Source organism: Micromonospora sp. CA-240977, assembly GCF_050942285.1.
Taxonomy (GTDB): Bacteria; Actinomycetota; Actinomycetes; order Mycobacteriales; family Micromonosporaceae; genus Micromonospora.
The window spans coordinates 1,359,149-1,416,819 of record NZ_CP192055.1 but is presented as its reverse complement, the minus strand read 5'-3'; the positions used below and the strand labels follow the sequence as shown (position 1 = coordinate 1,416,819).

The 57,671-nt window shown below is 68.0% G+C and carries 39 protein-coding genes, 3 tRNA genes and 1 pseudogene (2 of these 43 running past the window's edge); 12 read left to right on the top strand and 31 right to left on the bottom strand.

Annotated features, from left to right (window positions below):
- Nucleotides 1-1,001, bottom strand: partial view of a DUF6884 domain-containing protein gene (locus ACQPWW_RS06655; protein ID WP_433130173.1) — the 5' portion only. 283 nt of this gene lie to the left of the window's left edge; only the first 1,001 of its 1,284 coding nucleotides appear in the window; the start codon lies at nucleotides 999-1,001; the stop codon falls past the left edge of the window.
- Nucleotides 1,002-1,020: 19 nt separating this feature from the next.
- Nucleotides 1,021-1,665, bottom strand: coding sequence for a hypothetical protein (locus ACQPWW_RS06650; RefSeq protein ID WP_433130171.1), 645 nt, complete (start codon nucleotides 1,663-1,665; stop codon nucleotides 1,021-1,023).
- Nucleotides 1,666-1,819: 154 nt separating this feature from the next.
- On the opposite strand from ACQPWW_RS06650, the gene ACQPWW_RS06645 reads away from it, so the two are divergent.
- A complete protein-coding gene (locus ACQPWW_RS06645; RefSeq protein ID WP_433130169.1) occupies nucleotides 1,820-2,575 on the top strand; it encodes a DUF429 domain-containing protein in 756 nt (251 codons plus the stop codon).
- Between the two features lie 857 nt (nucleotides 2,576-3,432).
- On the opposite strand, the gene ACQPWW_RS06640 is transcribed toward ACQPWW_RS06645, so the two are convergent.
- The 18 genes from ACQPWW_RS06640 to ACQPWW_RS06555 form a co-directional block, all read right to left on the bottom strand.
- Entirely contained in the window at nucleotides 3,433-5,613 is a 2,181-nt protein-coding gene (locus tag ACQPWW_RS06640) for a UvrD-helicase domain-containing protein (RefSeq protein WP_433130167.1), read from the bottom strand.
- Nucleotides 5,606-12,175, bottom strand: coding sequence for a DEAD/DEAH box helicase (locus tag ACQPWW_RS06635; protein ID WP_433130165.1), 6,570 nt, complete (start codon nucleotides 12,173-12,175; stop codon nucleotides 5,606-5,608). The genes ACQPWW_RS06640 and ACQPWW_RS06635 overlap by 8 nt, the downstream gene beginning before the upstream one ends.
- Nucleotides 12,172-17,094 (bottom strand): Eco57I restriction-modification methylase domain-containing protein, encoded by a 4,923-nt coding sequence (locus ACQPWW_RS06630; protein ID WP_433130163.1) that lies wholly within the window; start codon nucleotides 17,092-17,094, stop codon nucleotides 12,172-12,174. The genes ACQPWW_RS06635 and ACQPWW_RS06630 overlap by 4 nt, the downstream gene beginning before the upstream one ends.
- Nucleotides 17,095-17,102: 8 nt before the next feature.
- Complete coding sequence (locus tag ACQPWW_RS06625) at nucleotides 17,103-20,111, bottom strand: helicase-related protein (RefSeq protein ID WP_433130161.1); 3,009 nt, start codon at nucleotides 20,109-20,111, stop codon at nucleotides 17,103-17,105.
- Nucleotides 20,112-20,143: 32 nt separating this feature from the next.
- On the bottom strand, nucleotides 20,144-21,220 hold the full coding sequence (locus tag ACQPWW_RS06620; protein WP_433130159.1) for a serine/threonine protein kinase: 1,077 nt from the start codon (nucleotides 21,218-21,220) through the stop codon (nucleotides 20,144-20,146).
- A gap of 510 nt (nucleotides 21,221-21,730) precedes the next feature.
- Entirely contained in the window at nucleotides 21,731-23,206 is a 1,476-nt protein-coding gene (locus ACQPWW_RS06615; protein WP_433130157.1) for a tyrosine-type recombinase/integrase, read from the bottom strand.
- Nucleotides 23,203-23,604, bottom strand: a complete 402-nt coding sequence (locus ACQPWW_RS06610; protein ID WP_433130154.1) for a hypothetical protein — start codon at nucleotides 23,602-23,604, stop codon at nucleotides 23,203-23,205. Before ACQPWW_RS06610 ends, ACQPWW_RS06615 begins: the two co-directional genes overlap by 4 nt.
- Before the next feature lie 17 nt (nucleotides 23,605-23,621).
- Nucleotides 23,622-24,494, bottom strand: coding sequence for a DUF2637 domain-containing protein (locus ACQPWW_RS06605; protein WP_433130152.1), 873 nt, complete (start codon nucleotides 24,492-24,494; stop codon nucleotides 23,622-23,624).
- A gap of 381 nt (nucleotides 24,495-24,875) precedes the next feature.
- Entirely contained in the window at nucleotides 24,876-25,763 is an 888-nt protein-coding gene (locus ACQPWW_RS06600) for a replication-relaxation family protein (RefSeq protein ID WP_433130150.1), read from the bottom strand.
- Nucleotides 25,764-27,161: 1,398 nt separating this feature from the next.
- Nucleotides 27,162-27,614 (bottom strand): SitI3 family protein, encoded by a 453-nt coding sequence (locus ACQPWW_RS06595; protein WP_433130148.1) that lies wholly within the window; start codon nucleotides 27,612-27,614, stop codon nucleotides 27,162-27,164.
- Nucleotides 27,615-27,624: 10 nt separating this feature from the next.
- On the bottom strand, nucleotides 27,625-28,023 hold the full coding sequence (locus ACQPWW_RS06590) for a hypothetical protein (protein WP_433130146.1): 399 nt from the start codon (nucleotides 28,021-28,023) through the stop codon (nucleotides 27,625-27,627).
- A gap of 158 nt (nucleotides 28,024-28,181) precedes the next feature.
- Nucleotides 28,182-28,700 (bottom strand): DUF6244 family protein, encoded by a 519-nt coding sequence (locus tag ACQPWW_RS06585; protein WP_433134174.1) that lies wholly within the window; start codon nucleotides 28,698-28,700, stop codon nucleotides 28,182-28,184.
- Nucleotides 28,701-28,855: 155 nt separating this feature from the next.
- On the bottom strand, nucleotides 28,856-29,167 hold the full coding sequence (locus ACQPWW_RS06580; protein ID WP_433130144.1) for a hypothetical protein: 312 nt from the start codon (nucleotides 29,165-29,167) through the stop codon (nucleotides 28,856-28,858).
- Nucleotides 29,164-29,424, bottom strand: coding sequence for a multiple cyclophane-containing RiPP AmcA (amcA, locus tag ACQPWW_RS06575; protein WP_433130142.1), 261 nt, complete (start codon nucleotides 29,422-29,424; stop codon nucleotides 29,164-29,166). The genes ACQPWW_RS06580 and amcA overlap by 4 nt, the downstream gene beginning before the upstream one ends.
- A 350-nt stretch (nucleotides 29,425-29,774) precedes the next feature.
- Nucleotides 29,775-30,659, bottom strand: a complete 885-nt coding sequence (locus tag ACQPWW_RS06570; protein ID WP_433130140.1) for a phosphotransferase — start codon at nucleotides 30,657-30,659, stop codon at nucleotides 29,775-29,777.
- 7 nt (nucleotides 30,660-30,666) lie between these two features.
- Nucleotides 30,667-32,028, bottom strand: coding sequence for a hypothetical protein (locus ACQPWW_RS06565; RefSeq protein WP_433134172.1), 1,362 nt, complete (start codon nucleotides 32,026-32,028; stop codon nucleotides 30,667-30,669).
- Between the two features lie 372 nt (nucleotides 32,029-32,400).
- Nucleotides 32,401-34,047: a DUF262 domain-containing protein gene (locus ACQPWW_RS06560; protein WP_433130138.1), complete on the bottom strand. Its 1,647-nt coding sequence runs from the start codon at nucleotides 34,045-34,047 to the stop codon at nucleotides 32,401-32,403.
- A 490-nt stretch (nucleotides 34,048-34,537) separates the two neighbouring features.
- Nucleotides 34,538-34,613, bottom strand: a tRNA-Lys gene (locus ACQPWW_RS06555).
- Nucleotides 34,614-34,876: 263 nt separating this feature from the next.
- On the opposite strand from ACQPWW_RS06555, the gene ACQPWW_RS06550 reads away from it, so the two are divergent.
- Genes ACQPWW_RS06550 through ACQPWW_RS06540 form a run of 3 tightly spaced genes read left to right on the top strand, consistent with a single transcriptional unit; the run spans nucleotide 34,877 to nucleotide 38,471 of the window.
- On the top strand, nucleotides 34,877-35,479 hold the full coding sequence (locus tag ACQPWW_RS06550) for a DUF4956 domain-containing protein (protein ID WP_433130136.1): 603 nt from the start codon (nucleotides 34,877-34,879) through the stop codon (nucleotides 35,477-35,479).
- Nucleotides 35,476-36,297 carry a polyphosphate polymerase domain-containing protein gene (locus tag ACQPWW_RS06545; RefSeq protein WP_433130134.1) on the top strand — a complete coding sequence of 274 codons (822 nt, stop codon included), beginning with the start codon at nucleotides 35,476-35,478 and terminating at the stop codon, nucleotides 36,295-36,297. Before ACQPWW_RS06550 ends, ACQPWW_RS06545 begins: the two co-directional genes overlap by 4 nt.
- The gene (locus ACQPWW_RS06540; protein ID WP_433134170.1) at nucleotides 36,294-38,471 is read left to right on the top strand and encodes a CotH kinase family protein; all 2,178 of its coding nucleotides are present in this window, start codon (nucleotides 36,294-36,296) and stop codon (nucleotides 38,469-38,471) included. The genes ACQPWW_RS06545 and ACQPWW_RS06540 overlap by 4 nt, the downstream gene beginning before the upstream one ends.
- A gap of 84 nt (nucleotides 38,472-38,555) precedes the next feature.
- On the opposite strand, the gene ACQPWW_RS06535 is transcribed toward ACQPWW_RS06540, so the two are convergent.
- Entirely contained in the window at nucleotides 38,556-41,540 is a 2,985-nt protein-coding gene (locus ACQPWW_RS06535) for a glycoside hydrolase family 3 C-terminal domain-containing protein (protein ID WP_433130132.1), read from the bottom strand.
- Nucleotides 41,541-41,936: 396 nt separating this feature from the next.
- Here ACQPWW_RS06535 and ACQPWW_RS06530 point away from each other — a divergent pair, with 396 nt between their 5' ends.
- Nucleotides 41,937-42,983 carry a J domain-containing protein gene (locus tag ACQPWW_RS06530; RefSeq protein ID WP_433130130.1) on the top strand — a complete coding sequence of 349 codons (1,047 nt, stop codon included), beginning with the start codon at nucleotides 41,937-41,939 and terminating at the stop codon, nucleotides 42,981-42,983.
- A gap of 147 nt (nucleotides 42,984-43,130) precedes the next feature.
- On the opposite strand, the gene ACQPWW_RS06525 is transcribed toward ACQPWW_RS06530, so the two are convergent.
- Nucleotides 43,131-43,206, bottom strand: a tRNA-Lys gene (locus tag ACQPWW_RS06525).
- 188 nt (nucleotides 43,207-43,394) lie between these two features.
- Between ACQPWW_RS06525 and ACQPWW_RS06520 the strand changes: the two genes are divergently transcribed.
- Together ACQPWW_RS06520 and ACQPWW_RS06515 are read left to right on the top strand one after the other, a co-directional pair.
- Nucleotides 43,395-44,660 (top strand): Ig-like domain-containing protein, encoded by a 1,266-nt coding sequence (locus ACQPWW_RS06520; RefSeq protein ID WP_433130128.1) that lies wholly within the window; start codon nucleotides 43,395-43,397, stop codon nucleotides 44,658-44,660.
- A gap of 252 nt (nucleotides 44,661-44,912) precedes the next feature.
- Nucleotides 44,913-46,202, top strand: coding sequence for an Ig-like domain-containing protein (locus ACQPWW_RS06515; protein WP_433130126.1), 1,290 nt, complete (start codon nucleotides 44,913-44,915; stop codon nucleotides 46,200-46,202).
- A gap of 179 nt (nucleotides 46,203-46,381) precedes the next feature.
- Here the strand turns inward: ACQPWW_RS06515 and ACQPWW_RS06510 are convergent.
- Together ACQPWW_RS06510 and orn are read right to left on the bottom strand one after the other, a co-directional pair.
- Nucleotides 46,382-46,454 (bottom strand) — tRNA-His (locus ACQPWW_RS06510).
- Between the two features lie 106 nt (nucleotides 46,455-46,560).
- Nucleotides 46,561-47,157: an oligoribonuclease gene (orn, locus tag ACQPWW_RS06505; RefSeq protein ID WP_433130124.1), complete on the bottom strand. Its 597-nt coding sequence runs from the start codon at nucleotides 47,155-47,157 to the stop codon at nucleotides 46,561-46,563.
- 66 nt (nucleotides 47,158-47,223) lie between these two features.
- On the opposite strand from orn, the gene ACQPWW_RS06500 reads away from it, so the two are divergent.
- Nucleotides 47,224-48,516, top strand: coding sequence for a glycosyltransferase family 87 protein (locus tag ACQPWW_RS06500; protein ID WP_433130122.1), 1,293 nt, complete (start codon nucleotides 47,224-47,226; stop codon nucleotides 48,514-48,516).
- A 27-nt stretch (nucleotides 48,517-48,543) separates the two neighbouring features.
- Here the strand turns inward: ACQPWW_RS06500 and ACQPWW_RS06495 are convergent.
- From ACQPWW_RS06495 to ACQPWW_RS06485, 3 genes and pseudogenes are all read right to left on the bottom strand, one after another.
- A pseudogene (locus tag ACQPWW_RS06495) lies at nucleotides 48,544-49,097 on the bottom strand (hypothetical protein); the annotation flags it as partial.
- Between the two features lie 689 nt (nucleotides 49,098-49,786).
- The gene (locus tag ACQPWW_RS06490) at nucleotides 49,787-50,524 is read right to left on the bottom strand and encodes a YcnI family copper-binding membrane protein (protein ID WP_433130120.1); all 738 of its coding nucleotides are present in this window, start codon (nucleotides 50,522-50,524) and stop codon (nucleotides 49,787-49,789) included.
- A 17-nt stretch (nucleotides 50,525-50,541) separates the two neighbouring features.
- Nucleotides 50,542-52,206 carry a copper resistance CopC/CopD family protein gene (locus tag ACQPWW_RS06485; RefSeq protein WP_433130118.1) on the bottom strand — a complete coding sequence of 555 codons (1,665 nt, stop codon included), beginning with the start codon at nucleotides 52,204-52,206 and terminating at the stop codon, nucleotides 50,542-50,544.
- Nucleotides 52,207-52,408: 202 nt separating this feature from the next.
- Between ACQPWW_RS06485 and ACQPWW_RS06480 the strand changes: the two genes are divergently transcribed.
- Genes ACQPWW_RS06480 through ACQPWW_RS06465 form a run of 4 tightly spaced genes read left to right on the top strand, consistent with a single transcriptional unit; the run spans nucleotide 52,409 to nucleotide 55,370 of the window.
- A complete protein-coding gene (locus ACQPWW_RS06480; protein WP_433130116.1) occupies nucleotides 52,409-52,999 on the top strand; it encodes a sigma-70 family RNA polymerase sigma factor in 591 nt (196 codons plus the stop codon).
- Nucleotides 53,000-53,030: 31 nt separating this feature from the next.
- Nucleotides 53,031-53,555, top strand: a complete 525-nt coding sequence (locus ACQPWW_RS06475; RefSeq protein WP_433130114.1) for a MauE/DoxX family redox-associated membrane protein — start codon at nucleotides 53,031-53,033, stop codon at nucleotides 53,553-53,555.
- Nucleotides 53,548-54,264 (top strand): DsbA family protein, encoded by a 717-nt coding sequence (locus ACQPWW_RS06470; RefSeq protein ID WP_433130112.1) that lies wholly within the window; start codon nucleotides 53,548-53,550, stop codon nucleotides 54,262-54,264. Before ACQPWW_RS06475 ends, ACQPWW_RS06470 begins: the two co-directional genes overlap by 8 nt.
- Complete coding sequence (locus ACQPWW_RS06465; RefSeq protein ID WP_433130110.1) at nucleotides 54,261-55,370, top strand: hypothetical protein; 1,110 nt, start codon at nucleotides 54,261-54,263, stop codon at nucleotides 55,368-55,370. The genes ACQPWW_RS06470 and ACQPWW_RS06465 overlap by 4 nt, the downstream gene beginning before the upstream one ends.
- On the opposite strand, the gene ACQPWW_RS06460 is transcribed toward ACQPWW_RS06465, so the two are convergent.
- The 4 genes in view from ACQPWW_RS06460 to ACQPWW_RS06445 are tightly spaced (at most 13 nt apart) and all read right to left on the bottom strand, a layout consistent with a single transcriptional unit that may run on beyond the window.
- Complete coding sequence (locus tag ACQPWW_RS06460) at nucleotides 55,354-56,112, bottom strand: energy-coupling factor ABC transporter ATP-binding protein (RefSeq protein WP_433130107.1); 759 nt, start codon at nucleotides 56,110-56,112, stop codon at nucleotides 55,354-55,356. The genes ACQPWW_RS06465 and ACQPWW_RS06460 overlap by 17 nt on opposite strands.
- The gene (gene cbiQ / locus ACQPWW_RS06455; protein WP_433130105.1) at nucleotides 56,109-56,879 is read right to left on the bottom strand and encodes a cobalt ECF transporter T component CbiQ; all 771 of its coding nucleotides are present in this window, start codon (nucleotides 56,877-56,879) and stop codon (nucleotides 56,109-56,111) included. Before cbiQ ends, ACQPWW_RS06460 begins: the two co-directional genes overlap by 4 nt.
- Nucleotides 56,880-56,892: 13 nt before the next feature.
- Nucleotides 56,893-57,387 (bottom strand): PDGLE domain-containing protein, encoded by a 495-nt coding sequence (locus ACQPWW_RS06450; RefSeq protein WP_433130103.1) that lies wholly within the window; start codon nucleotides 57,385-57,387, stop codon nucleotides 56,893-56,895.
- Nucleotides 57,384-57,671, bottom strand: the 3' portion of a protein-coding gene (locus ACQPWW_RS06445) for an energy-coupling factor ABC transporter permease (protein ID WP_433130101.1). Its footprint extends 429 nt past the window's final position; 288 of the gene's 717 nt are visible here — the last part of the coding sequence; its start codon lies off the right edge, out of view — the gene reads right to left on this strand; the stop codon is at nucleotides 57,384-57,386. Before ACQPWW_RS06445 ends, ACQPWW_RS06450 begins: the two co-directional genes overlap by 4 nt.

The window sequence follows — 57,671 nt, the reverse complement described above, 5'->3', positions numbered from 1 at the left end:
GCGATGCGGGACCAGAGTGTGTTCGTTGACCGCTTGCCGCTGGGCCAGCGAGTAGCGCCGGCGAGGCCTGCGTAGATCAGTCCATGCGCGATCGGAATTTGGAGTCCGCGAGCCAGATCGGCGGTGCCGGCTTCGTCAACCCACCAGCTGTAGAGACCCGGCACCTTCAGGAAGGCGCCGTGCGTGGCGAGGAACTCCTTCGGCGTTATCGCAGCCTCGTCGGCGCTGAGGCGTTCGACGACGTCGTCGACGGTGATGCCCGGCCCTTCGGCGGTGGGCCTGACGGTGTCGGCCGTCGGTTGTGCGCCATACCAGTGCAGTCGCGCTCCAATGGCCATGCCGCGCAGCGGGTCAACGACACGGGCGTCCTTGGCCGTCAGGTGCGAGGCGATGGCATCGACGTATGCCGCTCCCGCGTGGACTTCGACAGCGCGCCCGCTCAGTGGGCCGGCGAGGAGGTCGAGGCGCTCCACCACCCAGAGGCCCCACGCAGCCCGGTAGCTTTCCGAGGCGCTGGGGAGGTACCGCTCATAGGGTGCCAGAAGTTGGTCTGGCGCAACGAGCCCGTGTTCGGCCGACAGGATGAACCAAGGCACATTCAACCGCTCGGCGTAGGCGCATCCCTTCCGGAACAGGGTCGAGGTGTAGAGCCGGTGTGCGGGCGCTGGCACGTCGAGCTTGGTTTGCGCGCAGGCAAGAAGGAAGAGCGCGGTCTTAACGGCATGGTCTGAGTGGGCCACGGAGACAGGGGGTTGTTTGGCTGCTTCCTTGTACTGTGCCGTCCGAAGGAACGTGACCTCTTCTCCCAGGACCAGTTGTTCCACGGTGTAGCCAGCCGAGCGCCAGATCCGGACGTGCGGGCGGTCGCCGGACCACCAGGCGCGATGCCGTGCCGCAGAGGGCGGCAGGCCGTCGACCATGCGGTCCAGTTCTGGCCATGTCAGTCGAACGGACGGCTCGCCCCGTCCGAAGACTTCGCTCAGTGTGGTCCACTGCGCCATTGCGGCCCCCTATCTAGAGCTAGTGTGGCGCGCGGATGTCGATAGCGAGCCAGCGGAACTGCCCGTTGCGGCCGTCTAGCTCCGCGCTGTCGACCCAGGCGAGCGGATAAGTGCCGTTGAGATGCCGCTCGTTTTTGGTGTAGTAGCTGCCGTCCGTGCCCCAACGCAGCGTGCCCGTCAGGATCCGGCCGTCGTGGATTCGGAAGTGCTGGTCGCGCGTGACTCGCGGGGATCGGCTTGGCGGGGTCCAGAGCCCCTGGTGGTTGGTCAACATGATCGCGAGCCCGTTGGTCAGGGTGGGATCGGCAGCGCAAAATCCTTCCAGCCGCACAACATCGCGGATGAAGTTGCGTCGGGCCACATCGTCGGCCCCGTGCTCTCTCAGCTTGAACTGCTCGCCGGTGGCCGGATCTGTACCGTCCCACCGGGCGGTGAAGTACTTGAACTCGACGGCTGTCCGCCCATGCGGTCCGCCGCATAACAGGTCGAGGTGTTCACCTCCGCCACGTCTGGCCTCCAGCCGAACCTCAATCGAGGGCTGCATGCTGTGCAAGGTTGAGGCGAACGCGTGCTGGAAGTCGGCCTCCGAATGGAAGACCGCCCGTCTCCTGATCAGCTCGGCCATGACGGTGGCCACCTCGAACTCGCCTGCAATCGAAGTCATCCGACGCCTTCCTCCTAATGTGAGGGCCATCATGCCGCGTCTGAGGCGGTCACCGCAGCAGCCTGGCGGAGGCCCGCAGCTACAGCTAAACGGCGCGCACCAACCATCGATCGGGTCATGTCCTACCGGGTCTTGTGTATCTAGAGTGGTTGCAGTGTTGACCCTCGGCGTTGACCTCGCAGCAGCGGACATGCGCACGGCGATGGCCACGATCGAATGGCTGCCGGACCGCGCAATGGTGCGGGACTTGGTACTCGGAGCCAGCGACGCCTGCATCGTCAAGGCTAGCCAGCACGCAGACAAGACCGGGCTGGATTGCCCGCTCGGATGGCCCCAACCTTTCGTCGCGCTCATGACGGCCCACCAATCCGGCCACGTCACCGTTGCCGAAGGCATGGGCGCACAGTGGCGGCGTCGCATGGCCTACCGCTTGACTGATGAGGTGGTGCGCGAGAAGACGGGCATCGTGCCGCTCAGCGTGGCAGCGGACCGCATCGCGCACACCGCCCTTCGCTGCGCCGGGCTGCTAGCGATGCTTGCCGCCGACGGGCAGGACGTCGATCGGCGCGGTGGCGGCAAGATCGTCGAGGTGTACCCGGCGGCGGCCCTGAACTGCTGGGGGCTAACGCACCGCGGCTACAAGGGACGGGGTCAGCAGGCTCAACACGGCGACCTCGTGACCGCGCTTTGCGTGGCCGCCCCTTGGCTGGAGTTGGGAGCGTTCGAGGCGCCGTGCCGGCGCAGTCATGACGCGTTCGATTCAGTGATCGCGGCGTTGAGTGGGCGCGCCGCTGCGATCGGGAAGGCCACCAGGCCCAACGCAGAGCAGCGGGCGGCGGCGCGTACCGAGGGCTGGATCGCCCTGCCCACCTGCCCACCCAGCGGCCTCTTCGAAGTGGCAGAAGCATGAGCGGAAGGCCATGCATCGGGCCTGAGCTGGTGGGATAGCTCCCGCGACGACCAGGCAACGCATACGCGAGCTACTCAAGCTCTTAGCGACACGAAAGCCGGGCCGAGTTGGGCATTGGGCAGGTTCGTGGCGCGTTCAGCGAGCTGCTCTCCCAGGGCACCTCCATCCTTTAGAACAAGGCCCGATATCTGCTGATCGTGCCTCGGTGCTATCAGGAGGTGCAGTGTCGCGGGCTGCGCGGTGACCGCCTCGCCGCACAGGTCGACTGCAATGATCGAAAGTAGTCGACGCCCTGCTGCGTGGCGACGACACCGAGGGCGTGATCGAGCGCCGGTCCCGGATCGGCGTGTGGACGCTGCCGTGCAGCATCTATGCGGCGTTACGGGATTCACACCGGTGACGACGACGCCGCGCCCGACCGGCGCCTGGTATTCGGCATGCAGAGGCTAACGAACTGACTAAACGGTCGGGTGGTTTCTGACATCCAGCGCTGCCATAGGGCGCTGGCTAGCTTCCCGAGTGAGGTCGAGGGGGTGGGCTGAGGCTGCGCCCGGATGAGGCCCGCCGGCTGCGAGAGCGGATCCTCGCGGGCGCCTTGCACCCTGTTGGCGCGCCTTCTCGATGCTGGAAACCGTCCGGGTTGGGACAGTGAGGCACCGTGGAAGGAGCCGGCGGCGCTGCGGTAATGGATGCTGCCTCGCAGGAGACAGACCGGCATGCGGGATGGCGTCCTCCCAGCTGAGTACATGTCGCGGTGTCGCTTGGGTCAGTGGTGGGATGCGCACCCGCCAAACGGCCCCGCTGCAGTATAAGCCGGGGCTCTGACCTCAGCCCTCAGCCGTCATTGAATAAGAGGCTCACGACGCGTTGCCGACAAGTCCGGCGAGGAAGCGGCTGGGCTGGCCGGACCAGGTGATGGAGAGCGCTTCACGGGCCCGTGTTGCCGAGACGAACAGCAGCGAGCGTTCGCGCTGAATGTCCCGCTGGTGATCCAGATGGTCTGCCTCTTCCGCGGTGACTGCGGCGGGCAGGGGGAGGTAGCGGGACCCGGTGCCAATGATCGCGACCGCACGGAACTCCAGACCCTTTGCGCGGTGCATGGTCATCGCCTGGACACCCGCATCCGGCTTGGCGATCTTGCCGGATTTAACCAGAGTTGCGTCCAGGCCGGCCGTCTGCAGCGCGGTCACCGCGGCGGTGGCTGCGGTATTGGTACGGGCAATGACGGCGATCTCGTCGAGTGGGATACCGCCGTCATGCCAGCCACGGATGCGGCGAGCCAGGGCAGCTAATTCCGCCGCCGCTGAGGCGTACCCGATGACGTCGGGCTTGCGGCCGCGCAGGATGGAGCGGTAGCCACGCAGACTATCGGAACCGCCGTCGAGGTCGTCGTAGCCATCAGGGTCGTGGGGGAGGACGACGTTGATCGCCGCGTTGAGAATCTGTCGGGTGGTGCGGTAGTTCAAGGTCAGGCGGTGGGACCGGCCGCGGATTTCGATGCCGAGCTTGCCGAGGGTTACTCGGTTGTCGTAGATGCGCTGGAAGGTGTCGCCGACGATGAACATGTCATCGTGGGCGGTTGGGGCGAGGGCGCGGAGCAGGTTCCAGTGGGCGGCGTGCAGGTCTTGGGCCTCGTCAACGACGACATGCCGGTATGGGCGGTCGGCGTCGGTCCAGGTGGCTGTGATGTCTCCGGCGCGGACAGCGGCCTGTTTGAAGCCGAGGGCCTTGTCGCGGTCCAGGCGACGCTCGAATTCCTGCATGAGTGCCCAGATGCTGGCCCGCTCGGAGCGGGTTATACGTCGCCCTCGTCCGGAACGGCGGGCGGTGAAGTACTCCTCGCGGGTCCGAATGTTTTGGGCGAGGACAACCTGCTCCCATTCGCTGATCATGAAAGGTCGGTCGAGAGAATCGTCCGTGGACAGTTCGGTGATGACGTCGTCCCAGCGGGTGGCGATGGCGGCATCGCCGAGTACTTCCACGTTGGCCCACCGGGCCTCGGCGTCCCTTCGCAAAACGTCGCGGACGACCTTATCGATGTTGAGTACGTCGACTTTGGCGGTCAGATCCGGACCTCCAAGATCGTCGAGGAGTCGGTGAAGCAGGTCGGACAAGGCGTTGGTATATGTCGTCAAGAGGATCTTCCGGCCGGAACTGGCAGGGAGGTTGGCGGCGAGAGCCTTGACCCGATGTAGCGCGACGACCGTCTTGCCGGTACCGGGTCCACCGGAAACACGGGCCGGCCCGTTGTAGGGCTTGTTCCGGTAGGCCAGCCGGCGCTGCTGGGGGTGCAGGAAGATCCGCCACTCCGACATAGGCTTGAGGAGCATCCGCTCCAACTCCTGTGAGTCGTCGGTGACAATAGCGAACGATTCTCTGGTGGCTGGCCGGTCGACGGCAGCAGACACGTCTTCGGGGTCGACGTCGCCCTCAACTTCCGACTGGGTGACGATCTCCTCCCATACCTGGTCGGCGGTCTTGCCGTCGGCGAGCGCGAGGATGACCTGACTGGCGAGTTTGGGGATCTGCTCAGCGATACCCAACAGCGCGTCTTCGCTGCGAATCTCGCGCAGCGTAGGAACGAGCGCCGGGACGATGCCGAGCCGAAGGAAGTCGGCGTCGGAGACCTCTTCGAAGAAGCCAGCCTTGCTGTGTGCGGTGGGGAGGCTGTCACCTGTCCGCAGCAGAATCTCCTGGATCGCGCCGTGGTGGTAGAACTCGACTCCGCCGGTGACTTTGTTGATGTTCCAGACGGTTTGCGCGGCGTAGGTATACGCGTCGTCATGAGGCTTGATGCTGGCCAGGTAGAAGGTGGTGTGGTCGGGCCGCCAGAGCACGGCCCGGAAGTTGTCGTTGACCCGTGCGGTCCAGACCCGTTTGTCCTGGGCGCCGTGCGGCTGTTTGAGGTTCAGCCCGTGGGCGTCGGGGTCCTTGCGGAGTTTGAGCATGAAGTCAACGACCCGCCGTTGGATGGTCGCGTCGAGACTCTGGTACGCCTTGTCGAAGGTGTCCGCGAACAGAACATTGACCTTAGCCACGCGCTGCCTCCAACTCCCTGATCAGGTCTGAGACCTTAGGTACAGCTTTGTCTTGGTCGGCGCGCTGCAGGTGCCAGCCGGCTCGGAGGTAGGCGTCATCTCGGTCGATGCCGTCATCGATAACCACAGCAAAGCGGGCGCTGGGCCAAGCCAGCTCCACCGTCCAGGCCTCGTCGCCCAGTTCGTAGCCGACTTGCGGCAGTGGCGCGCGCGCCTGGGCGAGCGCCTTCAGCAGCCACTCCACGTGCGGCGAGGACAGGTCGATCGCCTCAGCCCAGGCTGCCGGCAGGATCGGCTCGACCACGGCGGAGTGTGCGGAGGCGAGTACTGGCACCCGGTGCGGGTCAAGCAGCGCGGTCTGCGACCAGGCGGTCTGTTCGAAGAAACGAGTCGGCCCGGTGAGGAATTGCAGCAGGTTCGACCAGGCCAGCCACTGTGCCCAGCGAGCCCGGTGCTCCTGTTCGTTCAGCGCGTCCGGCCGGTCGTCGATGCAAGTGAAGACCGACCAGGCCATCGGGTCGGCCTTTCCCGCCGCGGTGGCGCGGTTGTCGCGGATACCCACGATGCGGCAGCCGGCCGGGCTGGCCGCGACCAGCGCCGCCGCTTCGGCCGACTTCCCTGCCGCGGTGGGCATTCGCGTTGTCCCGGTGACGATGGCGGGGAGCTTGTCGGCGATGGCGGTGCGATCTACCGGGCCCGCCTTCCCCGTGCTGGCCAGCCCGGTCAGCAGCGACACCGCGCGCCGCGCCCAGATCTCCGGGTCGGGGCATTCCAGGAACGCCAACAGGGCCTCAACCGGGTTGGCCAGGGCATCGTCCAGCGGTCCGGCGGCGTGGTTGTCCTTCAGCGTGGTGGTGAAGTAGTGGTCGCGGGCCTTAGCCAGGGCCTGGTCGGTCATCAGGATCGGACGGGGGGCGTGGGTATCGAGGTTTTGCTCGACACACGCGGCCCAGGACCGCACGTCGTCCCAGGTGAGCTGCCAAACCCAAGTGCCGTCGTCGCGCAGGGACGAGCGCTTAGCGGCGTCGGCGGCGATCTCGTTGTTCTCTGCGCTGGCGTGAAAGGCATAGCCGTCGAGGAAGATGGCGATCTTAGCGCCGCTATCGGCGCTGAGGAGATAGTCGGGCTCGCTGCGGACCGCACCTGCCTGTACGACGTGGTCGCGCATCCGCCAACGCACCGCGGGACCGTCGGCGGGTTTGAGCTTAAGCTCGAACTCCACGCCCCGGGAACCGGCGCGGGGCACCAGGGAGAACCGGTCCCGGGCTGCCTCGTCGCCCTGGGCCTTGTCGGCCTTGGCCCGCAACGTCTCCACAAACAGCCGCTCTAACTCGCTGTCGGCAAGGGCGTGGATCTGGATGTCAGCGAGCGTCTTAATCTTTTGGGGGTGCCAGCCCTCCAAGATGTCGCAAAGCAGCTCGACTGCGGTCTCCTTGGAGACCAGCTCGTGCTGGCTGGAGGGGACGAACGGCAGCATGCAGCGGTGGCAGGGCTGGCGCTCCTCCTTTCCGCATGGGCAGGCCTGGATATGAGCCAGGGCCAGGCGCAGCACCTGCTCCATCGCCTTCGGGTCGGCAAGGTTTTCCAGGTAGCCGGTGCCGCCGGGCATGGTGTCGTGCAGCACGAGGAAGCGTCGAGGGGTGTCCCGATCGTCGCCGGGCATCGTGGCCGTGACCGCCCGGATGTGGTCCGGTTCGCCGCCGAAGTACTTGGTGATCCCCAGCATCAGCGCGGCCTGGAAGGAAACCACTCGCCTGGGCACCAGTGTCGTGGAGAACGGCAGCAGCAGCCGCAGCGCGTGAGTACGCAGCTCGTGACCGGTGATCAGGGTGGTGGTCTCCTCCTTGTGTACACCTAGCGGACGCTGGGTGCACCACAGCGCATGCCGGGTGCCGATCCGGCGGGCCTGCCGGTCGTACGCCTGAGGGTGCACCCCCTGGACGGCGCCACAGAGCCGGCACACCTGGAAACCGGGCGTCCTCACCGTTTCTCCGGCGACGTCGAAGTCCGGGCCGGGCACACCGTCGGGGCCGAAGTTGATCTTTCGGATCACGGCCTCCCGGGCGAACTCGACCCCGAAGACCCGGTCAGCGTTGCGCCACGCCCGCAGCCCGTGAGGCTGCTGCGGGTCGATGTCCACCAGCGTCTCCGTCACGTACCGCCGCTGGTCACGCTCGTCACGGTCGTCGGTGATTCGCGCGTCCTCGCGGCGTTCTCGGGCCCGGGTTCGTTCGGGCACCAGCACCTGCCGTGAGGATGCGGCCGGATCGGCGATCCCACCGTCTTTGCATCGGGGGCAGCGCTGCAACACCACCTCGGCGCCTTCGGTTAGCACATACCCGCAGGCCCGGCAGAACCGCCACGTCGTGTACGAGGCCCGCGCCGGGGTACCGACATCGAGGCCGTCGACGACGTACTTCGATCCGTCGGCGTGGAACGTGTTGCCCGGCGCCAGTTCGGTCAGCGCCAGGCCTGCGCCGCGCCCGTACTCGAACGCGGTTTCCTGGAATTCCCCGTCGGGGTCCTTCCACCACAGCGCGGCGTCCAGCCACGTCGGGTCGTCGTGCAGCGTGTAGTTGGGCAGCAGCCCCAACCGCACCAGGGCATTGACCGAGTTCTCCTTGACCAGGCCATCCAACCGGCGGCGGACCGCTTTCAACTCGGCGAACAGGACCCGCCGGTTGTCCCGGCGCTCGGCGTCGGTGGTGTCGATCGGGATCGCGTCGAACGCGGTGTTGATGCCGGTGAGCCGTTCTTGCAGCTCTGCTCGCCGGCGCCGCCACACGGTGACCGCCTTACCGACCTCGGTCTCGATGTCCTGCCGCGCGAAGTCCTCCACGGAGCGCCGGGCGTCGTCACCGATCCCGGGAAACAGCGCGATGAACTTGGCCGACAGCACATCGTGCCTGTTGCGGGACACCTCCAGCAGCCGCCGTAGCCACCCACCTGCGTCGTCCAGGCCGGACTGGAACAACTCTCCGATCCACCGAGGCATCGGCGCGCTCGGCCCAGCGGTCCCCTCCCACAGCGAGCGGTCGGCCGCCCGGTCGAACAGATACGCCAGGTAATGCCGGCGCAGGATCTCCACCGCGTCTAAATAGCAGGCCGGTGGCACGATCCGGCCGGCCAGCATTGCCGTCGGCCGGTGCAGGTAGTACTGGTTACGGGCCCGCCGCGGCACGAACGCCATCACCAAAGCGTTACCGGTGGCCCGCCCGGCTCGACCGACCCGCTGGGCGTAGTTCGCCGGACCCGGCGGCATAGAGGTCAGCAGGACCGCTGACAGGTCACCGATGTCGATGCCCAGCTCCAGCGTGGGCGTGCAGGTGAGTACATTCGGGTCGAACGGGTGGGTGCGGTGTTTGAAGGCCCGCTCGACCCGTTGCCGTTTCGGCTTGCTCAACGCACCGGTATGTTCTGCGGTAAGCACGTCCCCTGGCCGGTCCCGGTAGTAGAGCCGCCGGTAGAAGTCGTCGCCTGCCCTGGTCCGGACGTCCTGGACGAACACTCCGGTGCACCGGAACCGCAGACACCGCACCCCCAACCAGGCTTCCAACAGCCCTGGCGCGACGGTCTGCCGCCAGGTGCACTCCGAGCATCGCACCCCGTGCTCGGCCACCTCCTCGGCGGCCTTGCCGTGCACCAGCGAATGCACCTGGATCCGGCTGGGGGCCAGCGCGTACACGACGGCACCGTTGCCGGCCTGATGAGTAGCGACCAGGCCTTCCTGAGTGAAGATCCGGAACGCCGCCGTGTTCAACGCCGCGGCCTCCTCCGCACTACCCGCGACGCCACTGCGCTGCGCCCAGTCGGTCAACCAGGTCGCCGTACGCCCTCGGGCCAGCGCGTCGAACTCGCTCTCCCCGTGCCCACCGTCGATCATGAAGCGCGGAGCAGCTAACCCTCGGGGAAAGGCTGGCATCCCGGTCGGGCGACCACCCCAGATCGGCCACCGGCGGGCACCGGCCTGCTCCACATACGTCTTCAGCCACGGGTGGTAGATCGCACCCATCAGCCGCATCCGCTCCAGCAGCCCTCGGGCATACCCAATATGGGCACGCTCGTCGGTCGGCAGCGTCACCGTTCCGGGGATGCGCTGGTGAGCGTCCCGCAACTGGTTCATTAGCACGTCGGCATCGGGAATCTGGATGTCGACGGCGACGGTGCGGGTCAACTCCAGGGTCCGCCCCATCCGGGAACGCAGCCCGAACTCCAACTGAGTCTGGAACACCAGCCGGTCCTGCAACATCTCCATCGCGCTGGTCACCGGCTCACCGTCGAGCAGCCGCAGCACCTCTGGGTCCTCCCGCAGGTCCGGCGCGACCAGCGACGCCAACCGGTCCCGGTCAGAGATTCTCGCCTGCTCACCCACCGCCGACTCAGCAGCGTCCAAGGCCAGATCGTGTACGGACAGCGCCGCGTCGGCACGCACGTTGGCCGTCAACAGCCCGCGGAACGTGAACCCGAATGAGCGATGCGCGATGAACCCGGCTCGGTGCGTGGCGTCTTGGACCGCGTCGGTGAAGGCCAGTAGCTTGCGCTCGCCGGAGGCCAGGTGCCGCTCGGAAAAGAGCTGAGTCGTAGTCACCGAGGCCAGCGTCGCCGTTCCCGCGCCGAGGAACCGCATTCCGTCGTCCAGCCCGCAGGCCGGGCAGGTGTCACCGGTACCGGCCTCGATCGGTCCGACCACCGTGGTCACCGGCACGGTTCGATCGGTCGGGTTCGCCAGCACCTGCCGCCCCTCGGCGTCGAGATGCTGCACGTAGGGATCGTGCTCGCCGGCGCGCAGCATCCACCGAACCCGGCTCTCCCGCCGCCCCGCGGCACGGTAGATCTCCAGCGGGCGGGTCTTCAGGTCCCGCCAGTCCAGCGCGGCCTCCTTGGATAGCGCCGCCCACCCCGACTGCCCGCAATGCCGGCAATACACCGCGGGCAGGTGACAACGCAGCGCGGCCAGCGGCGGCGCCGAAGTGTCGGTGTCGGAATCCTCGGCCGCCGCATCGTGCTCCTTCGATCGGTAGACCGCCAGGTTCAACCAGTTAGGTTGACTGTCCCCGGTCGGCCCATCGTCGTCGAACCAGCGGAAGTGCGGCTCTTTAGTGGCCGCGCGGATCACCCGGCGGACCTCCCGGACCCAGAGCTGAGCCTCCACCCGCAGCAGCGGGCGCAGACGACCCTCCCGATCCTCGACCCGCGCGACCGAGATCAGCGCCAGCAGCCGCAGCAACGCCGGAGCGAATGCCGGCTTCGGCGCATCCGTCCGCGACGGCGCCCACGCCGGGCCACCACCCTGCACCGCGAACGGTTTCGCGATCTGCTCGATCGTCAACGGCCCTTCGGCCGCCGAGTCCAGCAGGGCCTTCACCAGAATGTGGTGGCGCAGCAACGCGCCGAGGGCCACCGGGTTCCGCGCGTCGATCCCGACCGTCGCCCGCGCTACCGCGTCCAGGTCCGCCGGGTCGCCCAACGGATCCGGGATCACCGCCAACTGCTCCGGCGTCGGGAACGGCAGCTCGAAATCGATCTCCCCGCAGAACTTCGCCGACGTCAACCGGTCCTCACCGACCAGCGCGTCCGGACTGAACTTAACTCCGAACACCTGCGTGGCGAAGTCCAGCAACTTCTTCTGGTCCGCCTGTGCCGAATGCTCACCCAACCCGGCATCGGCAGCGCCGTCGCTGGCCAGGGTCGCCGACGTCCCTACCGGCGTGATCTGCCCCAGCGGCCTGCCCGGCTCGGCCAGCCCAGTTGCCGCCCCCAACCGGCGCAGCAACATCGCCACGTCCGTGCCCTGCGCGCCGTCGTAGGTATGGAACTCATCCAGCACCACATACCGCAGCGACCGGTCCTGCCACAGCGGGAGATCTGGCGCCCGCTGCAGCAGTAGGTCCAGCATTTTGTAGTTGGTCAGCAGGATATCCGGCGGATTCTCCCGGATCTGCTCACGATCCCGCAGCACCCGGCTGACCAACGGGTCATCGTCCAACGCGGACGACCCGAACTCACGGCCATACGAGCCTGGGCTCTGCTCATCGTCATCGCCCTTGCGGCCACCACCGATGTAGATCGCTGCAGTCACGTCGTGCAGTGCTGGCTCATCACGCAGCAGTTCGTCGATGCGCCGGGCCTGGTCGTCGGCAAGGGCATTCATCGGGTACAGCAACAGCGCCTTCACTCCGGTCTGGCCCTGCGCACGAGCCCGGCGGCAGTGATCGAGTACCGGCACCAGGAACGACTCCGTCTTGCCCGAGCCTGTCCCGGTGGTCACGATCGTCGGCTTGGGCTGCTGCCCCTTCGACGACAGGCGCAGCCATGCTCGCTCCTGATGCAGGAACGGCTCGAACCCTCCCGGGAACCAGTCCAGGACCCGGCGGTAGGTGCCGGCCGCGGGCTTGAAGCCCGGCCGCACCCGCAGGTACGGCCCGCGGAACACGCCGGTGCGCTCGTCGTTCAGGAACGACTCCAACACGTCGTGCACATCGTCGTCAGCCAGCGCGAAAGCGGTGGTCAGATACTGGACCAGGCTGCCCTTGAGGTCCTCGACCGCCAGTGAGGGAATCACGGTTCCACCACCTCCGGATACTCCCCGGCATCCAACCGGCGCTGGAACTCGTGGTAGGCGTGGGTCATCTCGGCCTCACGGTCGGGCTTCACCCAGCCGGCCGGGATCTCCGGCTTTGGCGCCTCAGTCAGCTCCGACTTCTTCCACGCCTTCACCACTGCCGCCTCGGCCTCGGTCTGCCGGACACCGCGATTATGCGTCTCCGCTCCGATCTTGTGACCATCCGGAGCGAAGAACATTTCCCATTCATACTTGCGCAGCACTGCGAACTGGGAGCGATACATCGCGCAGAGCTGCTCGGCGGTCAGCCCCAGCATGAGAGCGACGAGCGCATCGATCTCCACTAGCGCGAGCCGTCGGTCGTAGTCGGTCCGCAACGGCGTAGACATAGTCCACTCCGGCCCGACCTCACCCAGCGGTGTGCGCTCCAAGGCCGCGTCCGCCCAACGATCGGTCAACCACGCCTCGTCAAATAACTCTTCCCACAACGGCGCATAGTCCCGCGTCAAGCAGCTCAACCGCAGCGTACGAACGAGTAGTGACCTCACTAACGCATGGTCCAGTGGCGCCGGAAACTGTTTTACGAATTCAATATTGACTTTGGAAGTCCCGGAAACCTTGCAAATAAAGTCGACGGGCAAGGACGCCCAAAGTCCTGCCAGGCCAGCCGTCTTGCGATTATTAGCGAGGGCTATAGTGTGGACGGTATGAACATGCGTTGGGTTGGGCATGAGCAAGGCTGAATGATGAGTGCGCTCAGTTCCCCCAACGACCATATTGCGCCAAGCTACTCGCCAATACGCTGTAGCGGGCAACCCTTTCCAAAGTCGCTGTTTGGCTAAAAATTCCTCAGGGGAGCATGCGCGCGCAAAGTTTGTCCGAGGAAGAATGATTTCCGGCAGTTCTACTAGGTCCCAGACTGCATAGTCTTTGTTGCTTCGACAGTTTTCGTTCGGCGCCTTAGCGAAGGGCGTAGAAACCGTGAAGTGGGGTCCTTGCAGGATTGCATCCGCCCAGGACTCCGGGAGTGTTGACTGCGCCTTCATTGTTCCGTCTGATCTCGCAGTCTTCTCATTGAGCCCTTGTGACCAATCGAACGGATGGGCAGCAAGCCGTCTTCCACCTCTGCCAAGACTGCGTATGGCGTCGTTGTCAGCAGTAGTGAGCGGACGAAGGCCGCGAGCTTGAGGAGCAGGCGTCTCTGGAGCATCTCCGAACGCCGCCCAATCCCTCAAGGTGTCTGCTGTCACGTGCAAGACCCGGGCGACATGTGGCCTTAAATCCCAGCCACCGTACGGGTATTGGATTCCAGGAATCTCGCCTTGACCTTCGTGATCAAGGGAACCGTCTATGACAACAGGATGCACCAATCTAGCCATCTGAATGAACTGGATTTCGCGCGGCTGACCATAAATGTTGACACCAAAATTCTTATTGTTATCAACATCCTCGAATAGTAACAAGTTATTGCCAAACTGAAAGTGGCGCCGAAGTCGCGGATAAGTCTCTGCCCGCAATCGCCCACCCGCCGGATCAATAAAATGCTGTTCTTCATGGATGAGTCCGGCGATTCCTTTCGGAGACAGACTCCGCCACGAACGCTCCATAAAGTTGATGTAGAGATTGGTTCGTATTCCAGCCAGGATTTTATGGTCGACCGACGAACTTAGGTGTTCATTGATTCCTGACCACGAGCTAAGATCAAACAAGTACTCTTTACGAGCTCCTGGATCGGATAATATCTCTCGACGTTTTTCGGTTAGCGCCGCCTCCGAGACCTGCTCTTGCAACGCAAGCCATGGCTCATGCTCGGCCAGCGCGGGTTCATCCTTCCAATCCAATCGGACCCAAGGCGGGTTTCCGACTTGGAGATCGAAACCTCGCTTTGTAAAAATCTGAGCAAATTCGAGTTCCCAGTGGAAGAATCCTTCCCTCTCGGCGATTTCGGTAAGCACTGACCACCAGGCGAAGCGGCCGTCGATGGCGATACGGCCAATAGATTGGCACTGAGCTATGAAGCGGTCGGATTCGTCTTCCATGGCTAGCTGCGCGAAGTCGTTGTCGCCACCGAACATGCCGAAGACATCGTCGAGACCTGCGGCGGCGCCCTTCTTGCCATTGGCCTTGGCCTTCGTTGGCTGCGTGCCGAGCACCGCCTCGCAGAAGGACAGCCACTCGTCGATCGTTGGAGGGGCCATCTCGATACCCTGGCCCACCGGCCAGAACCACAGCGCGCACCAAGCATCCATAATGGTTTTGAGCCGGCTGTAAGGAGACTCGCGGTCCTCGTACAACGCCTCGGTAATCTCCTCGCGGCTGACGCCACCAGTCACCGGCTGCGGCAGCTTTCGGTCCTCGGAGATGCCCCAGATATCGATGGCGCGGCGGATATTTTTCTCAGAGATATTGATGCGTTTGCGGGTAAGTTCCCACAGACGTTCAACTCGCTGAGCCAGGGCGAGCAGCCGGTCCTTGGTCTTCTTGTCGTTGGGGAGCGTGCGCATCGTCTGGCGCCACTTCCGCAGCGCTTCGCGCTCGTCTGGGACGAGCTCCTTGGCCTGTGGGGCGTCGGAGACGGCGCCCCAGCCTTGGGCTGGAAGCAGAAAATGGTGGATCTCGTCGTCGGCGAGGCGGTCGATAACCTGACCGTCAGCGTCGCAAGCCATCGGGCGGTCGGTGGGCGGGGTGGTGCGCCACGCTCCGCGGCTCAGCAATGAGACTGGGTAGACGGCGCGGCGGGCTCCGATCAGGGAGTTGCCGCGGCGTAGGTGCAGGCCGAACCAGGGGGCTTCGAGCTTGGCGTGCATGACGTTGAGCCAGATCGAGACCTCGGCCAGTTCGACGGCGGTGGCGTTGAGGTCGACGCCATAGCAGTTGTGCAGGGCCAGATATGCCTTGACCTTCTGCCGTTCGATTTCCAGTTGGTCCGGTAGGAGCTTCTCGTTACGTTCGCGCTGGGCGCGTTCGAGGTAGGCATCGGCGAGCTGGTTGATGGCCTCGTTGAGGAACGCGCCCGAGCCCAGCGCAGGCTCGCAGATGGTGAGGTCGAGGATGTCCCGGGCAGTGGTCTCCTCGGTAAGCAGTTCGGCGAGGGCATGTTTAACCGTGCACTGGGTGAGAACTTCAGGGGTGTAGTAGGAGGCGGATCGTTGCCGTTCCCGTCCTGACAGCCGGTACACGAAGGAACCCTTGCGATGGACGATTCGCTCCGACTCGCCGGTGATCGGATTGGTGCGCATCACAAAGTACTTCGGGTCGTAGTCACCGGAGCGGCTGACCGGGACGGTCCAGGTGCCCTTGGACGGGTCGGCCTTCTCCTTCTCTTCGCCGTCGGCATTCCTCCCAGCGGCCTTGACGGTCTTCGCGACCTCGTAGACGTCCTCGGCGGCGAAGAAGCCGCTGTAGGACATGAGCCCTTCATAGACGGCACCGAGCTGGTTGATGCCCAGTTGCGCGTATGAGATGAAACCCCGCTGCCCGGCGGAGCGTCCGCGTCCCCGGCGGCCGGTCGGCTCCGGGGTGAGCATAAGCAGGTTGAGTACCTGCCAGAGACACTTGTTCCGCAGTCGGGTGTCAACGGTGCATTGGCCGACCCGCACCTGTTCACCGATCAGCTCAGTGCGGTCGGGGTGGAACAGCTCCGATTTGAGCGCCTCGAACCGGATGCCGTCGGTGTCGAGGGCGATCTCGTTGCCGTCTTCGTCGAGGACGACTTCCGCAGGCCGGTGCTGGTGCTGGTGGCCCTCGTCGACGAGAGTAAAGAGCCGGCTCAGCGAGTGGTGGAAGTAGAGGCCCTCCTCGGCCTCCTCGGGCAGGTCAACGCTGACGGTGTCGGCCAGCCGGGCCAACCCGTAACCCTGCTGGTATGCCTCGTTCTTGCTGGGCAGGATGCCCAGCTCCGGACGGGCCTCGGCGTAGAGCAGGAACAGGATCCGGTAGAGGTAACGCAGCGACTGCTCGGTCAGTCGGCGGGCGAGCTTGTCGCCCAGGTCGTCGGGGTCGGCGCCCTGTTCGCGGATGCGGTTGAGGATCTCCTGGGCGATCAGCTCGACGGACTGGCGCAGCGCCTCGCGTAGCTCCTTGGAGACCTTGACCGCGTGCTTGTATCCCTGGTCGACCAGAGTGGCAAGGGCGTTCTGCCCTTCGAAGGTGATGAGCGACTCGGTGCCGAAGAGGGCGGCGATAATCTCCAGTTCCCCGCCGGCTATGTCGTCCTTGGTGTGCAGCGCCTGGGTCAGGTTGACCGCGAGGTAGCTGCGGGGCCAGGTGCCCCGGTCGGCGAGCAGCACAACGTTGCCGGTCAGCAGCAGCACATAACGAGGCGGGTCTTCGCAGGCGAACAGGAACTCGATGGCCTTGCCCGCGTGGTCGATCTCCACACCGCCGTCGAGCTTGATCGGGGACAGCAACCGGCAGCCGCCCGTCGTGTCGACGATGCCGTCGGCTCCCTCGGCCCAGGTGGCGTCCAGCGCGACGAGCTCCAGGCCGCCGGGTCCGGTGGCGGCGAGCGCGATCTCGACCTGCCGGTGCTGGTCGAGCTGGACCACATCGAGGGTGGTCCGGCGCAGCAGCTCCGGCGTCGTGTCGCTGGTGGGCGCGCCGAACGCGAGCGCCCGCAGGATCAGGTCATTGAGGTCGCGGGTCTGCTCGACGATCCGCACGTCGGTGAGCGCGGCGACCGTGGGCGTTTCGCCGAGCTGCTCAGTGATTTGGTTACGGCGAGTGTAGAAGTGCTGCCCCAGGGCCTTGACGCCCTGGGCAGAGTTGGCCGGCACGTCGGCGGGTAGCCCGTTGCGAGCGGCGGCCTTCTGCGCTGCACTCCAGCGCTTCCGCAACCCTTCAAGGTCGTTCTTGAGTAGTGAGGCCAGGTAGTGGTCAGAGATGTACTCGCCATAGTTGGTGATCGAGTTGAATGCCACGGCTTACCTCACACACTCCGCTCGGGGACGAGCACGCCAACGACGCGGATCATCGGCTCGCCGGCGGTGGACAACTCGTCGAGCAGTTCTTTGACCTTCGTGACCGTGTGCTGCACCCGTTGCTCGGCCCGGCTCCGGACAGCGGTGAGGGTCAGCTGCTCGTAACGGGCACCGGTCCTCCGCTCCCAGTCGTGAAGTTGCTGCTCGTAAGCGATGAGAGGAGCCATCAGTTTGTCTTCTTCGTCGTCCAGGCGCCTACGCATCTCGGTACGGGCGGTGTCCACGGCCTGCGGGACCAACGCCTGGAGGGCAGCAAGTTCGCCGACGTCGCACATCCGCATCTCCCGGTTGACCTTCGCGTCGTGCAGGACTTGGACGAACTCCCGCTCGTCGACGCGCATCGCGTCCTGCTCGCGGTGCAGTGCCAGCCAGGCCAGCACGGTCGGCTTTCCCTGCTTATTGGAATACCGGCCGTTGACCAGGAAGACCGGCGCAGTGACGTGGGCAGCGATGACCGGTGCGGTGAGGCGCCGGGCCTGGGTGGTGTCGGCCGACCGGCGGGCGAGAACCTTGTCGACCAGCCACTCGATGACCGGGTGCTGGTCGGTGAGGTACGACATGTCCGGCCAGCCGGACTCGGTAAATTTCTGGTCCTTGGTCGCGGACCCCCGACGTTTGAGCCGCTCGCCGCTGTGTTTGCGGGCCAGTTCCAGGCGAGTGATCGCGACACTGGGCGAGAAGGTGAGAGTCATTCGCTCCAGGATCCGCCGCTCGTCCAGGTAGGACTGCGGCAAGACGTTGAGCCGGCGCTGCAGGTCCGCCAGGCGTTGCCCATCACGGTTGAGCTCGAATTCGAAGGTATCCGGATAGTCGGCGGCATCCAGCCAAGTCAAGCCGATCGCCTCCGCCGGATTCTGGTACGCCTCGGCGAAGGCGTCCTCGACGAATTCACGGGTGGAACCGAACAGCCTCGGCGGCCGTACCGTGTCGTCGGGCTGAGCTTCGACGGGGCTGTCCTCGTCGTCGAAGCCGCCGCCAGCCATGAAGATGTCATCGTCGTCGGTCGGCTGATCGGGCACGACCTCGTCGATATCGCGGCCGACGAGGAACGCCTCCTCAATGCTCATCTCCTCGGCCTGCTCATCGCGCAGTCCCATCAGCGCGGCGGCTTCCCCGAGGGTGCGGTGCGCGTTGTCCTCCTTTTCGGCGAGCTTCTTCGACACCGACCGGTCGGCCGAGTGAGCAGGGTTGGCCGACTGGTGCAGCAGCACCCGGATCTGAGGTGGGATCCGCTGGCCGTAGCGGTCGATGCGGCCGTTTCGCTGCTCGATGGTGATCAGCGACCAGGGGATGTCGTAATGGACCAGTTCGTGGCATTGACGGTGCAGGTTGACGCCCTCGGCGGCGATATCGCTCGTCAGCAGGATCCGTACGTCGCTGCCTTCCAGCGCGAAGTCCTTGACGATGCGCTGCTGGGCCTCGTCGGACTGGCTGCCGTGCAGGATCCGCACCGGGCCCGTAACGCCCTTCTCCGCCTGCCCTGGCGGATCCTTCTGCATGAAGCCCAGCCGGGCTGGGAGTTGCCGGTAGAGCCAGTCGATCGTGGCGCGGCGCTCGGAGAAGATCACTATCCGGGTCGCTGACTTCGGGCCGATTCTGAGCTGTCGAAGCACTTGGACCAGCGCCGTGAGCTTGGCGGAGTCGTCGTCAGTCATCCGCGCGATGAGTCCGGAGAGGCGCTGCAGGGCTTTGACCTCGTTGGCGTGCTTCGGCTCGCTCTCATGGCGTTTGAGGCGGTTGGCGATGGTTTCCCTCAGCGCTTCATGGGAGGAGAGGAACGCTTTGAGCAGCGTCACCGGAAACAGCCTGCTGCCCTTGCCAGTAAGTGGTGGGGACTGTCCCTGCGGCGGAGCTACCCAGGTGGAGTAAAGCTCGTCGAGGACTGCCTCCTCCGGTGCGGTCGCCAAGCAGTCGACGAACTGTGGCTTGGCGCGCTCGGCCCACTCCGTGCCCAGTTGCGCCGCCACGTCCGGGCTCATCTTGTGCCGGCGCACGTACAGGTCTTTGAGCTCCTCGCGGGTAGAACGCTTCTTGGGATCCACGATGGATGTCGGTTCGATCAGGCTGATCAGCTCATTGAACGACTCGTCATCGCCGTTGTGCGGGGTGGCCGAAGCCAGGATGAACGCGTGGGTAGTCGGCGCGAGCACCCGGGCGAGCTGGTTGTTCAACGCCGTCTTGCTGATCAGCTTGTGCGACTCGTCCATGACGACCGCGTCCCACTGCACCCGACGCAGCTGCTCACGGTAGCGGGCACTTTTCAACGTGTCGATTGAGGCGATCACTCGCTGGTAGTAGTCGAAGGGGTTCCGCCCGGCGGGGAGCTTGCGCTGCATCCGGGCTACCCCGGTCGAGTCCAGCCGGACCAGCCCGATGGAGAAGCGAGTCCACAACTCGTGCTGGAACTGCTCAAGGATGTGCCGGGGCGTCACCACCAGAATCCGGCCCCCACGTCCTCGCCGGATCAACTCCGACAGCAGTAACCCGACCTCCAAGGTCTTGCCGAGCCCGACCGCGTCGGCGATCAGCAGTCGGGGCCGCAGGTTCATGAACGCCCGCCTCGCAGGCTCCCGCTGATACAGCAGGTCGTTGGCCAAGTGCGTGCCAGCCGTGGCGAGTCGTTGCTCGGCCTGCGGCAGAGGGGTCTTGCGCAGCAACGCCTCGATGAACAACCGCGACCGTCGGAAGCCGGGCGAGGTGTCGTGAATGAGTCGGGTGTCCTCGGCGAGCAGCGGCTCGACCCGGTCCAGCCGACCGGGCCCTTCCGGATGGTGAAAGAAGATCGCAGTCTCGTCCCTTACCAGCGGGGAGGTCCCGGTCACCACCAGCCGTGTCCCGTCGTCGCGGGTCTGGCTGACTTCGGTGACCAGCCACTCCTCGTCTCTGGCAAGTACGGTCATCCCGGAGGCGAACTGGGGCAAACTGTTCGGGGCCACGCTGACGATCAACTCGCTCATTTCCTCTTCCCGTCCATGAACACCCGGACACGCTATCTTCCGTAGCTGTCCCGTCGCCGACGTGCCGCGTTGTGCCAACGAGAGACCCAGTCAGCGCTGAAGTCCGCCCGCTTCGAGAGTGAACCGGCGGTGGTGGACCTCGGCATACCCGCACTTACCTCAGATCCTGTGCTGCTGCCTCCACCGGTCGTGGCGAACGCCAGCACGGGGACCGGCTCGGCCGCCCAATCCTCGACGTAGTCGCGGATTTCCGCCGGCAACGGCAGTCCGGCCTCACTCGCCAGGGGAACCGCGTAATCGGTCAAATGATCTAGTGCGGTGCGGAACACCGTCAACGCCGTTGGACGGTTCTTCGGGTCGTTGGCCAGGCAGGACTCGACAAGCTCGTAAAGCGGCTCCGGCACCCCATCCAGGTCCGGCGTCATACCCATCAGCCGTTCAACGACCGTGCAGGTCTGGAACGGTGTCCTCCCTGTCGTCACCCACACCAGCACCGCGCCCAGAGCGAAGACATCGGACTTCTCGGTCGCGGCTCGTGGGTCAAGCAGATGCTCATTCGCGCAATACTGGTCGCTGCCGAAGAACTTCGGCTCGGCGGTGATCCCGTCACCGGTGACCGACCGAGAGATCCCGAAGTCGATGATCTTCAGCCCGGTCTGCTCGACCAGGATGTTCTGTGGCTTCAAGTCGCGGTGCAGGATCCCCTTGGCGTGGATTTCGGCCAGCGCCTCGGCCAGCCCTGTCGCCAACCACCAGGCCGGCAGCACATCGAACGCTCCGTACTGGTGCACCAGTCGGTGCAGCGGCGGCGCATGCACGTACCGCATGGCCAGCCAAGGCGGGCTGTCCTGCCCTCCAGAGTCGAACAAGTCCGCGGTGTGGACACCCGCCATCTTTTCGATCAGCGTGATCTCGCGGCAAAAACGCTGCCGCCAAATATCAGACTTCCCGTACTCGGACTTGAAGATTTTGACAGCGGCCGCATCGGGAATGTCCGGGCGGAAGCCGAGAAAAACGGTGCCGAAACCGCCTTCGCCGAGTAGATGGGTGAGTCGGAAGCCGCCACACTCTGTCGGGTCGAAATCCCGCAGGGGCTGCCACGGCATCATCCATGTACCCCTGTCTGCCGAACTGGTCCATTTCTGCCCCGGGCCGGGCATGTGTCCGACTACCCTACAGCGCCCGCTGTGGCCGGTTCCGTGTCGCCATCGACAGCCATGTCGGTTCTCCACAGTAGGGGAGACTCGCCGTCCGACTGTTCGGCCGATCGGCGCGTCTGGGGTAGCCGGAACTCCAGCGAGTCGCCGGAATCGTCATCGTCCGACGCCGGGCTGACATCTTGGGCGACGCTGTAGGCCGCTTGGGCGACCTGCAACTTCGCCTAGCGCCACCCACCATAGGGGGTGGGTTATGCGCCGCGGCCCTGTGGTGGACGGGGAACGTCGACGACGTCCCGGCGAGGGCGTACCGGGACGTCGTCTAGCGAACACCGGTATCAGTCGGGGTCGCTGAACGGGGGCGAGGGCCCGGACCACGCCACAACAGGCAGTGGGGCCTCGGGCAAAGGGCGTCGCCGGACAGGGCCAGTCTGTATTCGCCCCACCACGGACGCCGACACACTACGCCGACTGGATCCCGCGGTCGCGGCGCCGGGGTACAAGGGCCGCAGTGGCTTCGGCTGCGGCGTGGGATAGCTCGGGTAGGACGTCGCCGTAGAACTTGGCGGTGAAGTGGGGGCTGGAGTGGCGGAGCCGGTTGGAGATGATTTTCATCTGGACTCCGGCGGCTAGTCCCATGGTGGCGGCACCGTGGCGGAGGTCGTGGAGCCTGATGGGTGGCAGCCCGGCTTGCGTGGCGAGGTGGTGGAAGTGGTCGGTGACGTCGGCAGGGTGGAGCCGACCACCGGTGGGCGTGGTGAACACGAGCCCGGTGGTGGTCCAGGCAGCGCCGGCGGCGAGGCGTTCACGGTGTTGCCGGGTGCGGTGGGCGCGCAGCACAGCGACGGTCTCAGTGTCGAGAGCGACCGCGGCCTCGCTGTCGGTGGTTTTCGGAGTGTCGATGGCGGTGGCCCAGCCGTGTTGGACGAGTTGCCAGCGAACGGTGAGGATGGCTGCGTCGAGGTCGAGGTCGTCCCAGTGCAGGCCGCAGGCTTCGCCGCGGCGGAGGCCGGTGAAGGTGACGAGGTGGTAGAGGGCGTAGAGCCGGTCGCCGGCGTCGTGGGTGTGGTCGAGGAATCTGCCGGTGTGTTCGGGGGTCCAGATCATGACGGGGCTGGGGGTTGTGCCGGTGTCGTGCCAGGTGCGGATGCGTTGGTCGGTCCAGACGGTGGGCTTCGGTGGGCGGGCTGTGGGTAGTTCGACCATGAGGGCGGGGTTGGTGTCGACGTAACGGTGCCGGCGCATCGCGTCGTTGAGGGCCTTGCGCAGGGTGGCGTGGATGAGGTGCAGGGTTCGGGGGCCGACGATCCGCTGGTTCTTGACCTGGTCGCGTTGGGCGGGGTCGCGGCTGGAGCGCAGGGCGGCGATGGTGGTGTTGCGTTCGGCGATGGCGTCGTACATGGCGTCGATGTGGCCGGGGCGGAGCCGGTCGATGCGCAGGTGGCCGAGGTGCGGGATCAGGTACAGCCGGATGTGCCCTTCGTAGGAGCGCAGGGTGCCCGTCTTGATGTTCTTGCGTCCGGCGAGCCAGTCGGTCAGGTACGCCTGCATAGTGGGCAGTTCGGTGGGGGTGATGTCCAGGTGCAGCGCCCGCCGGATCTGATCCGGGGTGGGGATGGGCGCGCTAGTCTTGACGGCGGTCTCGATGAGGTCGCCTGTCTTGACGGTGGTGTGCGGGTCGGTGGGATCTGGGACGGCGAGCACCGCCCGGATGCGGTCCAGGACGGCGTCGGCGCCGGCCTGGGTGGCGTGGGGGCCGTGACGGAGTGGACGGCGGGTGCCGTCGGCGCGGGCGGGCACTTCGATCTGCCAGTGCCAGTGGCCGTGGGTGCGGGACCAACCGCCGCCGGGCCGGCGAAGCTGGGGACAGGAACGTCCCAGTCGCCGGCCCGTGACGCTGTCGCGGCAGCCGCAGCGTTTGAAGGTGGATCCCTTCACTCATCGTCTCCTGGATGCTTCGTATGGTGCCGCCAGCGGTGCCGGGTGGAATCCGCTGGCGGCGGGGTCAACGCATCCACGCTCACCTTCGCATCGGCTTCAAGTCGCCGGCCGCTGGTTCCGTTGGGTTCGAGTTGGAGAAGGTGGAGCAGGGCGGCTACCGGGACGATGATGCGGCTACCCGCCCGGATCAGCGGTATGGGGAACTGGTCGGTGGCAGCGAGCCGGTACGCCTGGGATCGGCTGATCCCGAGCACCGAAGCGGTGGTGGCGAGGGTGGTGGTCACGCCGAGGGCACGGATGCGCTCGATCGTCCACACCTGCCCGACGCTGGGCGCGGTGGTGCTGTCGGTCGTCGTGCGGGTTGTCTGGTCAGCGGGGTTCGTTGGGCTGTTCATGATCAGGCTTCTCCTGGTTATGAGATGGATGGCTGTGCGGTAGGAGCGGGGTAGTTGTCGGGGTCGACCGGCGCAGGGGTGGCTGCTCCGCCACCATCGGGCCGCTCCGGTGACAGAGGCGGCGACGTCGGGTTGGTCGGCATGACCGGGCTCGGGATCAGTCCGGGTCGTGCCGACGACTCGACTTTGAGGGTCTTGAGCAGTTCGGATATTCGGGTGTTGGACACGGTGTGACCGGCAGCGCGGAGGGCTTCGGCGAGCGCTGCCCGGGTCAGTGCCTGACCGTCTGCGGCGAGCCGGTCCCGGACCTTTCGCGCCGCTGGCAGCAGCTCGGCCACCGCGCGGGACGGCTGCGGGGACGGTCCCCGGTCCGCTCGCCGCCGCCGTTCCCGTCCGCCCCCGTGACGACGAGCATCCGATGAGCGGACGGTCCGGTTGCTGGACCGCTCCCCCGCCGTGACGGCGGACCGCACGGTCTCGTCCGGTCCGCGGTCCGGACGGGTCCATCCGGCCTCACCCGGTCGGCAGTGCACAGCCGCCACGGCAGGGGCGGGCGTGGCGGTACTGGTCCGGCCAAGGGCGATCTTGACCATGACGAGGAAACCGAGCGCGGGTACGGCGGCGGTGATCCACCCGATGACCGAGGGTTCGGCCTCGACGACCTGCGCCGCCAGGGACAGGGTGACCGCACACGCCAGCACGGTGGCCGGGAACACCGTGGAGGTGTGAGCGCGTTTGCGGCGGCGTAGTTCCAGGCCGGAGGCGATGGACATCAGCTCCAGGACGATCGCGTCGGCCCAAGCCAGCCAGCCGGGTTGGCCGTGCGCAGCGGCGACGTTGTGCACGTGGGTGAAGCTGGCCGCCCCCGCTGCGCCGCCAATGGCCAGCATGATGACGACCTGGACGACGCCCTCGACGCGGCTACCCCGCAGCCCCGGGTTCGGGTCAGTGGCCGGTGCCGTCGTGGCCCATCACCTCCTCGACCCGGACCGGAACAACGACCCGTCCGCCTGTCACAAGAGGCCGGACCGGATGGCGGACCGACCCGGCGTCGGACAACCATCGGGACGGGGACCGCACGCCGGCCGTGGACCGTCCCCCGCAGACGCGGGACCGGGATGCGGTCCCGCGGCTGTGGGAGCGGACGTTCGGTGCTCTCACAGATCTGTCAACACCTGCCATGCCGCTCAGAACAGATCCGTGACAGACGCCGGCCGTTGCTGTCCGATCCGCAGCGGAGGTACTGTCCGCCGCCGTCGTGTCGTCGCCAATCACGCGGCCTCACCCGCCCGGCTGGAGACGTCAACGACGTAACCGGCCAAATCAGCCAGCCGCAGCCGCTGCCCTTCCCCGCCGGCCACGGCCCACACCGCCTCCGCTGGGCCCAGGCCGGCCGTCACGGCGTGGTCGCGAGCACCGGTAGCAATCGGCACCGACAGCGGCACGTCGGCCAGCACACGGCGCAGGTTGCGCTCCCGGGCGGCCGAGTGCACCCAGAACAACACCGGCCACATCCGCCCGAGCGTGCCGAACAGCTCCTGATAGCCGTCCACCTTGCCGGTCAGAATCGACAACTGCTCGGCACCGGTGTCGTACTCGACAAAGAACGGCACCTCTGCGCCACCGTCGACCCACCGGCCGTAGCCGTCCGGGCGCACCCGCGGCTGATACGCCCGCACCAGCCCCGGATCCTGCCGGCTGGTGAACGTACCGGCGCGCTGGCACACCGCCTCCGGCAACCACTCCACCAGACCTTCGCCCGGACGGGTGCGGGCGTGCCCGGCCAGGTCGGTGAAGAAGCCGTTCACCCCGAGGCGGTGGGTGAGGCTGCGGGTTGAGGTCCAGCGTCGCCGCTCCACCCGGGCGTGGTCACGCCGTGGTGGGCGTTCGTCCCGGCTGGCCGCGACGACTTCAGCGCCGAGCTGGTCGATGACGTAGTGGTACGGGTACGAGCCGCCGTCGGCCCGCTGCGGCCGGAACCGGGCCACCAACCGCAACCGGTGTAGGGTCCGCAGCCGCCGTTGACAGAAGTCCAACGACGGGAACAGGGCGTTCGCGATCTGGAACGACGTCAACACGCCGTGGTCGTACAACCAGCCGAGCAGCACACGGTCACGGCCGGTCAGCTGGGACTGGACCCGAAGGACCAGATCATCCACGGGCATTCACCTCCTGTCCGGGTACGGGTTGCCGGGCCCAGGGGGAGAGACCCGAGACCAGGCAGGGTCTGTCGCAGGACAAGCCGACGTCGCTGACAGACGGACTGGCCTGCGGTGTGAGAGGAAAGAGGGGGTCGGTTCGGGGGTCCGGCTGAAGACTGACGTCAACGCTGACGGCAAGCCCGACCCTCGAGCGGGGGCCAAGCCGGAAACTGTCACCGCCACCGGGCCGAATCCCGAGGCGATGCGGAAGTCGTGGAAAAACACGTCAGGTACTCCTTGTCGAAAGATCTGAACGGCGCCGTGGACCACGGCTGGGGAAACGACGTGGAGGGCCATGTGCATCGCCCTCGCACCGAAGTGAGGTCGGCCGGCGATGGTCGCCTGCCGGGTCGCAGGGAGGCCCGGCAAGGTGGACCGCCCGGGAAGTCGCGCTGTTAATCACTGTTGAGGAGTCAACGAACACCCTGCGCAGCGCACGGATAGACCCAAGACGGGTCAGGGCAGCAGTCATCGCCACGACCGTGACCGGCACGATCGTGGACACGAAGATGGACAGCGACAGGGACGCGAACCGGCGGGCTCACATTCGCTTCCGGCAACCGGAGGCAACTGTTTCGGACAGGGACACTTCCGCCGGTAGCGCAGCACACCGCTGCGGCCGGACTGGCGTCGGCTCAACCTGCCGGGAGAAGATCCTTCATGGCGGTCCTCCTGTCACTCGGTCGGCGCCCCAACGACCAGACCGGCGCACCAAGCGACAACGACGAGGAAAGGCCCTTACGGGCGACCATTCCTCGACCAGTCGGCCCGGCGAACAAGCTCGCCCACAAGGGGAACGTTCCTCCAGTACCTCTCGGCCAGACCGACGCTGTCAAGCAAGTCAACCCAGACGATCCAAGGCCTCGGCACGCCCTCGACGGGGCACAGCGCCGGACCATCTTCGCCAGCCCGTCACCTGCCATAACGGTTCCCTCCGTCCCCACGACCCGACCGTCCCAGCCAGCCACGCCTACTGGAGAGCCGGTCAAGATGGGTGGCTTTGACCGGAAAGTCGATCGCGTCTAGAGCACCTTGTGATGACGGACACAGAGTCCTCATGTTCGCCGACACCGCCAGCCTCAGCCAGTCCAGGTTCTGAGAGATCAGAGATCGTCCCACCAGTGCTCGGGGCGATCCCGCGACGCCGGCGGTTGGGGTCGGTCATCATGTCCTGCGGATAGATCTCGGCCGGATCATCCTGGCTCCGCGATGCGACGAGGCAGCCGACGACCTCACCGTCCAGGATGGCAATCGCACGGTCCATGCCGCCCCCGGCCGGCCGACGAAGTCCTTGCGTCTGCGGGCGTCAGGGTCGAGGCCTTTGCGAGTCGCGGAATAGGCAGGCCGCCGAGCCTCTTACCGGCTGAGAAGATCGTCCTCGCCGTGCACGCTCCACCAGCTCAGTGCGTGCCTGCGCAGCGTTCCCGAGAAGCGGGTCAGCAGCAGCCAGTCGGCGTCGAGGATCAGCGCGGCGTCCTCCGACCGCTGATCTAGCACCCGGGCCACGGACGCCAGCATCTCCCGCGTCGCCCGGTCGGAGGATTCGCTATTAACCAGCCGGAAGCCGATGGTGACATACCTCTCCGGTTCCCACTCCCACATCGAGCCGTCACCATCTTCGGCCTCGAAGTAGCCGTGGGCTCCGGCGTGGATGCTCACCGTGTAACCGCACCGATCGCTGAGGTCCGCACTCAACACCCGAGGCCTGCCATCTACCGCCGACTCCTCAACACCTTCCGGAGCGACGACACCGGCCAGCACATCGAGAGGAATGTCGCCGGCCAGCGTCAAGCGGTACTCAGTCGCCATAGATAGCCCTTCAGTCTCGTCGCAGGATCTGGATTATCGCCCCGCTGCGCGTCACCGCCACCAGTTCCTTCAACCCTGCGATCGGCCAGTCGTCGAACTGTCTCTGCAACGCCGGGAGATCGCCACGCCAGTCGTGGAGGTTGACCACCACCCGTTGAGTCTGCTCGCTAGTGATCTTGTCGGATACCCCGCTCCACACGCCTCGCACGCTCTTCGCCGGCATCGGGGAGTAACAGTCGAAGACGTGTCCCTCGATCAGGTAGTCGGGATCCTTGCCCGGTTTCCCAGAATCACCGGTACCGAGCCGGGCGTCAGCGATCTCCTGTCGGGTCGGGTTCTGGTGGAGTCGGTACCCCTCCGCAGCGACGGTAGCGGCGCACTGGTTCTCCAGTTCCAGGGAGCGCCGCACGCGTGCGTCTTCCCTCGGAGGAATCCGGGTACGCCGGCCGGTAGGCGAACCGCCGCGCTCTCCGGTCGGCTTGCGCGTCCATGGCGTCGTCACGCCCCTGCCGGGGGATGGCGTGTTAACCGAGGCAGGGCTGGTCGGTACGGCACCGCCAGCCCCGCTCAGTTTCCCAACTGTCGTGCCTCGGCGATCGCCGCGTCCACCGCCTGGCGTGTGGTGGCGGTGCGCTGAACCAGCATCACAAGCACCTGTTTGACGCTCTCCAGACCTTGTATCAGCGGCCCCGGCTGCCCTCCCTGCAAAACCCCGACGACAAGCTGCTGCGCCTCACCGACCTGGGTGATCGTGGCGGCCGTCTGGTCACGGATACCGTCGACCGCACTCTGGACCGGAGTCAGCCCGCTGATCGTCTCCCCCGGACTGGCCTGCTTCGGGACAGCAGCGGCCACCTTCGCGGCATCACCGACAGCCCCGGCGAGGCCGCCCAGTCCACCCCGGATGGTGGCGATGGCCCCGCGAACCCGCGCCACCCCGGCAGCGACCGCTGCGAACCCGGCACCCGCCGCGCGCAGCGCGATCTCCTGCGCCTGCTGATCAGCAGCGGCAGCCAGATCCTGCGCACGCTCGACGCCGGCAGCCAGCGTACGTAGCTCCGTAGTGATCTTCTCGACATGCGACACGCGGCCGGATTCCTCCACCTGACGACGAGAGCTCAGGAGGTCGAACCTACCGGCACGGCACCGACGTCACCAGACGTCACGGAGGAATAGGCGATCAGTGGTCGCGGCCGAGAAGGCGGTAGAAGGAGAGAGCGGTGAGACGCGGGAGATCCCGGTCAGCGCGGCGATTCAGCCCCACTGTGGTGTCGGGCGGACCAGCCGAGGAACCGGGCGAACAGGCCTTTGACATCGCCGCCGGTGCTCGGATCGAGCTGGTGGAGGTCGTCGATGGCCTCATGGAGCAGGCCGGCCAGGTATAGGAAGAGACCGACTCTGTTGTCGCGGTACTCGGCGACCAGTACGAGCCGCGCCCGTCCGCAGGGCCAGGGCTGCCCGCAGCGGCGACACAGCCAGAGCGGACGCAACGGCAGATGCTCCGCCGGCACGGGCCGGTGCTGCCCGGCAGTACCGGTGCCGTCCGTACTCATCGGCGGCGGCACTTCCGCGCCTGTTGCTCGAACAAGACCCGCCAGACGTGCGTCAACAGCGGCGGGTCGGCCGAACCCGGTCCCACCGCCGTCGGGACCACCGCTGCGCGGTCTGTCGCCAGCTCGCCGGTCACGGCGTACCGCGACACGTACACCGTCATGGCCGACCCCCGGCCGATGCCGTCCTCGGTGCGCGGTGGGCTTGCCGGCGTACCGGCAAGCCCACCGCCGTCGGCCAGCGGCTGGGAGCAGACCACCGGTCACCCGTCCACGCAGCCCTGCTGGCGGTACGCGAACGGGGAGTCACCCGTGCGGTCGACGGAGTGCCCGGCGCGAGCACTTGCCGGTGCGTCGGGTCGCGTTCCGACCTGTCGCCAAGTGGCACGTCCATCTGGGTCTCCCTGGCGTGACATTGCCGCTGGCCCGTCGGCGCGCATTGGGGGTCAGGATGGTCCTGGACCGTTCCGCCGACGTGTTCCTGACGTCCACGATCGCTGGCGGCACTGGCCGGAGACAGACCCAGCGTGGTGGGCCACGGTGGGCCTCACCGTGTCTCGCCTGAGCCAATGCAGAGAGGACACACGGTGCCCGCCCTGCAAGACTCGGCTCAGAGGATGTGCCAGCGGCGGAGTTCCGATGCGTCGTCGACGAGGCCCGCGATCCGGTGGTGCACCTCGTCGGCGGCCTCGGTCCCGGGCCGGGATTTGCGAGCGTTGGTGGCGATCATCTGCAGCTCACGGAGCTGGCACAACTCTTCAAATCTCGGCCAGGATGTGGCATCCCAGCCGTAGGCGGCGGTGAAGCCGGCGAAGGCATCGGGACCGGGCGGGTCGAACCGGCGGCAGTGGACAGCGACCGTGGCGATGTCCCACTCCCGGGGCCCGAGGGCGGCGCCGTCCCAGTCGGCCAGTACGGGCGTGCCGTCGAAACGCCGGAGTGCGTTGCGGATCTGCGGATCGGATTGGATCATGCTCATGCCGCGGGGAAACCGCATCGCCTCCCAGCCGGCGGCCAGCGCCTCGAGCCGGCCCATCAGCAGATCCTGTTCCTTGCCGTTAAGGATCTCCGAACGGGTGACGGCTCGCTCGATGCCGTGGATCGGTCGCAGTGAAGGCAGCGGCACCGGCGGAGCGGGCAAGGCGTGTAGGTCCCGGAGAAGGCTTCCGAGTTCGGAGACGGTGATCGGGTCGTCGTGTGCTGGGCTCAGACGCTGCCAGACCGTAACGGCGTACCCGCCCACCCGCATCGGCTGGGACACGCCCGGATGAAGGCCCACTGTGGGGAAACCTCGGGCCACCAGCCAGTCGACCACGGCCACCATCCCGCGCACCCGTTCTAGGTCATGATCGCCCGGGGCGATCTTGACGACCACCTCACCGACCGCGTAGACGGCATTGGTGTGGTGCCTCAGCAGGATCGCGTTCGAGTCGGGATAGCCGAGGAGACGACACACCTCGGCGAGCACCGGTCGAGTGCGCGCCTCGATGAACATGGGGCTCCTAGGGACCGAGTGCGGCTGTGGTCCCAAGACTACGGGCGCGCTCGCGGCACGCCCGTAGATAATCCGTCAAGCTGGCGACCTCGCCGCGCCCGTTTTTCTCGGGGATCGCCGTGGCCACGTCGGTGGCCCTGGTCAGGATGATCTCCGTACGCTGCGTCTCGTGCAGGTCCGCGACGGCATCATGCGCGGTCAGCGCCGCTTCGGTCGCCCGCCGGTCCTGCGCGAGGCACATCGATCGGTCCAGCGCGATGAGCGCCACGTCGATCGGTACGGCCGGAGCCGCGCCGTAGAGCCGCAATGCCTCGTCCTGGAGCCGGTACGCCTCCACCGTGTCACCGAGCCAGGTGTATGCCCCGGAGAGGTAGAACAGCAGCCGTTTCCCCGGAAACCTGAACGCCACGTCGGTGTCTTCGTCGCCAGCCTGATCGAACAGCCGCCGTGCCTGATCGATAGCCGACCGCGCCTGCTCGATGGCGCCGATCCGGGCCAGAGCACGCGCCCGGCCCGCCGCTGCCAGGGCGCCCGACGCCGATGCGTTCGACGTCACCGCCAGAGCCGCATCTGCAAGGGCGACGGTTTGGGTTGGATCCCCGAAGTAGTACGGCAGCATCGCCGCTTGGGCCCGCGCGAGCACCCTGAAACGAGTATCCCCGCTGTCGTCCGCCGCGTGGATCGCCGTGCCGTACCACCGTCGAGCCTCGGACACGTCTCCGAGCCTCATCAACGCATCAGCGCACATCGTCGCCAGCAACGCCGCCACCCCGGACAGCCGGGACTGGACTGCCGCCGGCTGCCGCCGAAGCGACAGTGCCTGGACCTCTCGGCAATCGGCAGCCAGTAGCGAAAGCATGATCTGCGGCGAAGCCGAGGGGTAGAGCCTCATATGCTCGCCCGCAGCTTGTTCAATCAGCTCAAGCTGCCGAGGAGCGACACTCGCCGCTGCCAGAGCCCCGTCCAGTCCCAGTCGGAGTCTGACCAGATTGCTGACCTCGACGCGGGCGGCGGCACCGGCCGGCGATCGGTCCGCTTCACCATCCACAGCCAAGCGGTCGGGGTCGCGAGGCACAACGATGTCCTCGTCGCGCCCGAGTCCCGTAGCCGGACGCGGAATGTTCAGACCGGCTGCGATCCGTTCCAAAACCTCGTAGGCCGTGACCTGGCGGACGCCTTTGGCGATTTCAGCAGCGCGGTTGGGCGAGACGCCAACAAGTGTCGCAATCCGGCCGTATGACACGCCCCTGGCGTGGAGGAAGTGGAAGACCGCGGTGATGTCGCGCCGCCGCAGAAACTCACTGATCGGTCGACCGTTCCAAAGCCCCGAACTCCACCACTCGGGATCCACCTGCGCGGCCACGAGCACCTCCGACCGGACGACGACCACCTGCCAGCACAGCGCATCCGCGCCGTCACATCAAGTCAATGACGGCCGAGTCGACAGCCCATCCAGAGTCGACGCGCGGAGAAGCATCCGGAAGACCCACGATGAGCCCTCACGGTGTTCTGACGGGATCAAGCGCAGGCTCCGGAGCGCCCCGCCGCACGCGCGCTACCGCGAACATCCAGGCCTGCCTCGTCCTGCATTACATTCCGGCCGAAGCGCATCCAGGAGACAGCTCACTTTTGCGGTGATCACAAATCGAAACGATGGCCACCGCGTCACGCATGTCGCCGTCTACGCCGTTCGATATCAGCGGCTGTTGCGGCATAGCATCGACGAGTGAGCCCAATCGCTTCATAGACGCCAGAGCTCCTTCAGATGCGCAATCAACTCTTCCTGTCGCTGACCAAGCACCTGTGGCGTCCAGGCACCGTGTTGAATCACCTGGGTAGTCAATGGAAAAGGCGAGGTGCCCGATCCGCCGGTGAAGTACCCCTTCTTCTTCTCGTCGAATTCACGGTTTCCGGCTTCCGAGTTCTTTCTCCGATTCAGGAGTACGAGGTTAGCCAGACGGTGCACCCAGTAGGCCCGCTCAGTATCGGTGAAATCCCTGAGCCATTGACTGCCCGCCTTGGGATTCTGCGGCAGGACGTGTTCGACGGAAATGGTGGCGTGATTGTAGTTGGCACCACCCGATGACAACTTACTATCAAGCCGGAGCATCACGTAGAGGCGCAGGCGAGTGACGCTGTAGATCTCGCCTCCCAAGAGGTCAACCGTCTTCGCCATCTCGTTCTCGCTCAATTGAAGCGGACTCGTTGGTGACGTTAGGTCGTCGCCGTTCTGGATGGCAGTGAGTACACGACCGTACCGTTCTATGCGTTGTGTGACATCTAAGCGTCGGACATGCATGCTGGCGGCTAGCCGGTCGAGGTCGCGGGTGAATGCAAGGATTGCTTTCGGGTCACCGCTGCGCCGACTGAAGTAACTCATCCCAGGCGGGATCCAGTCGATATTGTCCAGTAGCTGCAGCGCTGTCAGCAGATCGTTGACCTCATCTGCGCATTCATCTGATTGGTAAGCCGAGCGGCTAACCGCTTGAAAAGCCTCGGCATAAGGCACCAGCACCTGATTGATAAACTGGCGTGGATCCGGCACCTGAGTCAGGACTGCCGAGCGAAACTCCTTCAGAATCGCTTCTCGCGCCTTAGTCTTTGCGTAGATCATGCGGATATGTGCAAAAAGATCAGCGAAATCCTCTCGGCCGAGGTCCTCCTCCTGACTCTCCCAGGTAGCGGTGTAGGCGGCCTGGGCATCTGAAGGAACGGCACCGATGATCTCGGACTTGAGGATGTCGCTATGAGTCAAGCTCAGGCCACGTTCGTTCAGGACGGTGAAAATCCGATACGCAGAGTCGAAATCCTGGGTTGCCACTACGACAAGGTAGGTGTATCCGTCAACGAACTGGACCAGCCGTCGGCGCTCTTCATCACTCAGGTCGGCGAGCCGGTCCCGAAAAAGGCGAGCGTTGGCGACGAGGTTCCGCCGACTGTCGGGAAGGCCCTTGGTCGCGATCTCGTCGAGCCTTGCCATCGAATCGAGGTCCAGAATCTCCTTCTCGAAGAACGGCTGATCCTTGTTGCGCAGAGCCAGGCGCGGCTGGTCCGATAACCCTCGGATCGGATCACCGTGCTGGAAGATCCTCCGGTAGAGCGCTGCCGCAAAGTCGTCCGGGAGGAAGAGTCGGACTACGCTGAGTAGCGTCATCAAGGTGGTCAGGCGCTGTTGTCCGTCGACAACCTCCGACTCAGGATGGCCCTCCCTCTTCACCAGAACGATGCTGCCGAGAAAATAGGGATCCGAGTCTTCGAGTTTGTGTTCGCAACGTGCTGCGGCCAGAAGGTCCTCCAGCATCTCGCCGGCCTGCTCCTCGGTCCACGCATACGGACGCTGGTAGCGAGGAATGCTGAACCTGTAGGCATCGGTGAAGATGTCCCCCACCGGTCGCTCTGCTGCTTGAATTCTGGTACCAGCCATGCTGACAGCTCACCTCCACCGCGGGCAACACATGGGCGCGAGGAGGGAGTGTGCCACGTTCACTTTCGCCGCGGGCTTGATCGCATACGGCAATCCAGCTCAGCGAATCCGTATCGACACGTAAATCCTAGGAATGTTCGTTAGTTCCTCTTGCGCATCATGCGCGCACTGACGCACGGGTGACACGCGCGGAATTGTTACGGACGAGATCAAGGATCAGGTAGTGATCCTCTTCGGCGTGGTGGCGGCGGCGCACACCAAGGGCTCTCGCCCATCCGGTCCATCGACCGAGTACCGGACAGTGTCGTGAGTCGCCCGCCCACGCGAACCGCGCCGCGCCCACCGGCAGCCCGCCCGGTCCAACGGCTCCCGAGCACCCAGCGAGCGGCCCGCCCACCGTCGACGTACACGAAAAAGGCCCCGGTGTGAACCACCAGGTCAGGGCCTTGATCGTTGGTGCGCCGCCAGGGACTCGAACCCCGAACCCGCGGATTAAGAGTCCGCTGCTCTGCCAGTTGAGCTAGCGGCGCTCGCCGGCAACGGGAAGAGACGTTAACACCGCCCCGGGCGGACGTGTCGGCGACCCCATGCCTGCGGGCCGGCCGGTCGGCGCACACACCGCCATCTCCGAAACTTTCGGCGGCCATTAGGAGCAGGATTCCCTTGCGGGAAGCCAACTCCCTGCCTACCCACCCCGTAGACACATTGACACTTACCGATGGACTCCTTACAGTCACCAAACATATACCGAAAGTTTACCGGAACTGCCTGGTGACCAGGAGGAACCCAAGAGATGTCGCAGCTCGTCCTGTTCGCAATCGACATCTGCGCGGTGGCGCTGCTCGTCTTCGGGCTCTACTTCCCGCGGCACCGCCGACGCGATCTGGTCGTCGCCTACCTGGGGGTCAACGTCGGCGTCCTCGCGGTGGCGAGCGCACTGAGCGCCAGCGACGTCGGCGCCGGGCTGGGGCTGGGGCTAGCGCTGTTCGGGGTGCTCTCCATCATCCGGCTCCGGTCGACGGAGCTCGACCAACACGAGGTCGCGTACTACTTCTCCGCTCTCGCGCTCGGCATTCTCGGTGCGCTCAGCACCACCTCGGTCTGGCTCAGCGGCGGCCTGATGGCGCTCATCGTCGCGGTGATGTTCGTCGGCGACCACCGGCGGTTGCTCCGGCACTACCGGCACCAGATCATGGTGCTCGACTCCGCCGTCACCGACCATGTCGCTCTCGTCGCCCAACTGGAGCAGCTGCTCAACGCCCGGGTGCACACCGCCACCGTGCAACGACTCGACATGGTCAACGAGACGACCGTCGTGGACGTCCGGTACTCGGTCGCCGGGCGTAGCGGGGCGGCGAGGACCAGCAAACCGGCGCGGGCTGGAGCGGCCCGATGAGCCCGTCGCCGCTGGCGGGGCTTGCCCCGATCGCGCTCGCCGAGCTGATCGAGCGGGCCGCCCTGCAGTGCCGGGTGGACCGCAAGTACGTGGTCGCGGTGGACGAGGTGCCGCACCTGCTGGACCAGCTCACCCCGTACGCGCGGGTGCTGGACATCGGCGGCCAGCGCGTCTTCGCGTACGAGTCGGTGTACTTCGACACGCCATGCCTGGCCAGCTACCACTGCGCGGCGTACCGACGGCGGAGGCGCTTCAAGGTACGGACCCGCACCTACCTCGACTCCGCCCAGTGCTGGCTGGAGGTCAAGATCAGCGGGGCGAGAGGGCTTGTCACCAAGCACCGGCTGCCCTACCTCGCCGAGGACCGGCACACCGTCCGGTCCGGGCGCGGGTTCGTGGACGAGGCGCTCGTCCGGGAGTCGATCTGGCCCGACGTCGCCGCCAGTCCACTTGAGCCGGTGCTGACCACCAACTACCGCCGCAGCACTCTGCTGCTGCCGGCGACCGCGAGTCGGGTCACCATCGACACCGAGCTCACCTGGCACGACGGTGACCGCACCCTGCGGCTGCCCGGCATCGCCGTGGTCGAGACCAAGACCAGTTCGGCCGCTTCGCTTGTCGACCGCATGCTGTGGCAGCGCGGGATCCGACCCGTCCGCATCTCGAAGTACGCCACCGGCCTCGCGGCGCTGCGCCTGGACCTGCCCGACGTGCCGTGGCGACGGACGTTGCGCCGCCACTTCCGCGCCAGCCCGCCTCTGGTGGGTCCGGCGTCGACCGTCCCCACCCGATCAGAACAGGAGGCATCGTGCGCATGACCGTCCGCAGCACCCGTGTTCCGGCGGCCTTCCGGGCCGCCGGGATCACCGCCGCCACCATCCTCGTCGCGGGCCTCCTCGTGGTGTCGTCACCATCGGCGGGCGCCGAGCCGCTCACCGGCGCCCACCCGGTGGCCGGTCCGCCCGCCGGCCCCGACGCCGCACACTCGTCCACCGGTTGGACCGGCACCAGCCCGGACAGCGACACCGCAGCCGCTGACGCCCTCGCCGCGGCGACCGCGGCGGACCTGGTCGGCGACATCGTCTTCTCCGTTCCCAGCGGCACCTTCCGGGGGGAGGTAGCGGTGACGCTGAGCAGCACGGTCAGCGGCGCACAGATCCGCTACACCACGAACGGCACGCCGCCCACCGCCCAGTCGTCGCTCTACTCGGGCTCGGCGCTGCGCTTCACCCGGACCACCCAGCTGCGGGCACAGGCGTTCGTCGGTCAGACGCCGACGGGTGCGCCCGGCACCGCCATGTACGCCGCCCAGAACGTCACCACCGCCCACGACCTGCCGGTGGTGCTTATCGACTCGTACGGTGCCGGGCGGCCCGACCGCGAGTACCTCGACGCCACCACCATGATCTTCGAGCCGGGCGCCGGCGGCACCACCTCGCTGGCGGCTACCCCGACGGTCAGCACCCGGGCGGGTTTCCGGTTGCGCGGCAACTCGTCCGCGACGTTCGAGAAGACGCCGTTCCGCGTCGAGTTCTGGGACAACGAGGACGACGACGCCGACTACCCGGTGCTGGGCATGCCCGCCGACTCGGACTGGGCGTTGCGCGGTCCGTTCACCGACAAGGCGCTGATCCGGGAGGCGCTCGTCTACGACCTCGGCCGGGAGATGGGGCTGCCCGCTCCGCGCTACGCGTTCGCCGAGTTCTACCTCAACACGGACGCCGCTCCGGTGGGTGCCGGCGACTACCTGGGCGTCTACATGATCGTGGAAACGATCAAGAACTCCAAGGACCGCCTCGACCTCAAGCAGTTGGACTCCGACGACGTGACCCTGCCGAAGATCCAGGGCGGGTACATCTGGAAGTTCGAGTGGATGGCGGCCGAGGAGCCCACCTTGCCGTGCACCGGGCCGGCCGCCACCTGCTGGAACTACCTTGAGGTGGTCGACCCGTCGCCACTGCAACCGCAACAGCGCGACTGGCTGCGCGGTCACCTCCAGGAGTTCAACGACGTGCTGCACGGGTCGAACTTCGCCGATCCGACCACCGGTTACCGCAGGTACATCGACGTCGACTCGTTCGTCGACCTCATGATCGTCAACGAGCTGAGCCGGGAGATGGACGCGTACGTGCGCAGCTCCCACTTCTACAAGGACCGGGACAGCAAGATCTTCGCCGGTCCACTGTGGGACTTCGATCTGAGCTTCGGCGTCGGTGGGTTCTTCGCCAACGACCAGGTGACGGGCTGGCAGTACCAGCAGACCAGGCAGCCGTCGGCAAACGACTGGTTCGCCCAGTTGCAGCGGGATCCCGCCTTCGTCAACCAGGCCCGCTCGCGCTGGCAGACGCTGCGACGCGGCCTGCTCTCCGACTCCGCGTTGCAGGCTCGGATCAACGCTCTCGCCACCCCACTGATCAACGCCGCACAGCGCAACTTTCAGCGCTGGCCCAACCTGACGTCGCCGACTGTCAGCTTCTTCCGCACTCCGACCGCGCCCACCTGGCAGGGGCAGGTCCAGGTGATGCAGGACTGGATGCTGCGCCGCGCCGCCTGGTTGGACTCCACCGCCGGCTGGGGTGGGTCCGTCACCACGCCGCCGCCCTCCCCGACGACGCCGCCGCCGTCGCCCACGACCCCACCACCGTCACCCACGACGCCGCCACCATCTCCGACGACCCCGCCGCCGTCGGCCGGCTGCACCGCCACGTACTCGCTGACCAGCCAGTGGACCGGCGGGTTCCAGGGCGAGGTACGGGTCACCGCGGGGACGTCGGCGATCAACGGTTGGACCGTGACCTGGACCTACGCCAACGGGCAGAGCGTCACCCAGGCGTGGAACGCGACAGTCACCAGTCAGGGGTCCGCCGTCACCGCCCGCAACGTCGCCTACAACGGCGCCCTCGGCGCGGGCGCCAGCACCACCTTCGGTTTCCTGGGCTCGTCCACCGGCGCCCTCAGCACACCCACCCTGACCTGTAGCGCGACCCGCTGACCAGGTCACCAGCGCACGAGCCGCGCAGGCTTCGCGCGTGCCCGACCCGGGCCGGGACGACGATCGTCCCGGCCCGGGTTCCGGTCACCTGATCGAGAACTCGCTCAGCCGCAGCGGTGAGTCGAACACCAGGTACACGTCGTGGGTGCCGACGGCGCGGGCCAACTCGGCGCTGACGCTGACGTACCGGTAGTCGTCGCCGGTGCTGGGCACTGTGGCCGTGCCGAGCAGCCGGCCGGTGGGCGAGCCCAGGCGCACCTGGATCGTGCCGGCGTCCGCGCCGGCCCTGGCGACAGTGGCCGTGAAGGTGTGGGCGCCCGGACGCACTGCCGAACCGGCGAACGAGACCCACTGGCCCGCCGCTGTGGCGCCGACGGCAGTACCCCGCGCCTTCGTCTCGTCGACAAGCCGGACCCCGGCGTACCCGTCGAAGTTCTCCGCCCGGGTGGGACGGGACAGGTCCCGGGCCGGCACCGTCTCACCGCGTACCCGAACCGCGGCGCGCGCCCGGATGTCCTCGGCGGACGCCCCGACCATCAGGTCGTAGGTGGACGACTCGACCACCCACCGGCTGCGGGTGACGTCCCAGTGCGCCAGTTCGGCGGCGGGCAGCCGCAACGTCACGGTCCGGGTCTGCCCCGCTGCGAGTTCCACCCGCTGGAAGGCCTTGAGCTGACGGATCGGCGTCTTGACCCGCGAGGTGCGCTGGTGGGTGTAGAGCTGGACCACCTCGGACCCGGCCCGGCTGCCGGTGTTTGTCACATCGACGCTGACCGTGATGGTGCCGTCGGCCGCGACCGGCCGGTCGCCGGTGCGCGCCTGGCCGTAGCGGAACCGGGAGTACGACAGCCCGTGGCCGAACGGGTAGAGCGGCTTCGCGGTGCTGTACAGATAGGTCTGCCCGGACGAGATGATGTCGTACTCCAGCAGGTCCGGTGGCAGTTGCCCGTCCGAGCGGTACCAGGTCTGGGTGAGCCGACCGGACGGGTTGCGGTCGCCGAACAGGACGTCGGCCACGGCGTGCCCGGTCTCGGCGCCCGCGTGGGTGGTCCACACGATCGCCGGCACGTGCTCCTGCTCCCAGGTCATGGTGACCGGGTAGCTGGTCTGGAGCACCAACACCGTCCGGGGGTTGGCCTTGACGACGGCCTTGACCAGCGCCTCCTGGCCGGCGCTGAGGGCCGTGGAGGCGCGGTCGTGCGCCTCGCGCCCGTTGATGAACGGGTTGCTGCCCACGACCAGCACTGCGGTGTCAGCCGCTTTGGCCGCCGCCACGGCCCGGTCGATCCCGCTGCTGATCACCTCGCGGCTGAAGTGGGTCGCGGCAGCCGGGGTGGACGCGCCGAGCTTGAGCGCACCGTCGTCGCCGACCGTGACGTACTTCTCGGCGGCGAACCAGCTCTCCGTGGTCTCGTAGCCGACGTAGCGCAGCACCACGGTGCCGTCGTCCTGCGGCTCCAGCTTGAACTGCTGCTGCACGTACCAGCCGTTCGGCTGCTCGTCGCGGGTGATGAACGGCCCCCAGTTGTAGCCGAGGTACCGACCGTTGGCGGCGTTGCGCAGCGTCACCACATCCTGGCCCCAGTCGACAGCGTCGAACTGGGCGACGAGCGCCGGGGTGGCGCCGGTCCCGAGGACCGGGTCGGCGTCGGTGGTGCCGGTGGCCGAGACGTACCGGCCGGTCGCCGCGTCCTTCAGGGCGATCCGGTCCGCCCCGTCGAGCCCGCTGACGCTTGCGGAGTTGCCCAGCCGCTCGCGGATCCCGTCGAGCGCCGTCACCTGGTACGGCATGTCGGCGCCGTACCAGTCGGAGTAGAGGGTGTCGGCCAGCGGACCGAGCACTGCCACCTTGCGGGTCCGGGCCGGGTCCAGCGGAAGGGCCTGCCGGGAGTTCTTCAGCAGCACCATCGCCTCGCCGGCGGCCTGCCGGGCCAGCCGCTGGTGTTCCGGGCTGTTGATGACGTCCGGGGTGATGCCGCCGTAGCGGCCACCGCCCGGGTCGAACTCACCCAGCCGGAACCGCACGTTCAGGATCTCCCGGATCCGGGCGTCGATGTCCGCCTCGGTCAGCAGGCCGGTCGCCAGCGCCTGCTTGATGGCCGTCACAGTGGGTTGGGCGTTTGTGTCGTCGGTGATGAAGCTGTTGAGGCCGGCCTTGACGATCGCGGCGTTCGCCTCGGGCTGGGTGGCGTAGTAGCCCTGCGAGGCGACGAGGTTGTTCGGCGCCCAGGCGTCGGTGACGTTCATCAGCGGCTGATCCGTCCAGCCGCGTACCACAGTGGCCAGGTCCGGGTCCACGGTGGCGGGCCGTCCGTTTACCAGGTTGTACGAGGCCATCACCCCGGTCGCCGCGTCGGCGGCGATGGCCGGCCTGAAGGCCGCGCGGTCGTACTCGTTGAGCACCCTCGGCGGCACGTTCGACGAGGTCACGTCCCGCCGGACCTCGTTGTTGTAGGCCAGGTAGTGCTTCAGGGTCGGGGCACTCTTCAGGTGGTCCGGGTCCCCGCCGGTCATTCCCGAGCCGTACGCGGTGGAGATCTTCGCGGTGAGCAGCGGGTCCTCGGAGTAGCCCTCCTCGTTGCGGCCCCAGCGGGGGTCGCGCAGCAGGTTGACCACCGGTGCCCAGAGGTTGAGACCCCACACCCGGGGGTTCTGCGCGTGATAGCCGCGCGCCTCATCGCCGACGGCCGAGCCGACCCGGTTGATCAGGTCGGTGTTCCAGGTGCTCGCCATGCCCACCGGTTGGGGAAAGGTCGTGCCGCGGGCCTTGACGACAGCGCCGTTGTTGTCGATGTCGGTCGACCAGGCCACCCCGTGCAGGGCCTCGGTGCCGGTCTTGAACAGGCCGATGCCCAGCCGGGGAACGGCCGGCTGGTACTGGTGCAGCCAGGAGATCTTCTCGTCCAGGGTGAGCCGGCCGAGCAGGTCGTCGACCCGGGCGTCCACGGGCAGGTGTGGATCTCGGAACGGGTAGCTGGGATCGGCGAGCGCCGTGCCGGGAACGGCCGGTAGGGCCAGCAGGGCGAGCGCGAGCGCGGTGATTCCGCGCCGAAGGCGCCAGTTCCGCATGCGGTTCTCCTCGTGTCGTACGACCGGCGCCCGTGGGCGCCGAGACCGGCGTGACCAGGCTCGACACCCGGCTGCCGGGCCTGCACGACGGATCGTCGAAGCGCTTCGACGATCCGGCCGCGTCACCACGGCCATGATTAGGGTGATCCGCGCAACTATAGACGTGTGACGATTGATGCCGCCACCGGCCGGCGGACGGAAGTCGCGCGGGGCGGAGGGCTGGCGGTGGCCCGCGACCCGAGGGACGCGTGCGGCTCATGGCGCCCACCCATTGCTGCGGGCACGCACGCATCGACGGTGCTGTTACCATCGCCGCGGTGTACGAGATCCGATCATCCATGAAATCTGGCGGATGTCATGCCCGATAACGGACAGGATCCGTACACCGTTCTCGGAGTGACGCGTGAGTCGTCGGTCGCGGAGATTCGGGAGCGCTACCTCCTTCTCGTGCAGATCTGGCATCCGGACCGGCATCAGTCGAGCTCTGCGAGCGTCCGTGCAGAGGTCACCCAGCAGATGCAGCGGATCAACGCGGCGTACAAGCAGTTGAGAGATGCCCACGAGCGTGAGGCCCGTGCACGGCAGGACCGGGAGCGTCAGGCTCGCGAACGCCAGGACCGCGAACGGCACGACCGGGAGCGTCAGGCTCGCGAACGCCAGGACCGCGAACGGCACGACCGCGAACGGCAGGACCGCGATCGCGAGGACCGTGAACGCGAGGACCGGAAGCGCGAGGCCCGGGAGCGCAAGGATCCCGAGCGCCAGCGCAGGGAACGTCAGGCCCGCGAACGCGAGACCCGCGAGCGCGAGCATCCCAGGGCTCAGTGGACACACCCGAGCTGCACGGGTACGAGCCCGCAGGAAGCGCCGTCGAGCATGGCGTCAGCCGTTCACCCCATCGCCATCGCGCTTCGGTCTGGCGAGAGGGGATACACGCTTCGCGCGTATCTCGACGACCAACGGACCGAAGCGGCCTTTCTCGGCGCCCAGGGGCACCTGCTCCTGTTCAGATCCGTAGCCTCCATGCGTAAGTATCTGGCCAGGACCGACGCGCATGAGTTGGCCGACGTTCCCGATTGGGAAAGCGTCCTGGACCGGATCGGCGGCACCGAGACCGAGCCTGACGACGAAAACTGCTACGAGTTCGACCTCATCCTGCACAGCCTGCGATTTGCGCCGACGCAGTGGATCCCGGCCCTGTTCATCGCCAACCGCGACCTCATTCGGGAGCTCTCGGTGGCGTTCAGCATCGACGACGTGCTGACATTGCTGACCGTGGGCTCGCCGCTCGATCATCTCGACGACCTGTTTCGGAACGTGGACAGGCCGATCGCCGGATGGGGTGCGCGTCGCCAACTTGCCTCCCTGCAGGGAGGGCAGGCCAGCATCCTGTGGCGACGAGCGATCCGCGGGGTCGAGGAGCGCGTCCGCTGGCTACGCTGAGCCGCAGCCGCTGCCCCTCCCCGCCGGCCACGGCCCACACCGCCCCAGCCGGGCCCAGGCCGGCCGTCGCGGCGTGGTCGCGGGCCACCCTCAGCAACACCAAAAGGCTCTGACCCAGGGCGAATCCCCAGGTCAGAGCCTTTTTGCTGGTGCGCCGCCAGGGACTCGAACCCCGAACCCGCGGATTAAGAGTCCGCTGCTCTGCCAGTTGAGCTAGCGGCGCTCGTTCGGCAACGGAGAAAACATTAGCACCCCCGGAAGTGGGGCTCCAATCCGGTTACCCGACTCCCCCCTTCGGTCGAGCTTTGCGGGCAAAACTCCACAAACCGGCCAGCGCGCTCAAGACGGGGGCGTGGGTTGGGGCGGTGATGCGGCACGATGTCCGCCAGGTACGCGAGAACAGAGGTGGGGATGACACGGTTCACGCGAGCCGGGGCGGTGGTGGGCGCTCTGACTCTGGTGGCGTCGCTGGCACTGACCGGGTGCGGCGACAAGCAGAAGAAGCCGGCATTCGTCGGTGGGACATCGGCGGCGGACGCGGGCGCCGCACCTGGCTCGTCCGCGCCCTCGGCACCGACCACCCCGAGCACGCCCACGCTCACGCTGAGCCCGGCCGACGGCGCGAACAACCGGCCGGTGAGCACGGAGATCAGCGCGAAGCTCCCGGGCGGCGGGAAGGTTTCCGCGGTCACCCTGACCGCCGACGGGGGCGGCACGGTGGAGGGCAAGCTGCGCACCGACGGTTCCGCCTGGGTGCCGTCCGCCCCGCTGAAGTTCGGCACCCGCTACACGGCCACGCTGACGGCGAGCGCGGCCGACGGGACGAGCAGCCAGGGCACCAGCAGCTTCACCACGATGGCCAAGCCGAAGTCGACAATCGGGTCCGGCCTGTACCTCTTCGACGACAAGAGCTACGGCGTGGCCATGCCGGTGGTCACCGAGTTCCACCCGGGCATCCCGAAGAAGGACCGGGCGGCGGTGCAGAAGCGGATGTTCGTCCGCACCGATCCGCCGCAGCCGGGGGCCTGGCACTGGGTCGACAACGGCTCGCAGGCCTACTACCGGGCCCCGAAGTACTGGAAGCCCGGCACGACCATCTCGGTGCGGATCGCCCTGGCCGGGATGCCGCTGAGCAACGGCAAGTACGGCGACATGGACCGCAAGGCCACCGCCAAGATCGGCCGGTCGTTCGAGATGAAGGTCGACAACGCCAGCAAGAAGATGGCGGTGTACGAGAACGGCGCGCTGGTGCGCACCATCCCGGTGAGCCTGGGCAAGAAGAGCACGCCGTCGTCCAGCGGCACGATGGTCGTGATGGAGAAGAAGGAGGCCACGACCTTCGACACCCGCGACGACCCGGACCCGGCCAACCGCTACGTCACCGACATCCAGTTCGCCCAGCGGCTCACCTGGGGCGGCGAGTACATCCACGCCGCACCCTGGTCGGAGCACGTACAGGGCAGGCAGAACGTCTCCCACGGCTGCGTGAACGTGTCGATGGCCAACGCCCGGTGGCTGTTCGACAAGACGCGGATCGGTGACCCGATCACGGTGAAGGGCACCGAGCGCAAGATCGTCGCCGGCAACGGCTGGACGGCGTGGAGCCTGAGCTGGTCGGCATTCATCAAGGGCAGCGCGCTGCCTGTGCCCAGCGGTGGGGCCGGCCCGCTGCTCTGAGCCTGTCCGGCCGTCTCGCGCCGGTCCTGCCGATGGCGGGGCCGGCGCGTACTCTTGCACTCCGGCGAGGCGACGATGCCGCGGCGACCCCACCGCCCCCGCACGGAGAACGAGTCACGCTCACGAAACGCCGGATAGTAGCAAAAATCCGGCAGGATTCTCGGCGTGTTTCGGTTCACCCTCGGCAACCGGCGCCGGCTCTCGCGCGTCAGTAGGAGACGATGGGGCAGCGACCACGACTGTGAGGGAATCATGCGAGCTAGCCAGGACCAGCTGAGCAGGCACGGTGGGCGACGTCGCGTGTTCGCGGCGGGGTTGCTCGCCGTGGCGCTGGCCTTCACCGCGGCCTGCACCGACGGCGACGGCGGCAAGCCGTCCTCGTGGCACGGCGGCAACGAGAGCCCGCCGCCGAAGGCCGCGGCGACGATCAGCGAACCGGCGGCCGACGCCAAGGACGTGCCGGCCTCGACCGGCATCACCTTCACCACGAAGGACGCCCTGCAGACCGCCGTCGAGCTCAAGGACGCGGCCGGCAAGGCGGTCGAGGGCGCGGTCGCCGCGGATGGCAAGACGTGGCAGCCAGCCGGCGCGTTGGCGTACGGCACCAGCTACACGGCGACAGTGACCGCCACCGGCGACGATGGTCGTCCGGCCACCGCGACCAGCACGTTCACCACAATGGCCAAGCCCAGCAACCAGGTGCGGGTGAGCAGCTTCCTCGGCGACAACCAGGTGGTCGGGGTCGGCATGCCGCTGATCGTGAAGTTCAGCCGGGGCATCCCGGAGGACTACCGCGACGACGTGCAGCGCCGGATGACGGTGACCTCGACCCCGGCCCAGGAGGGCATCTGGCACTGGGTCAGCCCCACCGAGGTCCGGTACCGGCCGAAGGAGTTCTGGAAGGCCAACAGCAAGGTCTCCTACCGGGTGCAGGCCGGCGGCCTGCCGATGGGTGAGGGCTGGTACGGCCGCGCCGACCTCGCGGTGGACGTCAAGATCGGCGCGTCCCTGATCATGACGGTGGACAACAAGACCAAGCGGATGACGGTGACCCGCAACGGCGCCGTGATCAAGACCATCCCGGTCAGCCTCGGCAAGAAGAGCACCCCGTCGTCCAGCGGCACCATGGTCGTGATCGAGAAGCTGCGCAAGACGGTCTTCGACACGATGGAGGAGCTGGGCCCGGAGGAGGGCTACCGCACCAACATCGACTTCGCGCAGCGTCTCACCTGGGGCGGGGAGTTCATCCACGCGGCACCCTGGTCGGAGGGGCAGCAGGGCAGTGTGAACGTCTCGCACGGCTGCGTGAACGTCTCGATGGCCAACGGCAACTGGCTGTTCAGCAACACGCAGATCGGCGACCCGATCACGGTCAAGGGCACCGAGCGCAGGCTGCAGAACGGCAACGGCTGGACCGACTGGAACATGAGCTGGGACGAGTACGTCAAGGGCAGCGCCCTCCCGTACGAGCCGCCCGCCGACCCGGCCACCACCCCGACGCCGGACGGCGCGGACACCCCGTCGCCCACGCCGACCGCCTGACCCGATCAGCCCGACCGTTTAGTCAGATCAACTCGAGATACAGGAAGTCGGGGCATCCAGCCGGGCTGGATGCCCCGATTTCATTGAATCAAAGTGGATCACCGGGCCTCGACGACAACTCGGGCCCACAACGACTCAGGCCCCCTCCGAAGAGGGGGCCTGTGTCGCACAACCAACTGGGTGACTGATGGGAATTGAACCCACGACAACCGGGACCACAACCCGGTGCTCTGCCAACTGAGCTACAGCCACCATGCCGCCGTCGCCCGGTCGATCGCCCCGGGCGGGGTGCGGACCAATAATAGCCGCACCGCGGCCGGCCCCGTCCAGCGGGTATCCGGGGCCGCCCGCGCGGGGGTCAGAGTTCGGCGGCGATCGCCTTGGCGGTCTCGACGTCCGGGCCGGGCAGCGGAACGAAGAGCGTCCGCCGGTAGTACTCCAACTCCCGGATGCTCTCCCGGACGTCGGCCAGCGCGCGGTGCGCGAGGCCCTTCTGCGGCTGGCCGAAGTACACCCGCGGGTACCAACGCCGGCACAGTTCCTTGATCGACGAGACGTCGATCATCCGGTAGTGCAGGTGGGCGTCGAGGCGGGGCATGTCGCGGGCGATGAAGCCCCGGTCGGTGGCGATCGAGTTGCCGCACAACGGCGCCGTCCGCGGATCCTTGACGAAGGTGCGGACGTAGTCCAGGACCAGGTCCTCCGCCTCGGTGAGGGTGACCACCGAACGGCGGACCTCCTCGGTGAGGCCGGACTTGGCGTGCATCGTCTGGACGATCTCCGGCATCCCCTCCAGTGCCGCCTCGTCGGCGTGGATCACCACGTCGACCCCGTCACCGAGCACGTTGAGGTCGGGATCGGTGACCAGTGCCGCAACCTCGATCAGTTTGTCCCTGCCAAGGTCCAACCCGGTCATCTCACAGTCGATCCAGACAAGGAGATCAGCCACCGGCACAGCCTACGCGCAGCCCACACCCCGCGGCTGCGCGCTCTCGGCGGACCGGACCGCTAGGGTTTCGGGGTGCCAGCCGATTCCGTAGCACCGCCCGCCGTCACGGACGACGATCCCGGCGGCCGTACGGTCCGTCGCCTGGTCACGGTGGTGGCCCTCATCGCCGTGCTGCCAGCGCTCTACCTGCCGGGCCTGAACCACAAATTCCTCGACCTCAAGATCTACATGTCGGCGGTCGACTGGTGGCGCGTCGGCCACCCGCTCTACGACTACGTCCAACCCGACCGGGTGCAGGGCGAGTTGTACTTCACCTACCCGCCCTTCAGCGCGCTGCTGCTGTGGCCGTTCGGCCTGCTGCGGCTCGACGCCACCGTGGCGATCTTCACGGTGTTCACCGTGCTCGCCGTGGTGCTGACCACCCACTGGCTGATGACGCCGGTCATCGCCCGGCACGACCTGCCCCGGGCGTTCACGCTGGTCGCCGCCGTGCTGCTGGTGCTGGCCGTGGAGAGCACCCGCGAAACGATCACCTTCGGGCAGATCAACATGCTGCTGGTCGTGCTGATCCTGGCCGACCTGCTGTTCGCCGTACCGCAGGCGCGGCGCTGGGCCGGGGTCGGTGTGGGGCTGGCAACGGCGCTCAAGCTCTTCCCCGGCATCTTCATCGTGTATCTGCTGGCCACCAGGCGGTGGCGGGCCGCGGCGGTGGCGAGCGCGACCGCGGCGGCGGCGACCCTGCTCGCGGCGGCGATTGCCCCGGACGACTCGTGGCGGTTCTGGACGCACGAGTTGTGGGCCACCGAGCGGGTCGGCCGCACCGACATCGTCGGCAACCAGTCGCTGTTCGGCCTGCTCAGCCGGTTCACCGAGCCGGAGCGGCCGGACCGGCTGCTCTGGCTGCTGCTTGTCGCCGTGGTCGCCGCGTACGGGCTGTGGCGGGCCGCCCGCGCGGCGCGGGCCGGTGACCCGTTGACGGGGCTGACGTTGACCGGGTTGGTCGGTGCCCTGGCGAGCCCGATCACCTGGACCCACCACATCTACTGGTTCGTGCCGGCGGTGGTGCTGCTCGCCGACGCGGCGTTGCGCGCCGACCGCCCGGACGAGGCACGTCGGCGATGGTGGCTGGCCGGGCTCGCGCTGGGCATCACCGCCGTGATCGTCTACGGCGTGGTGACGTTCCAGAAGTGGGGCGCGGGAGCGGTCCGCACGCACGACCCGGTGGATTTCGTGGTGCAGAACACGTACGTGCTGTTGAGCCTGCTGTTGCTGGTGGTCCTGCCGGTGCGTGCGGGTCGCCGTCGACTCGCCGACCACCCACAGCCCGAGGAAAAGTCGCACCAAATGGACAGATCTACCCAGTAGCCGTCATCAGCGCTAATCTGGTCTCATCTACCTCAAGCGTCGCTCGGGTAGCACCGATCCCCCGGTGAGGGTGGCCCTCCGCGTCGGCAGCGTGGAGGGCCACCCGCCGTTTCGTCGGCAGCCCCCGGCCGGGCCGTGGCCTTCGCACCGGCCGGCGGCCACGCGAGGCTCAGCGTCACCTCCGGTGCTCGGGGCACCCGGACCGGCTTCTCCAGGTCGCCGTGGGTCGCGGACCGGGCCGGTTCGGCACCGATGAACGACCGAGGCCGCCCGCCCGCACCGGCGCCCGCGCCCGCGCCCGCGCCGACCATGGTGAGTTGCCGCACGGCCGGGAACGGCGAGGCCGGCCCGGGATCCCGGGCACCCAGGCCACTCAGCGAGGTGACCCCGAGCCGGCCGGCGAGCACCGGCACCTGATCCGGCTCCACCACGAAGATCACTTCGCGTGGGCGCAACGGTCGGAGCAGGAGCAGCAGGGCGCACGCCACAAGCAGGACGCCGGTGACCAGCAGACCCCAGGTGGCCGGGCCGGTCCACCCCGCCCGCAACTCGGCGCGCAGGTCCAGTGCCAGGTCGGCGCCGCCGTCGGGGCGCATCAGCACCAGGCTCATGGGCTCACCGGCCAGGTCGTCAGCACTCCACTCCAGCGACCCGAGGCCCTGGCGTACCCAGGACGGCCGATCCGGCGGGCCGACCGGCACGACAGCGGCCGGATCGACCGGACCGCCAGCAACGGGACCGGCCGGGTCCAGCCGAACCGGCAGCGGGCCCTGGGCCAGCGCCACCCGACCGACCACGGCGTACGGCACCGGCGCCAGCCAGTTACGCACCTCGGCGGTGGGCGCGAGCCCCACGAAGGCCGGGCCGTCCGAGGTGCGGGCGTCCAGTCGCAGCCGCGTCTGCCCGGTACGCGCGAACGGCGCCTCCTGGCGTAGCAGACGGTCGAGGTCGGTGACCACGACCGCGTGACCGGGCGTGCGGACCGTCTCGAAGCGGGCGGCAAAGGCCCCGTCGGGGTCGGCGTGTCGAGTCACCAACCACAACGCGCCACCGGCGAACAGCGCCGGAATCCCCAGCGCCAACAGCAGCACACCGACGATCGCCCGCACGAAACGCATTCGCACCGTCTCCCTCCGTAGCCAGATACCCGGCCGACCTTACCGACGTAGGTGCGGTGATCAGGGGATATCCACGGCACCGTCCGGTCCGACTGCGGAAAGGCGCTGACCCGCCGGACGGTTTTCCGGCGGGTCAGCGGGTGGAACGGGGGTCAGGACCTGACGACCGGCTCCCGACGGGTCCGGGCGAACGCCAGCCCGCCCAGCACCAGCCCAGCCAGCCCGGCGACGAGACCGGCCACACCGAGGCCGACCGCGAGCCCGTTGCCCTCGTCGTCATCGTCGTCGTCGGGCGACGACACGACGGCGGCGCTCGGCGCGGCCGATGCCGCCGGCGCCGCGGCGGCGGTCAGGGTGAGCACCGGCGCCGGGTTCTCCGGCTCCTCGGCGCCCGGCGCCGGCGGGTCGATCCAGCGCGAGATGTGACCGTCCGAGTAGGTCTGCAGGACCTTGAAGACCATCGAGTCGACCTTGGGCAGCGGCCCCATCGAGACGGGGAACTCCTGGAACTGGCCGGGCTTCACCGCCGCGTCGCCGGTGGCCGTCCACGTGATCTTGGATATCGCCTCGGCGAGCTGACTGCCGTGCACCTCGATCGGCGGGTCCACCTTGCGCTTCTCCGTCGCGACCGTCCAGCCGGGCACCGGCATTGTCGACACCGAACCGACCGGGGCGTTCTCCGGCAGCGTCACCTCGATCTTCGTGGTCGAGGCGGTGTCGCTCTCGTTGGGCACCCGGAACGCCACCCGGGCGTACCCGCCCTGGGCCGCCTCCTTCGGGTTGACAGTGACGTGCGCGGACGCCGGTCCGGCGAAGCCGAGCACAGCGGTGGCGGCGGCGGTGAACGCCAGGGCGGCAGCGGCGGTTGCGGTACGCCGGAGTCGGGTCATGGGTTTCGCGAACCTCTCTAACGGATCGGCACGGTGGCGGTCACCGTGGCCTGGTCGATGTCGGTAGTGCGCGCGGTGATCTTGATTTGCCAGTCGCCGGCGGCCGGCAGGCTGATGTCGCCGTAGGCGTGGTTGTCCGTCAACGGCAGCAACGGAATGTCGATCGGCTCGATCCCGGCCGAGGGCAGCGCGGCGGTCGCCCGCCACTCCACCACCGGCAGCGGCTGGTCGTCCTTGCCGTACGCGTACAGGTGCACCGAGTTGTTGCCCTGCTCGGCCGGGCTCAGCTCGACCTCCATGGAGTAGAGCGGGCTGGACAGCCTGGTGCTGAAGAGCCCGGCCTCGGTGCTGGACGGGCCGGCGACGGCGGTGCGGGCGGGAGTGGTCTGCACGAGCGTGGCGGACAGGCCCAGCACCACCACCGTGACGGCCAGCTCCACCCAGACCGCCCGGCGGATCGGTGCCGGGCGCTGCGCCGCGATGCGTCGACGCACCAACTGCCGGGAGTACGCGGCCACGGCGATCACCACCGCGAACAGCCCGATCTTGGCCAGCAGCAGCCGCCCGTAGGTGGTGTCGAACAGCGCCCGCGGGGTGGCCACCTCGATCAGCGCCTGGACGGTGCCGGCCAGCAGCAGCGCCGAGACGGCGAGCGCCGCCCAGCGCGACCAGATGGGCAGGATCGCGCCCAGCTCCCGCTCGTCGGCCTGGCGCAGCAGGAACCCGGCGAGCATCAGCAGGCCACCCAGCCAGACCGCCATGCTGCCCAGGTGCACCGCGTCGACCACCACGGAGACCGCCGGCGCCGGGGAGGCCGCCGGGTGCCCGGCCAGCGGCCAGGTCAGCAGGGCCGCGCCGCCGAGCACGGCCAGGATGATCGCGTCGGTGCGGCTGGCCGGCCGGGTCAGCAACGGCCGGAGCAGGAAGGCGGAGGCCGCCAACAGGCCGAGTCGGACCAGGTGAGCGGCGCCGAAGGCGCTGCCGAACACGCTGCCGAACCCCTCGCCGGTCACCTCGAAGAGACCACCGCCGGCCGTGTAGGGCACCTGCAACCACAGGTCGGCGAGGGTGGCGACGGCCACCAGGCCGAGGCCGATCCAGGCCAGCCGGGCCGGCCCTCGCCGGGAGAGCCGTCGCGGCCACAGCGCGGCGAGCACCAGCGCCGGCCCGACCAGCAGCACCAGACCCGCGTAGCCGAGGAAACGCGCCACCTTCACCGCCGTACCCACCACCGGGTTGGCGCGGCTGTCCGTGCCGGAGTCGACCGGCGGCGTCGAGGGCGCGCCGACCGAGTAGGTGAACGCCCCGGACACCGGGTGACTGTCGGCCGAGATCACCCGGAAGCTGAGCAGGTAGGTGCCGCGCCCGCCGGCCGGGTCCACCGGGATGCGCACCTCGCCGCCGTCGAACGACGGCTCACCCCGGTCGGCGCGGGAGCCGTCCGGCGCGATGACCCTGATCTTGCCGGGAACCTTGCGGACCGACTCGCTGAACCGGAGGACCACCTCGGACGGCGCGCTCGGCACGATGGAGGAGGCAGCCGGGCTGCTGCTCTCCAGCACCGCGTGGGCGCTGGCCGGGGTGGCTGGCGCGATCAACAGGGCGACGACAGTGACCAGCAGGCCGGCGGCGGCAGCCAGCCGGGTGATCCAGCGGCGGGGGGCGACAATCATGCCAGCCATGGTCGCCGACCGAGCTGGAGGTCGGCGACCCGAGTCGGGCGAAGGGCTCAACGCTGCTCAGCCGTCGGTGCCGCGCGGTAGGGATCGCGTGTCATGCGAAGATAGTCGGCTCGGGTCGGGGAAAAGTTCCCGACGTGGCGCAGACCATCCAGGGGCCGAAGGACCCTAACGCTGCCCCGGCTGCCGCGTAACCTGGTTTGTCGTGATCCCCGTCCCGCGTGACACCGGTGCCGCCGGTCCGGCAGAGCCGGCCGGTGACGTCGCCCGGGACCCGGCAACCGAGTGGGCGCTCAGCGCGCGCGACGGTGATCCCAGAGCCCAGGCGGCGTTCGTCCGGCTGACCCAGATGGAGGTCTGGCGGTTCGCCGCCGCCCTTGTCGACCCGGACAGCGCCGACGACCTGACCCAGGAGACCTACCTGCGGGCGTTTCGGGCCCTGCCCGCGTTCGAGGGCCGTTCCAGCGCCCGCACGTGGCTGCTCGGCATCGCCCGACGGACCTGCGCCGACCACCTGCGCTCGGTGATCCGCCGCCGCCGACTCGACGAGCGGCTGGCCGCCAACGCGTACACCGACCGCCCGCACCCGGACCCGGCCGGCCAGTTCGGCGCGGCGGACCTGGTCCGCCGGCTCGGCGCCGAGCGGCGCGCCGCGTTCGTGCTCACCCAGTTGCTCGGCCTGTCGTACGCCGAGGCAGCAGCCGTCGAAGGGGTGCCGGTGGGCACCATCCGTTCCCGGGTCGCCCGGGCCCGCGACGAGCTGGTCGAGGCGGTCGGCGACGCCCTGACCGGCTGAGCGGGAACTTCCGGCGTTGACGGGACGACAAATGAGCGTGACCCCACCTTCCCCGCGGGCCGGCCGTTGGCCGGTCGTCCGGCCCTGGCTCGGCACGGCGGCACGGCTCGGCCTCGCCGCCGTCTGGCTCGTCGCCGGCGCGTCGAAGGTCGGTGACCTCGCCGCCTCCGGGCGAGCCGTCAACGCGTACCAGGTGCTGCCGTACGACGTGGCGACGGTGATCGGCGCGGCCCTGCCCTTCGTCGAGCTGGCGCTGGGCGCGCTGTTGCTGCTCGGGCTGGCCACCCGGCTCGTCGCCGGGGTGTCGGCCGCGCTGCTTGTGGTCTTCATCGTGGGGATCGCCTCGGCCTGGACGCGCGGGCTGGCCATCGACTGCGGCTGCTTCGGCAGCGGCGGGCAGCTGGGCGAGGGGCAGGCACCCAGTTACCTCCCGGAGATCCTTCGGGACCTGGGATTCTTGGTACTGGCCGGATTTCTGCTGGTCTGGCCGCGTACGCCGGTATCGGTGGACGGGTGGTTGTCCGGCGAACCCGCTGTGGAGGACGAGGATGAGTAGTCGCAAGGGACAGCGGGACGCCGCCCGGGTGGTCCGCGAGCAGCTCGCCCGCGAGCGACGGCGTCGCCGCACGATCTGGGTTTCCGCCGCGGCGGTCGTCGTCCTGGTCATCGCCGGTGTCGTCGGCTGGGTCGTCTGGTCCAACCAGCGCGCCGACACCTTCACCACCCCACCCGGCGCGAACGCGCCCGGCACCGGCATCGTCACCGGCGACGGGCCGGTCACCGTCGACGTCTACGAGGACTTCCTCTGCCCGGTCTGCAAGCAGTTCGAGCAGAGCACCGGGGCGACGCTGGAGCAGCTGGTGGCCGACCGGAAGGCGACTGTGGTCTACCACCCGGTGGCGTTCCTCAACCGCTTCTCCACCACCGACTACTCCACCCGCTCCTCGGCCGCCTCCGGCTGCGCCGCGGCGGGCGGCAAATTCCGGGAGTACGCCAAGGCGCTCTTCGACAGGCAGCCGCCGGAGGGCAGCGCCGGGCTCACCGACGACCAGCTGATCGACATCGGCGCCGGCGTGGGTCTCGACCGGGGCTCGTTCGGGGGCTGCGTGAAGGACAAGACGTACCTGACGTGGACCGAACACGTCACCGAGGACGCCAGCCAGAGCAACGTCACCGGCACGCCGACGATCAAGGTCAACGGTCAGCCACTCGAGAACCCCACCCCGGACGCGCTCACCGCAGCCGTGGCGGCGGCCGGCAAGTGATCCGTACCCTGCTGGCCCGCGCCGGCCTGGTCGCCACCGCCGCCTGCGCGGCGGCCCTGCTCACCGCGGCGCCCGCCGCCGCGCACGGCGCGGACGCCCCCGACGGCACCGACTACCGCACCCGGACCACCGGGGTCACCCCGCAGCGACCCGGGCTGGAGGTACGCGTCGTCGAGGCGGGCGCCCGACTGGAGCTGACGAACGACACCGGCCGGGCCATCGAGGTCATCGGCTACTCCGGCGAGCCGTACCTGCGGGTCGGCCCGGACGGGGTCTTCGAGAACAGTCGCTCCCCCGCCACCTACCTGAACCGGACCATCGCCGGGGACACCGCGCTCCCGGCCGAGGCCGACCCGGCCGCCCCGCCGACCTGGCGGCGGATCGCCGACGGGACCACAGTGCGCTGGCACGACAGGCGCGCCCTGTGGCAGGAGTCGGCGCCACCGGCGGCCGTACGCGCCGCACCGGACCGGGAGCACCGGGTCCGGGACTGGACGATCCCACTGCGGGACGGCGCCGACCCGGTGACGATCGGCGGGACGCTGGACTGGGTGCCGCCGCCGGACGCGTACACCTGGTGGGCGGTGACCATCGTGGGGGTGCTCGCGGTGGGCGCGCTCGGCCTGGTCGCCGCCGCCCCGGCCGGCGGCCGCGCGCTGTCCGCGCTCGGCGCGTTGCTGATCGCCGGCGGCGTCGTGGCCGTCGGCTACCCGGTGGGGCGGGAGCTGGACGCGGGCGCCCAGGGGGTGGTCGGTGTGCTGGTCGGGCTGCTGTCCGGGCAGATCTGGGCACTGCTCACCGGCCTCGGCGCGATCGCCGCCGGGTGGTACGCGCTGGCCCGCCGCCCGGCCGCCGACTTCGCGGTGGCGCTGGCCGGGGCCTGCCTGGCGCTCTTCGCCGGCGCGGCCAACGCCGCGGTGTTCGCCCGGTCCATCGCCCCGGTGCCCTGGTCGCCCGAGGCCGCCCGGGTGATGGTGGCGGTGGTGCTGATCACCGGTGCAGGCGCGACGGCCGCGGGAGTCCTCCGCCTGCACGCCGCGTCCCGGGCCGCCGCCGCAGCACCGCGGGCCGACGACGCCGAGCGCGGAGCTACGGCCGCGGGATGAAACCGTAGGGGAGTTCCAGGCGGTGGCGGGCCAGCAGGGCCTCGTCACGCAGCAGGTCTCCGGTGGGGGCGTCGGCGACGATCCGGCCGCCGTCGAGGATCACCGACCGTTCGCACAGCTCCGCCGCGTACGGCAGGTCGTGCGTGACCATCAGCAGCGTCACCGGCAGGTCGCGCAGGATCTCGGCCAGCTCACGACGGGCCGCCGGGTCCAGGTTCGACGACGGCTCGTCGAGCACCAGAATCTCCGGGTGCATGGCGAGCACGGTGGCCACCGCCACCCGGCGGCGCTGCCCGAAGGAGAGGTGCTGCGGGGCCCGGTCGCGGTGCGCACCCATCCCCACCGCGTCGAGCGCCTCGTCCACCCGGGCGGCCAACTCCGCCCCGCGCAGGCCCAGGTTCGCCGGCCCGAACGCCACGTCCTCCGCCACCGTGGGCAGGAACAACTGGTCGTCCGGGTCCTGGAAGACGATGCCGACCCGGCGACGCACCTCGCCCAGGGTGGCCCGGTCCGGCGTGACAGTCAGCCCGCCGACGCTCACGCTGCCCTCGGTCGGGGTGAGGATCCCGTTGAGGTGCAGCACCAGTGTCGTCTTGCCGGCGCCGTTGGGCCCGAGCAGCGCCACCCGATCGCCGCGCGGCACGCTCAGGTCCACCCCGTGCAGGGCGACGTGCCCGTCCGGGTACGCGTACCGGACGCCACGAACGTCCAGCGAGACAGCGGTCTGCACGACACCGATCATGACAGCACGACGGCGGTGGCGGCGATCGAGGCGGCCAACACCGGCACTGTCGACGCGACCAGCCACTGACCGACACTCGCCGCGCCGTCGCCCTGCCACACGGCGGGCATCCGCCCGGTGTAACCGCGCGACAGCATCGCCAGATAGACCCGCTCACCGCGCTCGAAGGCACGCAGGAACAACGCCCCGATGCCGGCGGCGAAGCCGCGCAGCTGCCACAGGAAGCGCGGATCGTCGCCCCGGGAGATCCGGGCCACCCGCATCCGCCGCGCCTCGCCGACCAGCACGTCGAGATAGCGCAGCATGAACGTGGCGATCTGGGTGAGCACCTGCGGGCAGTGCAACCGGTCCAACCCCACGATCAGGTCCCGGGTCGTGGTGGTCGCGGCGAGCAGCAGCGAGGCGAGCACCCCCAGGGTGCCCTTGGCCAGGATGTTCCACGCGCCGTGCAGCCCGTCCTCGGACAGCCGCAGGCCCAGCACCTCGACCCGGTCGCCGGTGCCGAGGAACGGCAGCGCGACAGCGAACAGCACGAACGGCAACTCGATCAGCGCCCGGCTGAGCAGCCAGCGCGGCCCCACCCGGGCCAGCGCCGCCACCACCGCCACCAGCACCGCGTACGCGCCGAAGGCCCAGAACGCCGTGCGTGGGGTGGCCACCACGGCGATGGTGAAGACGACCATCGCCACGATCTTGACTTCGGGTGGGAGCCGGTGCACCGGCGAGGCCACCTCGCGGTACAGGACATGCCCGTGACCAGCGCCCATCGCGTACCCCTGCTCAGCTCGCCGCGTCGGCGCGCCGCCGGACGTCGTCGGACGTCGCGGGGTCGCCTTCGGCGGTTGTCGTGTCTCCGTCGGTGGGGTTGGGGCCGTCGGTCGGCGTCGTGCCGTCGGTCGGCGTCGTGCCGTCGGTCGGCGTCGTGCCGTCGGTCGGCGTGGTGCCCCGGCGGCGCAGCAGCCAGAAACCGCCGGCGCCGATCGCGAAGGTGACAAGCACCCCGAGCACCCCGGACAGGCCGGTGGAGACGAAGCTGTTCGACACGCCGCGCACGCCGTAGTCGGCGAGCGGGCTGTCCCCCAGCTCGTGGTCCTTCGCCTGCTGCGCCGGACAGCTGCCGCCGACGATGGTGTCGTCGGCGTCGACGGTGCAGCCCTTGAGTAAGGACGAATCCAGCCCGTCCGGGTGGGACGAGGCGTAGTTGCTCACCACCCCGGCGAGCAGGAGGGCGACCAGCAGGCCACCGGCCAGGAAAGCCCACGAGCGATTCTTCATCGAACACCTCCGGCGACCGGGACAGCGGGGGCGGCGGGTGCGCGCAGCGAACGCAGCGCGTACACCAGGTCGGGTCGCACCTTCGCGACGGTGAGCACCGTGGTCGCGGTGATCAGGCCCTCGCCGATGCCGATCAGCAGGTGGACGCCGGCCATCGTGCCGGCCAGACCGGTCAGGTTGTTCCCCAGGTCGGTGGTGCCGCCCAGCCAGTACTGGAGGACGAAGCCCTGCGACGCGACCACCACGCTCAGGGTCGCGGCGACGAACGCGGTGACGGCCAGACC

Bases quoted from the DNA above. Each gene is read 5' to 3' on its own strand.
- ACQPWW_RS06515 (WP_433130126.1), top strand. From the start codon at position 44,913: ATGCGAGCTAGCCAGGACCAGCTGAGCAGGCACGGTGGGCGACGTCGC.
- ACQPWW_RS06570 (WP_433130140.1), bottom strand. From the start codon at position 30,659: ATGTTCATCGAGGCGCGCACTCGACCGGTGCTCGCCGAGGTGTGTCGT.
- ACQPWW_RS06580 (WP_433130144.1), bottom strand. From the start codon at position 29,167: ATGAGTACGGACGGCACCGGTACTGCCGGGCAGCACCGGCCCGTGCCG.
- ACQPWW_RS06470 (WP_433130112.1), top strand. From the start codon at position 53,548: ATGAGTAGTCGCAAGGGACAGCGGGACGCCGCCCGGGTGGTCCGCGAG.
- ACQPWW_RS06475 (WP_433130114.1), top strand. From the start codon at position 53,031: ATGAGCGTGACCCCACCTTCCCCGCGGGCCGGCCGTTGGCCGGTCGTC.
- ACQPWW_RS06545 (WP_433130134.1), top strand. From the start codon at position 35,476: ATGAGCCCGTCGCCGCTGGCGGGGCTTGCCCCGATCGCGCTCGCCGAG.
- ACQPWW_RS06605 (WP_433130152.1), bottom strand. From the start codon at position 24,494: ATGCTGGCCATTGGCGGCGCAGCGGGGGCGGCCAGCTTCACCCACGTG.
- ACQPWW_RS06595 (WP_433130148.1), bottom strand. From the start codon at position 27,614: ATGGCGACTGAGTACCGCTTGACGCTGGCCGGCGACATTCCTCTCGAT.
- cbiQ (WP_433130105.1), bottom strand. From the start codon at position 56,879: ATGGGCGCTGGTCACGGGCATGTCCTGTACCGCGAGGTGGCCTCGCCG.
- ACQPWW_RS06535 (WP_433130132.1), bottom strand. From the start codon at position 41,540: ATGCGGAACTGGCGCCTTCGGCGCGGAATCACCGCGCTCGCGCTCGCC.
- ACQPWW_RS06620 (WP_433130159.1), bottom strand. From the start codon at position 21,220: ATGATGCCGTGGCAGCCCCTGCGGGATTTCGACCCGACAGAGTGTGGC.
- ACQPWW_RS06650 (WP_433130171.1), bottom strand. From the start codon at position 1,665: ATGACTTCGATTGCAGGCGAGTTCGAGGTGGCCACCGTCATGGCCGAG.
- ACQPWW_RS06450 (WP_433130103.1), bottom strand. From the start codon at position 57,387: ATGAAGAATCGCTCGTGGGCTTTCCTGGCCGGTGGCCTGCTGGTCGCC.
- ACQPWW_RS06550 (WP_433130136.1), top strand. From the start codon at position 34,877: ATGTCGCAGCTCGTCCTGTTCGCAATCGACATCTGCGCGGTGGCGCTG.
- ACQPWW_RS06540 (WP_433134170.1), top strand. From the start codon at position 36,294: ATGACCGTCCGCAGCACCCGTGTTCCGGCGGCCTTCCGGGCCGCCGGG.
- ACQPWW_RS06485 (WP_433130118.1), bottom strand. From the start codon at position 52,206: ATGGCTGGCATGATTGTCGCCCCCCGCCGCTGGATCACCCGGCTGGCT.
- ACQPWW_RS06520 (WP_433130128.1), top strand. From the start codon at position 43,395: ATGACACGGTTCACGCGAGCCGGGGCGGTGGTGGGCGCTCTGACTCTG.
- ACQPWW_RS06490 (WP_433130120.1), bottom strand. From the start codon at position 50,524: ATGACCCGACTCCGGCGTACCGCAACCGCCGCTGCCGCCCTGGCGTTC.
- ACQPWW_RS06625 (WP_433130161.1), bottom strand. From the start codon at position 20,111: ATGAGCGAGTTGATCGTCAGCGTGGCCCCGAACAGTTTGCCCCAGTTC.
- ACQPWW_RS06460 (WP_433130107.1), bottom strand. From the start codon at position 56,112: ATGATCGGTGTCGTGCAGACCGCTGTCTCGCTGGACGTTCGTGGCGTC.
- ACQPWW_RS06610 (WP_433130154.1), bottom strand. From the start codon at position 23,604: ATGAACAGCCCAACGAACCCCGCTGACCAGACAACCCGCACGACGACC.